The sequence below is a fragment of the Serratia sp. CY81684 genome (genome assembly GCF_052166595.1).
Taxonomy (GTDB): Bacteria; Pseudomonadota; Gammaproteobacteria; order Enterobacterales; family Enterobacteriaceae; genus Serratia; species Serratia nematodiphila.
Genome location: NZ_JBJNOO010000003.1, coordinates 54,303 through 111,154, shown reverse-complemented (window position 1 = coordinate 111,154; position 56,852 = coordinate 54,303). Strand labels below are relative to the sequence as shown.

Here is a 56,852-nt window from a genome sequence, read left to right as displayed (position 1 = left end):
CCGCCAATTCCTGCAGCATTATCTGCTCTACTGCGCCTGGCAAAACCGCCTGCAGCGCCATCCGCGTTTCGACGCCGTTCAACGCGACTGGCTGCGGCAAAAGCCGGAGCAGCAGGCCGCCGCCTGGCTGCATCAGGCCTGCAACCGGCTGTTTAACCAGCCGCCGCACGCGGACGAGCGCGATTTTTTGGCGCTGACCTTCACCCTGTTGAAAAATCACAGCTACCACAGCAATGACTCGGCGCAAGAGCAGAGATTGATGGCGGCGATCGGCAGCATGGTCGAGCGTTTCCAGCAACTTTCCGGCATGGCCTTCAGCAGCAAGGCCGAGCTGGTCAGCCAGCTGTTCGCCCACCTGGCGCCGGCGCTGGAGCGCTGCCGTTTCGCCATCGGCATCGACAATATGCTGCTGGAAGACGTGGTGCGCAAATACCCGCGGCTGATGCGCACCACACAGGAAGCGCTGATACCGCTGGAGCAGGAGTACGGCGTGCATTTTTCCAACGAGGAGGCAGGCCTGATGGCCATCAGCTTCGGCGCCTGGCTGATGCAGGACAACGCGCTGCAGGAAAAACAGGTGCTGCTGCTGACGCTGGACAATCCGCAGCTTGAAGAGGAAGTGGAATATCAGATCCGCGAGCTCACGCTGCTGCCGCTGAACATCAAGTATCTGCCGCTGAGCGACTATCTGCGCGGCGGCGCGCCGCAGGGCGTCACGCTGGTGATAACCCCTTATACGGCGGTGCACAACGATCCGCACCCGCCGCTGATCTATACCGAACTGCCGCTGGAAAACCGGCAGCGCCAGGCCATTCGCGCGCTGCTGGAGGCGCCTTAATCAACGGCTGACGCTGACCGCCGGCGGCCGGATGAACAAGGCCGGCGCCGCGACCGCCGCCATCACCCAGAACACTCCGCCCTGCCAATGTTCGAACAGGAACCCGGCGATCACCGTCATGACGGCGATACCGCCGCCCATCGCCAACGCCGAATACACCGCCTGCAGCCGGATCACCTCTTGCCCCTGGCGCGCGGCGATAAAGCGCATCGCCGCCAGATGGCAGACGGTGAAGGTGCCGCAGTGCAGGATTTGGATCAGCAGCAGCCAACCCAGCTCGGTGCTGTAGGCCATCAGGCTCCAGCGCAACACGCCGCAGCAGGCGGAGAGCAACAGCAGGTTGCGCGCATTCCAGCGGCGGAACAGCACGTTGCTGCTGGCGAAAATAATCACCTCCGCCACCACGCCCAGCGACCACAGATAACCGATGGTCGAGGCCGAATAGCCCGCCTCCTGCCAGTAAATGGAGCCGAAGCTGTAGTAGCCGGCGTGCGCCCCCTGCAGCAGCGTGACGCACAGCAGGAAGCGCCACACCGGCCCCTCTTTCAGCAGTGCCCACAGCGAGCGCTCGGCTTCGCTGTGCGTGCGCGCTTCGCCCTGCGGCATGACGCTCGGCTTCAGCAGCATGCCCAGCAGCATCGCCAGCACGCTGAGGATCAGGCTGTAAAGAATGGCGTTATGGCCCCACACCGCCACCAGCTGCCCGGTCAGCGCCGAGCCGATGACGAACGCCAGCGAGCCCCACAGCCGCACCCGGCCGTAGTCCATGCGGATCTGCTTTTGCCAGGTGGCGGCCAGCGCGTCGGTCAATGGCACCAGCGGCGAGAAGAACAGGTTGAACCCCGCTATCACCAGCATCAGCCAGCCCCAGCCGTTGCCGAAGCAGAAGCCAACCGCGAAAGCCAGGGTCAGCAGCGCCAGCAGGCGCAAGGCGGAGACCAGATGAGAGGGATCTTTAACGCGGGGAGCAATCAGTAAACTGCCGAGGAAGCGGGCCACCAAACCGGCGCCGAGCAACATGCCGATGGTTTCGGGCGCGATGCCCTCGCCTTTCAGCCACACGCCCCAGAACGGTAAGAAGATGCCGTAGGAAAAGAAGTAGGTGAAATAACTGAGCGCGAGCCAACGCGTGGATTGCAGAACCATGATCCCTCCGGTGTGAGGGCAATACTTTGACAGAGCTCACACCGGCCCGCAATCTTCATTCCACTTCAATGCGTTAGAGTGCCAGACAGCTCACAGTTTGCCGCAAGCGGCCATAAAAAAACCCGCCGCAGCGGGTTTTGTCAGGCAAAAGCGGGATTAGGCGTAAACCGGCAGGCGGGCGCAGATATCCAGCACTTTCTTCTTGGTGCGTTCGATGGTGGCTTCATCGTTGATGTTGTCCAGCACATCACAGATCCAACCGGCCAGTTCGCGCACGTCGGCTTCTTTGAAGCCGCGACGGGTCACGGCCGGGGTGCCGATACGCACACCGGAGGTGACGAACGGGCTCTTCGGATCGTTCGGCACGCTGTTTTTGTTGACGGTGATGTTGGCGCGGCCCAGGGCGGCGTCAGCTTCTTTACCGGTCAGGTTTTTGTCGACCAGATCCAGCAGGAACAGGTGGTTATGGGTGCCGCCGGAGACCACTTTGTAGCCGCGCTGCAAGAACACTTCCACCATCGCCTTGGCGTTGACCGCCACTTGCTGCTGGTAAACCTTGAACTCAGGCTCCATCGCTTCTTTCAGCGCCACCGCCTTGCCGGCGATCACGTGCATCAGCGGGCCGCCCTGGCCGCCAGGGAACACGGCGGAGTTCAGCTTCTTGTACAGCTCTTCGTCGCCGCCCTTCGCCAGGATCAGGCCGCCGCGCGGGCCCGCCAGGGTTTTGTGGGTGGTGGTGGTGACGATGTGCGCGTGCGGCACCGGGTTCGGGTACACGCCGGCGGCGATCAGGCCGGCCACGTGCGCCATGTCGACGAACAGATAAGCGCCGATGCTGTCGGCGATTTCGCGCATTTTGGCCCAGTCAACCACGCCGGAGTAGGCGGAGAAGCCGCCGATGATCATTTTCGGCTTGTGGGTTTGCGCCTGTTTGGCCAGATCGTCATAGTCGATTTGACCTTTGTCGTCGATGCCGTAAGGCACCACGTTATACAGTTTGCCGGACAGGTTAACCGGGGAACCGTGGGTCAGGTGGCCGCCGTGCGCCAGGTTCATGCCCAGAATGGTGTCGCCCGGCTGCAGCAGCGCGGTGTACACGGCGAAGTTAGCCTGGGAGCCGGAGTGCGGCTGCACGTTGGCGTAATCGGCGCCGAACAATTCTTTGGCGCGGTCGATAGCCAGCTGCTCAACGATATCCACGTATTCGCAGCCGCCGTAGTAACGCTTGCCCGGATAGCCTTCAGCGTATTTGTTGGTCAGCTGGGAACCCTGAGCCTGCATTACGCGCGGGCTGGTGTAGTTCTCAGACGCGATCAGCTCGATGTGCTCTTCCTGACGCACCACTTCCTGCTCCATGGCACGCCACAGTTCCGCATCGTAATCGGCAATGTTCATTTCACGCTTTAACATCCGGCATCTCCTGACTTAAATCAGCTAACTAAAAAATCACCAAATAACTACCCGTTTGGGGTCTGGGCCACAGTGTAAACCGTTTCGCCCTACCGAAGATAGGTCTTGACAGAGGTTTTTACGCAAACGATTGGCATAAGGTAGCGCAAGGCTTTGATCCGCGAAACGCCGCCGTTTATCAACGGACATTTCCTCATGCGAACAATGCGCTTTTTTCATGTTCTGTGAGCGCGATCGACGCCCGAAGAACACCGCAACGAAAACAAGGGTATTTACAAGCGGCGCGGAACCCAATAAGATGTATTTAAAATACATCATTAAAATTCTCGTCAAGATCCCAACCCAAGGAGCGCTCCCATGCTGGATAGCCAAACCATCGCCACCGTGAAATCCACCATCCCCCTGCTGGCAGCAACCGGGCCGAAGCTGACCGCCCACTTTTACGATCGCATGTTCGCCCACAACCCGGAATTGAAAGACATTTTCAATATGAGCAATCAGCGCAACGGCGATCAGCGTCAGGCGCTGTTCGACGCCATCTGCGCCTATGCCGCCAACATCGAGAACCTGGCGGCGCTGCTGCCGGCGGTGGAGCGCATCGCGCAGAAGCACACCAGCTTCAATATCCAGCCGGAGCAGTACAACATCGTCGGCGGCCACCTGCTGGCGACGCTGGACGAGATGTTCAGCCCGGGTCAGGAAGTGTTGGACGCCTGGGGCAAAGCCTACGGCGTGCTGGCCAACGTGTTTATTCAGCGTGAAGAGCAGATTTATCAGCAGAGCGAAACCGACAACGGCGGCTGGCGCGATCTGCGCGCGTTCCGCATCCTGAAGAAACAGCCGCAGAGCGACGTGATCTGCAGCTTCGTGCTGGCGCCGGTGGACGGCGGCCGGGTGGCGGACTTCAAACCGGGGCAATACCTGGCGGTCTACATCAAGCACGACAGCCTGGAGCATCAGGAAATTCGCCAGTACTCGCTGACCACCTCGCCGAACGGCGAGTTCTACCGCATCGCGGTGAAGCGTGAAGATCAGGGTAAAGTGTCCAACTACCTGCACCAGCAGGCGCAGGAAGGCGACGTGATCGACATCGCCCCGCCGCACGGCGACTTCTTCCTCGACGTGACGCCGACCACGCCGGTGGCGCTGATCTCCGCCGGCGTCGGCCAAACCCCAATGCTCGGTATGCTCAACAGCCTGCACGACAGCCAACATCAGGCGCAGGTCCACTGGCTGCACGCGGCGGAAAACGGCAGCGTGCACGCCTTTGCCGAGGAAGTGGCGGATATTGCCGGGCGCATGCCGAATCTGAGCCGCCATGTGTGGTACCGCGAGCCGGGCGCCGATGACGTGGAAGGCCGCGACTACCGCAGCCGCGGATTGATGGATTTGAGCGCGCTGCAAGGCAGCCTGGCCGATCCGCAGATGCACTATTACTTCTGCGGCCCGGTGGCCTTCATGCAGTTCGTGGGCAAACAGCTGCTGGAAATGGGCGTAGAGGCCGAACGCATCCACTACGAATGCTTCGGCCCGCATAAAGTGCTGTAATGCGTGCGGAGCGCGGCCGTCAGACCGCGCTCCCCCTTCATTTCTCCTGCAGTTGGCGCGCGTCCTGCACCTGCTGCACCGTCACCGGCGCCGCCTGGTTGCCCCAGCTTCCCCGCAGATAGCTCATCAGATCGGCCGCTTGACGATCGTTCAACGCCCAGCCATAAGCCGGCATGTCGAACGCCATCGCCTGCTGCGTGATCGGCGTATGCGCCCCTTCCAGCACCACCCGCAGCGCGGTCAGCGGATTATCCGCCGTTACCGTGGCATTGCCCGCCAGCGCCGGAATGGCGAAGTCGGTGCCCTCCCCCTTATTGCCGTGGCAGGTCGAGCAGTACATTGCATAGGTCGCCTTGCCGCCCGAATTATCCGCCTGCGCAGCAGATGAGGCAGGTTTGGCGGCGGTGTCCGGCGCCAGGCTGCGCAGGTACACCGCGATGGCGTTCAGATCGCCGTCGCTGAGGTACTGCGTGCTGTGGGTCACCACCTCGCTCATTGGCCCGGCGACCGCCGCATGGCGGCTGCGGCCGGTTTTCAGCAGCGCCGTCACCTCTTCCGGCGGCAGGCCGCGCAGATTGGAGGCGTACCAGCCGTCCAGCTCGGCGCCGCTCAGGAACACCGGCTCCTTACCGTCCAGGCCCTTCTCCTGCATCGCCCAGCCGCGCGGCGTGTGGCAGCTGCCGCAGTGGCCGGCACCCTGCACCAAGTAGGCGCCGCGGTTCCACTCGGTGCTTTGCTGCGGATCCGCCTGATACGGCTGGTCGTCGTGGAACAGCTGATTCCACACCGCCAGCGGCCAGCGCATCGACAGCGGCCAAGTGATGTCGCTGTCGCGGTTGGCGACGTTCTGCGCCGGCACCTCGTTCATCAGATAGTCATACAGCGCGCGCATGTCTTCCGTGCTCATTTTGGCGTACGAGGTGTACGGCATCGCCGGATAAAGCCGGTGACCGTCTTTGGCGATCCCCTGACGCATGGCGCGATCGAACTCTTCGAATGAGTAAGCGCCGATGCCGTGCAGCTTGTCCGGCGTGATGTTGGTGGCGTAGATAGCCCCGAGCGGCGTCGGGAACTTCATGCCGCCCGCCAATTCGGCGCCGCCCGGCGCGGTATGGCAGGCGGTGCAGTCACCGGCTTTGGCAACGTATTCCCCAGCCGACATCGCCTGGGCCGAGCCGCCGGCGGCCAGCAGGCTCAACAGGTACAGCGAACGCAGACTCATGCTCCCTCCTTGGCGGCAACCTTGCCGTAGGCCAGTTCGTTAACCGCGCGCCACGCCTGATCGATCGCCGAGTTGGCGTACGGGCTCCAGTCGGCATCGGAGTTGGCGATAGCGATCTTGCCGATCGGCTGCCGCGCCGTTTCGATGATTTTCTTGGCTTCGTCTTCGTCGTCAAACAACCCATTGAGGAAGTAAGAGTAACCGTGCGACCAGCGGTTGACGGTGATCGCCTGAATGTCGCGCTGATGATCGAAACCGGCCTCGCCCAGCATGCCCTGCAGCTGTTCGCGGATCATCTGTTCGTGCACTTCGAACGGCGTGCCCAGCAGCAGCGCGCGCCCTTTGCGCGACTGTTCGCGCGTGCTGAGGCCGCTGCCCGGCAGCGTCGGCACATACACCATATGCAGGCCGATCGGCCGATCCGGATCGCGCGGGTGCTGATAGCCGCCCATGCTCACCGGATAATCCAGCTTCACGCGGCTGTAGGGCGCGGCCGGCGAATAGACCTCGTGCACGCCCAGCTTGATGAACGGCTGCCAGTTGCGGATCACTACCTTGCTGTACACCAGCGGCGCCTTGACGTTCTGCTTCAGCGCCTCCTGCTGCTCGTGCGCCATCTCCGGCACCAGATACGGGATCATCATGTTGTAGCCGGCCATCACCACCTGCCCGGCGCGCACTTTGGTCATCTTCTCGCCGGTCATGTAGGTGACTTCCACCTTGTCGCCGACGTTGGCTGCGTGCAGCCCGGTGCTGTTCAAACGCAGCTTCACCGGCGACGTCGGCCGATCGAGCTGGCTGTAGTCGAATTTAGCCAGCACCACATCGTTCATGTCCTTGCCGGCCGGCGCCACCGCCGGGATCAGCTGGCGCACCATCAGGCGCGCCAGCGTGGCGTTGCCGTCCGGGAAGTGGAACACATAAGGATCGTCGAGATCTGCCTGCGACTCTTCGTCCAGCGGCGGCAGATTCATGCCGTTCAGGCCCGGCAGATCGCAAATGCGCGCATCGCTGCACGAGGTGCCATCGATGCCCACCGCCTGGAAATCGTTGGTGGTCTGCTGGAAATAACGGATCGCCAGCTCGCTCAGGCCCACCTTCTCGCGCAGGAACTGGGTGTAGCTGTGGGTGTCGAGCCACTCGACCTTCTGCTCCAGCGTCATCTCCGGCAGATAATCCTTCTCCACCGTGTGCAGCGCGATCAGCGCCTGGCGATCGCTTTCCGGCAGCGGGAAATCGCCGATGAACGCTTCATAAGAGCGGCCGTTGAGGCGATCGCGCGGGATGTCGTCCGCCACCGTGCGGCCCGGATCGCCGCTCACCACCTTGTCGACGCCGAAGTTCTTGCGATCGAAGTAAACGCCGCGGCTCAAATTCAAATCCGGGTAGAAGGTGGTGTCAAAAGCCTGTTCCAGTTGGTCGATATCGACGCCGAGCTTGCGCAGCAGCCCCATCGCCACCGGGCTGAAGTTGGAGCGCGGCGACTGCAGCGATTCGCTGCCGCCGTAGCCGAGCAGCATGCCGTCGTCGCTGTTGAACTCGTTGCGCTTGGCGTGGCCGCCGAAGTCGTCGTGGTTGTCGATCAAAAGAATGCGCTGCTGCTCGCCCTTCAGCTGCTGCCAGAAACAGGCGGCCGCCAGCCCGCTGATGCCGGCGCCCACCACTACCAGATCGAACTCTTCAACGGCGGGCACGCTGCCGAAATCAAAGGTTTTGCCGTCGCGCCCCAGCTGGTGCGCATGCTCGAACGAGCCCGGATGGTTACCCCGCAGCCCGGTCAGCGCCGGCGGGTAGTACAGGGTTTGATTGGCGGTTTGCGGTGACGCGCGCAGGATTTGCAGCGGCGTCAACCCGGCGGCGATGGTGATCGCCACCCCGTTGAGAAAATCGCGTCTGGTGATACCCATATAGGCTTCCTTTCAATTTTTATTATCATCGGCCGGCCGGGGCCGGCCCAAAGGCCGCGCTATTGTGCGGATAATTATTGTAAAATCAATGTTTGAACATCACATGACGAATGGCCGTGTAATCCTCCAGCCCGTACATCGACATATCCTTGCCGTAGCCGGACAGTTTCTGGCCGCCGTGCGGCATCTCGCTCACCAGCATGAAGTGGGTGTTCACCCAGGTGCAGCCGTATTGCAGGCGGGCGCTCAAGCGATGCGCGCGGCCCACGTCGCGGGTCCACACGGACGACGCCAGCCCGTAATTGGATTCGTTCGCCCAGGCCAGTACCTGCTCTTCGTCGTCAAACGGCGTCACCGTCACCACCGGGCCGAACACTTCGCGCTGCACGATCTCATCGTCCTGGCGCGCGCCGGCCAGCAGCGTCGGCTGGAAATAGTATCCCGGCCCCTTCACCTTCTCGCCGCCGGTCACTACCTGCACGTGCGGCAACGCTTTGGCTCGTTCGACAAAACCTGCCACCCGCTCCAGATGCTGGGCGGTAATCAACGGCCCCAGCTCGGTGGTCTCGTCGTCCGGCGCGCCGATCTTCAGGCTGGCCACCGCCTCGCCCAGCCGCTTGACCAGCTCGGGATAAATGCTTTTCTGCGCGTAGATGCGGCAGGCGGCGGTGCAATCCTGGCCGGCGTTGTAAAAACCAAAGCCGCGAATGCCGTCCACCACCTGCTGCAGATCGGCGTCGTCGAACACCAGCACCGGTGCCTTGCCGCCCAGCTCCATATGGGTGCGCTTAATGCCGGCGGCGGTGTGGGCGATGATGTGCTCGCCGGTGGCGATCGACCCGGTCAGCGACACCATGCGCACCTTGTCATGCCCGGTCAGCCGATCGCCGACGCTGGCGCCGCGCCCGAACAGCACGTTGAGCACGCCCGGCGGGAACAGCCCGGCGGCCAGTTCGGCCAGTTTGAAGATGGTCAGCGGCGTCTGCTCCGAAGGCTTGATCACCACGCAGTTGCCCGCCGCCAAGGCCGGCGCCAGTTTCCAGGCCGCCATCATCAGCGGGTAGTTCCACGGCGCGATCGAGGCCACCACGCCGAGCGGATCGCGGCGGATCATCGAGGTGTGCCCGGCCAGATACTCCCCGGCCGCCATGCCGGTCAGGCAGCGGCTGGCGCCGGCGAAGAAGCGAAACACGTCGGCCACCGCCGGCAGCTCGTCGTTCAGCACGCAGTGATAAGGCTTGCCGCAGTTGAGCGACTCCAGCCTGGCGAAAGTCTCGGCATGCTCGTCGATCAGATCCGCCAGCTTGAGCAGATGCTCGGCGCGCTCCTTCGGCGTGGTTTGCCCCCAGGCGGCGAACGCGGCGTCCGCCGCCAGCACCGCGCGATCGACCTGCTCCGGGCTGGCCTCCGCCACCTGCGCGATCACTTCGCCGGTCGCCGGGTTATACACCGGCTGGGTCGCGCCCTGGCCATTCACCAGTTGGCCGTCAATCAACAGTTGGCTTTGCATAGGGTTATCCTTTTGTCAGAGGTCGGGTAAGGAAATTATTTGCCGCTGCCGGCGACGCTTTCCCCACCCTTGGTCAGGTAGTAAGCGCCGAGGATCGGCAGCATGGTCAACAGCATCACCGACAGCGCCACCACGTTGGTGATCGGCACGTCGCGCGGGCGACCGAGCTGGTTCAGCAGCCACAGCGGCAGCGTGCGCTCGTGGCCGGCGGTAAAGGTGGTCACGATGATTTCATCAAACGACAGCGCGAACGCCAGCATGCCGCCGGCCAGCAGCGCCGAGCCGAGGTTCGGCAAGATCACGTAACGGAAGGTTTGCCAGCCGTCGGCGCCAAGATCCATCGAAGCCTCGATCAGGCTGTACGAGGTGCGGCGGAACCGGGCGATGACGTTGTTGAACACGATCACCACGCAGAACGTCGCATGGCCGACGACGATGGTCAGGATGCCCGGCTCGATGTTCAGCGCCTTGAACGCCGCCAGCAGCGCCAGGCCGGTGACGATCCCCGGCAGCGCGATCGGCAGCAGCAGCAACAGCGAAATGCTGTCCTTGCCGAAGAAATCGCGCCGATACAGCGCCGCCGCCGCCAGGGTGCCGAGCACCAGCGCGATGGCGGTCGCCAGGCAGGCGATCTGCGCCGACAGCAGCACCGCATCGAGGATGTCCTGCCGCCCGGCGGCGACGTTGAACCAGTGCAGCGTAAAGCCCTTCGGCGGGAAGCTGAAGGCCGCGTCTTCGGTGTTGAAGGCATAGATGGCGATGATCGCCAACGGGAAATGCAGGAAGACAAGTCCGCCCCAGGCGGCCAGCTTCAGCCCTAAGGGCGCGCGTTCAGAGTGCATCGAAAGCCCCCAGACGTTTGACGATGGAAAGGTAGATGGCGATCAGGACGATCGGCACCAGCGTAAAGGCCGCGGCCATCGGCATATTGCCGATCGCGCCCTGCTGGGCGTAGACCATGCTGCCGATGAAATAGCCCGGCGGCCCCACCAGCTGCGGCACGATAAAGTCGCCCAGCGTCAGCGAAAAGGTGAAGATCGACCCGGCGGCGATGCCCGGCACCGCCAGCGGCAAAATGACGTGGCGGAAGGTCTGCGCCGGCCGCGCGCCCAGATCCGCCGAGGCATGCAGCAGCGAGGGCGGCAGGCGCTCCAGCGCCGCCTGGATCGGCAGGATCATGAACGGCAGCCAGATATAGACGAACACCAGAAAACGCCCCAGCCCCGAGGTCGACAGCGTGTTGCCGCCGACGCCGGGCACCGTCAGCAGCGAAGCCAACAGCGGCTCCAGCCCCAGGTGCTGCAGAAACCACTGCGCCACGCCGTCTTTCGCCAGCAGCAGGGTCCAGGCATAGGCTTTGACGATATAGCTGGCCCACATCGGCATCATCACCGCGATGTAAAAGAACGCCTTGACGCGGCCGCTGGTGTAGCGCGCCATGTAATAGGCGATCGGGAACGCCAGTACCGCGCTGGCCAGCGACACCAGCACCGCCATGGTCAGCGTGCGCAGGATGATGTCGTAGTTGGCCGGGTTGAACAGCGCCGCCAGGTTGGCGAAGGTCAGATCCGGCGTCACCGCCATGGTGAAATCGTCGAAGGTGTAGAACCCCTGCCACAGCAGCGTCAGCAGCGAGCCGAGGTACACCGCGCCGAACCACAGCAGCGGCGGCACCAGCAGTAACAGCAGATACAGCGTCGGCCGGCGATAGAGCCAGGTCGACAGCGCGCGCACGCTACCACCGCGCGCCGAGGGGGAATCGATGCTCATGTCCATCTCACCTCTCCTCCAGCAGCGGCACCATCGCCGCGCGCGGCCAGCAGGCGACGATCGGCTGGCCGATCTGCCGCTGTTGCCCTTCGGCGATCCACTGTGGATTGGCCTGGCTGACCAGCAGCTTTTCGCCGCCGTTCAGCGCGATCTCATAGCGCGTGGCCGCGCCCTGGTAGTGGATTTCCTGCAGCGTGCCCTGCACCTGGATCTCGTCCTGCGCCGCGCCGCCTTGCTCCAGCAGGCGAATATGCTCCGGCCGGATCGAGAAGGTTCGGCTTTCGCCGAGCAGGCGCTGCGCCAGCTCGCTGCGCACCACGTTGGAGGTGCCGACGAACTCGGCGACGAACGGCGTCTTCGGCCGCATGTAAAGCTCGCGCGGCGTATCCACCTGCTCGATGCGGCCGTTATTGAATACCGCCACCCGATCGGACATCGACAGCGCTTCGCTTTGATCGTGGGTGACGAAGATAAAGGTGATGCCCAGCTGGCGCTGCAGCTTCTTCAGTTCGCCCTGCATCTGCTCGCGCAGCTTGAGATCCAGCGCGCCGAGCGGTTCGTCCAGCAGCAGCACCCGCGGCCGGTTGACCAGCGCGCGCGCCAGCGCCACGCGCTGCCGCTGGCCACCCGACAGGTGCGCCGGCTTGCGTTCGGCGACGAAACCGAGCGCCACGCTCTCCAGCGCCTCTTGCGCCCGCGCCTGCCGCTCGCGTTTGGCGACGCCCTTCACCATCAGGCCGTAGGCGACGTTTTCCAGCACCGACATGTGCGGAAACAGCGCGTAATCCTGAAACACGGTATTCACGTCGCGCTGATACGGCGGCAGGTTGGCGGCTTCCTGGCCGTGAATGCGAATCGAGCCGGAAGTGAGCTGCTCAAAGCCGGCGATCAGGCGCAGGCAAGTGGTTTTGCCCGAGCCGGACGGCCCGAGCATGGAGAAGAATTCCCCGTCCTGAATGTCGATGGATACCCGATCCACGGCGCGAACATCGCCGAAAGTCCGCGAAACATCGATGAATTGCACGGCAATGGTCATTTTCTGTGCTCCATTCTGATGTAATTCGGGCGCAGCGGGCTGCGCCCCGCGGCTTAGCGGCCGCCCATGATGGCGATGTAATCCTGGGTCCAGCGGCTGTACGGCACGAACTTGCCGCCCTGCGCCTGCGGTGTTTTCCAGAAGGCGATTTTGTCGAACTGGTTGAAACCGTTGGTTTCGCAACCCTTCTCACCCAGCAGCGCGCTGGCCTTGCAGCCCGCCGGCGAAGCCGGCACCGACCCGAACCAGGCCGCCACATCGCCCTGCACCTTCGGCTCCAGCGACCAGTTCATCCACTGGTAGGCGCAGCTCGGGTGTTTGGCGTCGCTGTGCAACATGGTGGTATCCGCCCAGCCGGTCACGCCCTCTTTCGGGAACACGGTGGCGATCGGCTGCCCTTCGCCCTTCAGGGCGTTGGCCTGATACGGCCAGGCGCTGGAGGCCACCACGCCTTCGTTTTTAAAGTCGCTCATCTGCACCGAGGTATCGTGCCAGTAGCGGTGGATCAGCGCGTGCTGGCTGCGCAGCAGCTTCAGCGCCGCCTGATACTGCTCTTCGTTGAGCTGGTAAGGATCGCTGATGCCGAGCTGCGGCTGGGTGGCCTTCAGGAACAGCGCCGCGTCGGCGATGTAGATCGGGCCGTCGTAAGCCTGCACCCGGCCCTGGTTGCTCTTGCCGTCCGGCAGGTTCTGCTGCTGGAAGATCACCGCCCAGCTGTCCGGCGGCGTCGGGAAGGTTTTGGTGTTGTACATCAGCAGGTTCGGCCCCCACTGGTACGGCGTGCCGTAGGTTTTGCCGTCCACGGTGTACCAGGCGCCGTTCAGCAGGCGCGGATCGATGTTCTTCCAGTTCGGGATCAGCGCGGTGTTGATCGGCTGCACCCGCTTGCCGAAGATCAGGCGCAGCGAGGCGTCGCCGGAGGCGGTCACCAGATCGTAGCCGCCCTTGGCCATCAGGCTGACCATTTCATCGGAGGTGGCGGCGGTCTTCACGTTCACCGCGCAGCCGGTTTGCTTCTCAAACTGGGTGACCCAGTCGTAGTTTTTGTCGGACTGGCCGCGTTCGATGTAGCCGGGCCAGGCGATGATGTCCAGCCGGCCTTCGCCTTTGCCCAGCGACTGTGGCAGATCGGCCGCCTGGGCCAGGCCGCACAGCACGGTGAGACAGAGCGCGGAGACGGTGGTGGTGACTGCGGTAGTTTTTCCCATCGTAATTACCCCTGTGTTGCTTATCGGTATGCGGCAGGGAACGGCTGCCGCCTGATTTTTCTTGATATAACCGTTAGAAGCTGGCTTTGAACTTCGCCATTACGTGCCTGACAACGCTGTAATCCTGCAGCGAATCGCTGGACAGATCCTTGCCGTAGCCGGAGCGTTTCAGGCCGCCGTGCGGCATTTCGCTCGCCAAGGTGAAATGAGTGTTGATCCAGGTGCTGCCGTACTGCAGATGGGCGGCAATGTGCAGCGCCCGATCGATATTTTGCGTCCACACCGACGAGGCCAGCCCGTATTCCGAGTCGTTGGCCCACGCGACCGCCTGCTCTAGGTGCTCGAAGCGCGTGACGCTGACCACCGGGCCAAACACCTCACGCTGCACGATCTCGTCGCTTTGCAGGCAACCCGCCAGCAGGGTCGGCTGGTAGTAGAACCCCGGTCCGGAGTGCGCCGCGGCACCGGTGATCAATTCGATATGCGGTTGGCTGAGCGCCCGCTCGACAAAGCTGGCGACGCGATCGCGCTGGCGGGCACTTATCAACGGGCCGATCTCGTTGTCCTGATCGCGCTTGCGGGCGAAGCGCAGGCTGGCGACCGCTTCGCCCAGCGCGTCCACCAGTTTGGGATAGATGCCGGCCTGCGCGTAGATGCGGCAGGCGGCGGTGCAGTCCTGGCCGGCGTTGTAATAGCCGTAGGTGCGAATGCCGTTGACCACCTCGTCGAGATCGGCGTCGTCGCAAACGATCACCGGCGCCTTGCCCCCCAGCTCCAGATGGGTGCGCTTGACGCTTTTGGCCGCCGCCTGGAGGATTTTTTGCCCGGTGACGATATCGCCGGTGACCGACACCAGCCGCACCTGCGGGTGCCCCACCAGCTGGCTGCCGACCCCTTCACCGCCGCCATAGACGATGTTCAGCACGCCCGGCGGCAGGATCTCTTGCAGCGCAGGCACCAACGCCAGAATGGTCAGCGGCGTATGTTCGGAGGGTTTAAACACCACGGTATTGCCCGCCGCCAACGCCGGCGCGATCTTCCACGCCGCCATCATCAGCGGATAGTTCCAGGGGGCGATCGAGGCCACCACGCCAATGGGATCGCGACGGATCATCGAGGTGTGGCCCGGCACATACTCACCGGCCAGTTGCCCTTGCTGCGTACGCACCGCGCCGGCAAAGAAGCGGAACACGTCGACCGCCGCCGGCAGATCGTCATTGAGCGCCTGATGCAGCGGTTTGCCGCAGTTGAGGGCCTCCAGCTGCGCCAGCTGCGGCGCCTGCCGCTCAATGGCGTCGGCGATACGCAGCAATAAGGCGGCGCGCTGGCCTGGCGTGGTACGCGACCAGTGGCCAAACGCCTGCTGCGCGGCTTTCACCGCGCTGCCGACCTGCGCCGAAGAGGCTTCGGTAAGGGCGATCAGCGTCTCGCCGTTGGCCGGATTGACGATGCACTCCTGCTGGCCTTCGCCGTCGATAAGCTGACCGTTAATGAACTGCTGACAGGACAAACCTGAGAGAACCTGCACATCCGCCATCGCCTGACGCCCCTAAGTGACAAAAACGTTAACCAAATGTGAATAAGTTAGTTTTAATCAGCCTAAGCGAGCCTCTGGCGGGCAACAAATTCTAAATACTGAACGCCGCGTTCGATTAAATCGAATGCTTAAGCCCGGCGGCGTGTTTGCTACCGTTCTCGCGCGCGATGGTGAGGAACGGCGTCACCAGCTCCGGCCGCGCGCTGCCGCGCCGCCATGCCAGCCCGATATCCAGCGGCTCCAGCAGATCGTCCAGCTTGCGCGCCTCGATCATGTTGCCCTCCAGCGACCAGGCGCGGTACGCCATGTCCGGCTGGATAGAGACGCCCATCCCCGCCGCCACCAGGCTGCGCACCGCCTCGGTCGAGGCGGTCTTCATGGCGATCTCCGGCTTCAGCCCGGCGCGCGCCCAGATGCGCCGCGCGTGCACGTCCATTTCATCGGCGTTGAGCTGGATCAGCGGCTGTTTGGCCACGTCCGCCAGGCTGATGCTCTCGTGCTCCAGCAGCGGGTGCAGCGGCGGCAGCCACAGACGATACGGCGAGTGCATCAGCACCTCGGTCTGCAGCGCGTCGCGGTCCTCGATGTTCGACAAGATCAGCACGCCGATGTCGATCTCGCCGCTGACCAGCAGATGCTCGATGTACGGGCGTTCGTCTTCAACCACCTGCACGGTGACGTTGGGATAGGCAGATTTAAAGCGCGTGAGCAACTCCACCAGGAAGTAACCGGCCACCAGGCTGGTGACGCCGACGGTCAGCTTGCCGGTCAGGCTTTCGGTGCCGATCTGCAGGCTGCGCTTGGCGTTGTCCACCGTCGCCAGGATCAGATACGACTGGCGCAAGAACTGGTGCCCCTGATGGGTCAGCGTCATGCCCTTGGCGTGGCGATCGAACAGCCGCACGCCGATCTCGGTTTCCAGCTGCTGGATCGCCAGCGTCAGCGAAGACTGGGAGACAAACACCGCCTGGGCGCCGGCGGAGATCGACCCGGTTTCCGCCACGGCGATGAAGTGGCGGATTTGGCGTAACGTCATCATGGGGGTGATTCCTCAAGCAAAAACATTGCGTTGAGTGTAGACGCCAGCCGTGAAGCGATCGGGAAAAGTGTCAAAAACGCGATAGCGTTCGCTTTTTTAGAATGCCCGCAGGCAAAAATGGGGGAAACGGCGAGGCGAAGAAGTGTGATGTACGGGGAGCAGAAATGACAAGGGCGCAGCATGCTGCGCCCTGATGGCCGATGATCCTGCGGAGGATCAGATCGCTTCTTCGTCCTGCTCGCCGGTACGGATACGCACCACGCGCGCCACGTCGAAGACGAAGATTTTGCCGTCGCCGATCTTGCCGGTCTGCGCGGTTTGCATAATGGTTTCCACGCAGGTGTCGACGATGTCGTCGGCAACCACGATCTCGATCTTCACCTTAGGCAGAAAATCGACCATGTATTCGGCGCCGCGGTACAGCTCGGTGTGGCCCTTCTGGCGGCCGAAGCCTTTGACTTCGGTGACCGTCATGCCGGTGATGCCCACTTCGGCCAGCGCTTCGCGGACGTCATCCAGTTTGAACGGCTTGATAATCGCGTCGATCTTTTTCATCTTCTTTCCTTTTACCAATTTTTGCGGCCAAAACCGGATGTGATGGGGTAGCGGCGGTCTTTGCCGAAGTTACGGGCGGTGATGCGCGGCCCGACGGCGGCCTGACGCCGCTTGTATTCGTTGATGTCCACCAGGCGGATCACCTTGCGCACGATCGCTTCATCGAAGCCTTCGGCCACCAGATCGGCGACCGACTTGTCGCGCTCGACGTAGCCTTCCAGGATCGCATCCAGGATATCGTACGGCGGCAGGCTGTCCTGATCGACCTGATCCGGCGCCAGCTCGGCGGACGGCGGACGATCGATCACCCGCTGCGGGATCACGTAGGAGACGGTGTTACGGTATTCAGACAGCTTGAACACCAGCGTTTTCGGCACGTCTTTCAGCACGTCGAAACCGCCGGCCATATCGCCGTACAGCGTGGCGTAACCGACCGCCATTTCGCTCTTGTTGCCGGTGGTCAGCACGATGCTGCGGCGCTTGTTGGACAGCGCCATCAGCACCACCCCGCGGCAACGCGCCTGCAGGTTCTCTTCGGTGGTGTCGCGCTCGGTGCCGGCGAACATCGGCGACAGCTGACCCATGAAGGCGTCGAACATCGGTTCGATGGAGACGATATCGAACTCCACGCCGAGGATTTCCGCCTCTTCCTTGGCGTCGGCGATGCTGATATCCGCGGTGTAGCGGAATGGCATCATCAGCGCCTGCACCTTGTCTTTGCCCAACGCATCCACGGCGATCGCCAGCGTCAGCGCCGAGTCGATACCGCCGGACAGCCCCAGCACCGCGCCTTTAAAGCCGTTTTTGGTCACGTAGTCGCGCACCGCCAGCACCAGCGCCTGATACACCTGCGCCAGCTGCGGCAGCTCAGCGGCCGGATCGGCCATCGGCACCACATCCAGCTCGTTGAATTCCAGGCGGGTCACCTGCTCGTCGAAGGCCGCCAGACGGTGAGTCATGGTGCCGGCGGCGTCGAAGACCTTGGAGCAGCCGTCGAAGATCAGCTCATCCTGGCCGCCGACCTGGTTGAGGTACACCAGCGGCAGCTGAGTGCGCTGGCAGTGGCCGGCCATCAGCGTTTTGCGGATATACGGTTTTTCGCGATTATACGGCGAGGCGTTGATCGACAGGATAATCTCCGCGCCGGCCGCCTTGGCGGCGTCGATCGGCTCAGGGAACCACAGATCTTCGCAGATCAGCAGCCCCAGACGGTAGCCTTTCAGCTCCACCACGCAGGTGTCGTTGCCGGCGTGGAAATAGCGCTTCTCATCGAACACGCCGTAGTTCGGCAGCTGCTGCTTGAAGTAGCGGGTCAGCAGGCGGCCTTCGGCGAACAGCGACAGCGCGTTATACAGCTTGTCGCCTTCGCGCCACGGGTGGCCGACCAGGATCGCCGTCTCGGCGGAGGCCTGCTGCAGGCGCAGCAGCTGCGCATCGCAGCGCTCATAGAAATCATTGCGATACAGCAGATCTTCCGGCGGGTAGCCGGACAGCGCCAGTTCGCTGAACATGACCAGATCGGCTCCCGCCTTCTGCTGCTCCTGCACGATTTGCAACATGCGTTCGGTGTTGCCTTCAATGTCGCCGACCAGCAGGTTCAGCTGGGCCAGGGCGATGGAAAGTGATCTGCTCATTTGTGTACGATCCCGCTTAATACGTTCCATGGTGCTCTACGCCGGGGCGCGCCGCGGCAAAGAGAACGGAGTGTAAATCATTCCGCCGGATTTGTTGAGAACCTGCTTGGCAGGCGCCGGCGGGAAACTGTCATTCTTTAAAATCGTTGGCGTCCAGCTCGTGGCGCGACAGCAATTTGTAAAACTCGGTGCGGTTGCGGCCCGCCATGCGCGCGGCCTGGGTCACGTTGCCCTTGGTGATCTGCAGCAGTTTGCGCAGATAGTGCAACTCAAACTGGTTGCGCGCTTCGGCGAAAGTCGGCAGAGCGGTGTTTTCCCCTTCCAGCGCCTGCTCCACCAACGCTTCGCTGATCACCGGCGCCGAGGTCAGCGCCACGCACTGCTCGATGACGTTGACCAGCTGACGCACGTTGCCCGGCCAGCTGGCGGTCATCAGCCGCTTCATGGCGTCGGTCGAGAAGCTGCGCACGAACGGCTTGTGCCGCTGAGCCGCTTCGCGCAACAGGTGATTGGCCAGCAGCGGGATATCTTCGGCGCGCTCGTTGAGCGCCGGGATCTTCAGGTTCACCACGTTGAGGCGGTAGTAGAGATCCTCGCGGAACTCGTTCTTCGCCATCGCCTTTTGCAGATCGCGGTGGGTGGCGGAGATGATGCGTACGTCAATGTCCAGATCGCGATTGCTGCCGAGCGGCCGCACCTTGCGTTCCTGCAGCACGCGCAGCAGCTTCACCTGCAGCGACAGCGGCATATCGCCGATCTCGTCGAGGAACAGCGTGCCGCCCGCCGCCGCCTGGAACAGCCCTTCGCGGCTGCTGACCGCGCCGGTAAAGGCGCCCTTGGCGTGGCCGAACAGTTCGGACTCCAGCAGCTGCTCCGGCAGCGCGCCGCAGTTGATGGCGATGAACGCCTTGCTGGCGCGCGGGCTGGCCGCGTGGATCGCCTGCGCCACCACCTCTTTACCGGTGCCGCTCTGGCCGTTGATCAATACGCTGACGTCGGACTGGGCCACCATTTTCACCTGCTCCAGCAGGCGCAGCATCAACGGGCTGCGGGTGACGATGTCTTCCCGCCAGGCATCGTCGCCAGCCGGGCTGGCCGACAGCGCGAGCGCCTCGTCGATGGCCTTGTACAGCGCATCGCGATCCACCGGTTTGGTGAGAAAGCTGAACACCCCCTGCTGGGTGGCGGCCACCGCATCGGGAATCGAACCGTGCGCGGTGAGAATGATCACCGGCATGCCCGGCTGATGTTTTTGGATCTCGGCGAACAGCGCCATGCCGTCCATCTCATCCATGCGCAGATCGCTGATCACCAGATCGATCTGTTCGCGCGCCAGCAGGCGCAGCGCTTCCTGGCCGCTTTCGGCGGTGGTGACGTGAAAACCTTCGCTGGTCAGGCGCATGCCCAGCAGCTTCAGCAGGCTGGGATCGTCGTCAACCAATAACAGGTTGGCCGGTTTGCGTGCGGTCATTGCGCGTGGGACTCCTTATTGGCAGGGTGCGGCGTATAGGTGTCTTCCGGTTCAACCGGCAGCGCAGTGCCCTTTTCCGGTTCGTCCTGCGGCTCAGCCCCTTTCGCGGCCGCGCCGTTTTTACCGGCGGCTTCGCCCTTTTGCGAGCCTGTGCCGTTGTCCGGTATTTCCCCTTGCAGCTGCTTGCGCGATGAGAGCTGGCGCTCGATGTCGGTCAGGTTTTCCAGCTTGCGCGAGGTGTCCTGCAGCTGCGATTGCAAGCGCGCCTGGCTCTGGCGCAGCGAATCGATCTGGCTGTCGCTGCTTTCCTGCAGATGCTGATAACGCGCTTTCTCATCGAACAGCGTGATCTGCAGCATCTGCTGCTGGCGCCACAGCTGCGTCAGTGGACGCAGCGAACCGGGAAACTCCATCCGGTAGCTGTTGATCCTGTCGATCATCTGGCGGCGTTCGCCGGAGGTCGGCTGTGCGCTCCCCAGCAGGATGCTCTGTTTGAAAACGCCGGACCAGCTGTCGCCAGGCACCGTTTTCGCCAGCGCGCGCGCCTGGGTTGAGCCGATGCGATCGGCGCAGTCCATCGCACGCAGCCAGTAGAGCGCGTTATCCAGCGCGTCCTTGTCGTCCAACTGCCACAGGGTATCGCAAGCCGCGGTGCGGTAATCGATCACCTTGGTATCCGGGATCGCTTCTTGCTGCTGAGCGCTCAGGCCGCCGCTGACCGCGCGATCGACGCAGCCCGCCAGCAACAGCGGCATAAAGAAAACGGCGCCCAACCAGCTGATCGGGCGTTTGCCGAGCGGCGCTCTGTGCGTGGCACGCGGTGAACGTTCGGTCTGTGAAAGACGAAGGCGTTTAGACCATGTGTACATTATTTATTCATTCTCGGCGGTTAACGGCAGTTCAATGCGGAAGCAGACGTCTGCACCGGCGACCGTCGCCAGTTGCAGCTCACCGCGCATGCGACGAATACAGTCCTGAGCGATGCTCAACCCCAGTCCGCTTCCTTTTACCGCCCCTTTTCGCTGGTGACTACCCTGGAAAAAAGGCTCGAAAATCATGGCTCTTTCAGCCTCGGGGATCGGCGTGCCGGTATTGGCGACGTCGATTTGCACCCGTTGTCCAACCTGACGGCTGCGGATCCAAATGTTACCGGATTCCTTGCCGTAGTGCACCGCATTGGAGTAGAGATTATCCAGCACGCGCATTAATAGCGTAGGCTCTGCCCAGCAGATTTCCGCCTCCAGCGCGATTTCGGTGGAAATCATCTTCGCCCGCGCCGGCAAACTGTGCGCGGCAACCACCAAATCGACCATCTCGCGCAGCTCGACGTTCTCGTGTTCCGCCGGGCCGTCGGCCAGTTTGCGGTTGTAATCCAGCAGTTGTTCAATCAGCTGTTGCAGATGACGGCTGCTGTTGTCGAGGATCGCCACCACCTCTTTTTGATCGGAGGTCAGCGGCCCCGCCACTTCGTCGGCCAGCAGTTCGGTGCCTTCACGCATGCTGGCCAGCGGCGTTTTCAACTCGTGCGAGATATGGCGCAAGAACTCGTGGCGCTGCGATTCCAGCCACGCCAGCCGCTCGCTCAGCCAAATGATGCGCTGCGCCAGCGAACGCAGCTCGCGCGGCCCTTTGAACGACGCGGTGCTGCCCAGCGCGCGCCCTTCCCCCAGGCGATTGATCATCCGTTCCACGGCCTTGACCGGCCCGATGATCATGCGGGTAAACAGCACCACCAGCAGCACGCTAACCAGGAACAACAGCAGCGCCTGCCAGCCGAAGAACTGGCCGCGCTCGGCGATGGCCTGCTGCAGCTGCTGGCCGCGCGAGAACACCACCGCGCGCGTGGCCTGCACCATTTCGGCGTTGGAACGGGAGAACGATTCGAGCAGAGCCGAGGCCTCTTGGTCCGGCCCGCTGTTATGGCATTTGATCGCCGCCAGCTGGGTCAGCAACTGACGCAGCGTTTGGTAATAACGTTCGTCCGGCAGGATCGGCGCGTGGGCGTCCAGCATCTGCGAATACTGTTTGCGCTGGTTCTGGTACAGCTTCTGCAACGTAGGATCGACCAGCACGCAGTACTGACGATAGCTGCGCTCCATCTCCAGCGCCACGCTGGTCATCGCCTCGCTGCGCCGCGCGTCCACCAGCGTGGTGCGGTTGATGTCCGCCGCCTGCGCGCTGAGGTGATCCAGGCTCTGGTAGGCTTGATAGGCCAGCACCAACAGCGGCAGCAGCACCAACAGGAAGGCCAGCAGCACCAATTGCCGCAGCGAACGGGGGAATAAACGCCATTTTTTCAACGAAATCATCTCATTCTCTCAGCTCTGTCACGATGCTAACTGACTCGCCGGAAAGAGAAAAGCCCGGCAGGGGAGAATCCTGAACGCGCAAGGAAAAAGCCGCGGGATCGGCGAAGCGCGCCCATAGGCCAGGCCTGCCGACGGCATGCGGCCCCGGTAACATCAACCGGTGCGAAAACGAGAGTGTGGGGATAGCGTCTGCGTTCGAGGGCATAGGCAACGAAACGGACATAAGCGCAGCGTTGAGAATTGACGCCGGGGCAAGAAACTTGCCCCAACGCAAGGAAAGTGTGGATGCCCTTAAACCTCGTCCCCAGGGTGATGTAGCGCAGCGGCTGGCATCGAACAGGACGAATAGCATCCGTAAGTATCCAGGATTGATGAACCCTTCATCACAGTTGGATACAGGCGGTGCCTCACTCCACGTGTCGCCCGATGCTTGATAAAGCCGCTTGCGCGGTCTGTTATCGGTTTGGTTGGACGATAGGCACCATTTCTTTGGCATCATTCGGAGGCTTATGAGGCGATTTGCCGTCTAATTACGGCGCCGTCATAAAAAGGTGAATGAGCAGCCGCCGAGAATAATGCACGTAGCGTGCCAACTTTGCAATAAAAATCATAAAACAATGATTTTATTTAAAAATAAAATTACATCAGCAAATTCCCCCACCCATTACGCACTGATGAGCGATGAAAAAAACGCCGCGCTGTCGCCAAATGCAGACAACTAAAGTCAAACCTGCTTACCTACAATAAAATCAATGAGTTAAATGTCTCCATTTGGCGACAGGGAAAATAGCGCTTGTCGCAAAATGCAGACACTGCCGCCAGACGGCGAACGCCGGCCATAAAAAAGGGCGCAATTGCTTGCGCCCTCTGTACGGTGGTGGCCGTTTTTAGCCCAGCTGCTTACGGGCATTGCGGAACATACGCATCCACGGGCTGTCCTCGCCCCACTCTTCCGGGTGCCAGGAGTTGCTGACGGTGCGGAACACGCGCTCCGGGTGCGGCATCATCACCGTGGCACGCCCGTTGGCGCTGGTCACGGCGGTGATGCCATTCGGCGAACCGTTCGGGTTAGCCGGGTAAGCTTCCGTCACCTGACCGGCGTTGTTGACGAAACGCAGCGCCACCAGGCCGTGGCTTTCCAGCGCCGCCAGATGCGCCGCATCGCGCACTTCGACGTGCCCTTCACCGTGGGAAACGGCGATCGGCATGCGCGAGCCGGTCATGCCCTGCAGGAACAGCGACGGGCTGGCCGCCACTTCCACCAGGCTGAAACGCGCCTCGAAGCGATCCGACAGGTTGCGCACGAAGCGCGGCCAGTGTTCGGCGCCCGGGATCAGCTCACGCAGGTTGGACATCATCTGGCAGCCGTTGCATACGCCCAGCGCCAGCGTCTGCGGACGGTGGAAGAACGCTTCAAACTCGTCGCGCACCCGCTCGTTGAACAGGATAGACTTCGCCCAGCCTTCGCCGGCGCCCAGGACGTCGCCGTAAGAGAAGCCGCCGCAGGCCACCAGCGTGTGGAAGTCCTGCAGATCGCGGCGCCCGGCCAGCAGATCGCTCATGTGCACGTCCACGGCGTCAAAGCCGGCGCGGTGGAACGCCGCCGCCATTTCAACGTGGGAGTTCACCCCCTGCTCGCGCAACACCGCCACTTTCGGGCGAGCGCCCTTGGCGATGTACGGCGCGGCGATGTCTTCCTCGGGTGCGAAGGTCAGCTTCACGTTCAGGCCGGGATCTTGTTCATCCTGCTTGGCCTGATGTTCCTGATCGGCGCACGCCGGGTTGTCGCGCAGGCGCTGCATCTGCCAGGTGGTTTCCGCCCACCAGGTGCGCAGCGTATTGCGGCTTTCGCTGTACAACGCTTTGCCGTGCTGATTGATGACGAAACGATCGCCGGCCTGTACGCTGCCGATCTGATGCACGTTGTCGGTCAGACCGTGCTGCGCGAACGCCCGCTTCACGTCGTCGAGACGTTCGGCGCTCACCTGGATCACCGCGCCCAGCTCTTCGTTGAACAGCACCGCCAGCGCATCGTCGCCGAGGCCATCGAGGTTAACCTCTACGCCGCAGTGACCGGCGAAGGCCATCTCCGCCAGCGTCACCAGCAGGCCGCCGTCGGCGCGGTCGTGATAAGCCAGCAGCGCGCGATCGGCCACCAGCTGCTGCATGGCGTTGAAGAAGCCCGCCAGCTGCGCGACATCGCGCACATCGGCCGGTTTGTCGCCCAGTTGGCGATAAACCTGCGCCAGCGCGGTGGCGCCCAGCGCGTTATGGCCGTTGCCCAGGTCGATCAACAGCAGCGCGCTGTCGCCCTTATCGGTGCGCAATTGCGGCGTCACGGTGTGGCGCACGTCTTCCACGCGGGCGAAGGCGGTGATGACCAGCGACAGCGGCGAGGTCATTTCGCGCTGTTCGTCGCCTTCCTGCCAGCGGGTTTTCATCGACATGGAGTCTTTGCCCACCGGAATGGTGATGCCCAGTGCCGGGCACAGCTCTTCGCCCACCGCTTTCACCGCTTCGTACAGGCCGGCGTCTTCGCCCGGGTGGCCGGCGGCGGCCATCCAGTTGGCGGACAGCTTCACGCGCTTCAGGCTGCCGATTTCCGTGGCAGCCAGGTTGGTCAGCGCTTCCCCGACCGCCAGGCGGCCGGAAGCGGCGAAGTCCAGCAGCGCCACCGGCGCGCGTTCGCCGATCGACATCGCTTCGCCGTAATAGCTGTCAAGGCTGGCGGTGGTGACCGCACAGTCGGCCACCGGGATCTGCCACGGGCCGACCATTTGGTCACGCGCCACCATGCCGGTAACGGTGCGGTCGCCGATGGTGATCAGGAAGGTTTTCTCCGCCACGGCCGGCAGATGCAGCACGCGCTTCACCGCGTCGGCCAGCGTGATGTTCTCACGCTGTACCGCCTGGCCCTGCGCCTGCAGACGGGTGACGTCGCGGGTCATCTTCGGCGTTTTGCCGAGCAGCACGTCCAGCGGCATGTCGATCGGCTGATTGTCGAAGTGACGATCGTTCAACGTCAGATGTTGCTCTTCGGTCGCTTCGCCGATCACCGCGTAAGGCGCGCGCTCACGGCGGCAGATCTCGTCGAACTGCGCCATCTGCGCCGGGGCGATCGCCATCACGTAACGTTCCTGCGATTCGTTGCACCACACTTCCAGCGGGCTCATGCCCGGCTCGTCGTTGAGAATATCGCGCAGCTCGAAGCGCCCACCGCGGCCGCCGTCGCTCACCAGCTCCGGCATGGCGTTGGACAGGCCGCCGGCGCCGACGTCATGGATAAACAGGATCGGGTTCTGGTCGCCCAGCTGCCAGCAGCGGTCGATCACTTCCTGACAGCGGCGTTCCATTTCCGGGTTGTCGCGCTGCACCGACGCGAAATCCAGATCGGCATCGGACTGGCCGGACGCCATCGACGACGCCGCGCCGCCGCCCAGACCGATATTCATCGCCGGGCCACCCAGCACCACCAGCTTGGCGCCGACGGTGATTTCCCCTTTCTGCACGTGATCGGCGCGGATGTTGCCGATGCCGCCCGCCAGCATGATCGGTTTGTGGTAGCCGCGCAGCTCAACGCCGTTATGGCTGTTGACGCGCTCTTCATAGGTACGGAAGTAGCCCAGCAGCGCCGGGCGACCGAATTCGTTGTTGAACGCCGCGCCGCCCAGCGGGCCTTCGGTCATGATGTCCAGCGCGGTGACGATGCGTTCCGGCTTGCCGAAGTCCTGCTCCCACGGCTGTTCAAAGCCGGGAATGCGCAGGTTGGACACCGAGAAGCCCACCAGGCCGGCCTTCGGCTTGGCGCCGCGGCCGGTGGCGCCCTCGTCGCGGATCTCGCCGCCGGAGCCGGTCGCGGCGCCCGGCCACGGCGAGATCGCCGTCGGGTGGTTGTGAGTTTCCACCTTCATCAGGATGTGCGCGTCTTCCTGATGATAATCGTACGTGCCGTTCTCCGGCGCGGCGAAGAAGCGGCCGACCTGCGAACCTTCCATCACGGCGGCGTTGTCTTTATACGCCGACAGCACGTAGTCCGGCGTCTGCTCATAGGTGTTTTTGATCATCTTGAACAGCGATTTAGGCTGCTGCTCGCCGTCGATGATCCAGTCGGCGTTGAAAATCTTGTGGCGGCAGTGCTCAGAGTTGGCCTGCGCGAACATATAGAGTTCGATATCCGTCGGGTTGCGCCCCAAACCGGTAAAGGCATTCAGCAGGTAGTCGATCTCGTCCTGCGCCAGCGCCAGGCCGAGCCGGACGTTGGCTTGCTCCAGCGCAGCGCGCCCTGCGCCCAGCACGTCGACCGACTGATACGGCGCCGGCTGATGGTGCGCGAACAGCTGTTCAGCCTGTTGCAGCTCGCTGAAGACGGTTTCCATCATGCGATCGTGCAACAGTGCGGCGAGCTGGCGCCACTGGGTTTCCGTCAGCTCGGGCGCCTTGACGTAGAACGCCAGGCCGCGCTCCAGGCGCAGCACCTGTTGCAAGCCGCAGTTGTGGGCGATGTCGGTGGCTTTGGAAGACCAGGGAGAAATGGTGCCCGGACGCGGCGTAACCAGCAACAACCGGCCTTCGGGAGCGTGTTCGGCGAGAGAAGGACCGTACTTGAGCAGACGCTGAAGCTTGGCGTGTTCTTCGGCACTTAGCGGTGCGCTGACATCGGCAAAGTGGACGTACTCGGCGTAGATATCACTGACGGGCAGGTGAGCGTCCTGGCAGCGGGACAGCAGTTTGGTAATGCGAAAAGCCGATAAAGCGGGCGAACCACGCAGAATTTCCATAATCAAAGTTCTCTCGTCTTCGAAGCGAAGGATAAGACGCTTCATTGGGCGCAACAGGGGAAAACGCGCGTCATTATAGAGAATCCTCGGCGCCGACGAAACCGTTTGCGTAGGGATTATTGATAAAAGCATGCCGCACCGTCGAATTGTCATAACGTGTCAATAAAGTTGCACACTGGCGTTTTGTTGCGCAAAATGCCCCCCGCACTGGTGATTTAACCATGAGAAAAGTCGCGGTTGTCGTCGCCGGTGTACCTGTGCCACCACTGGATAACTATTTGAAACGTCTTAAAATAAACTACATCCTCATCGGCGTTGTCACTCTGCTTCTGGCTCTCGCGCTGTGGCCCAACATCACCTGGCGCAGCGGCCAGGGCGGGCAACTCCAGGAGATCATTTCCCGCGGCGAGTTGCGTATCAGCACGCTGAATTCACCGCTGACCTATTTCAACACCAAGCAAGGGCCGGGTGGGCTCGACTACGAACTGGCCAAGCGCTTCGCCAACTACCTCGGGGTGAAGCTGGTGGTGATCCCCCATCAGAACATCAATGACCTGTTCGACGATCTGGACGACGACGACGCCGACCTGCTGGCGGCGGGCCTGATCTATAACCAGGAGCGCCTCAGCCGCGCGCGCACCGGCCCGGCCTACTACTCCGTTTCCCAACAGCTGGTGTACCGGCTGGGCACCCCGCGGCCGAAAAGCTTCGCCGACATCAAAGGCAAGCTGGCGGTCGCCTCCGGTTCCGCGCACGTCAGCACGCTAAAACAGCTCAAGCAGGATAAATACCCGGATCTCGCCTGGGAGTCCTCCAGCGATCTCACCTCCAAAGAGCTGCTGGAGCGGGTGGCCGACGGCAAGCTGGACTATACCCTCGGCGATTCGGTGACCATCGCGCTGCTGCAGCGCATCCATCCGCAGCTGGCGGTGGCGTTCGACGTCACCGACGAAGAGCCGGTCACCTGGTACCTCAAACGCGACGGCGATGACAGCCTGTACGCGGCGATGCTGGATTTCTACAGCCAGATGGTGGACGACGGCACCCTGGCGCGGCTGGAAGAGAAATACCTCGGCCACGTCGGCAGCTTCGACTACGTGGATACCAAAACCTTCCTGTCGGCCATCGACTCGGTGCTGCCCAACTTCCGCCCGCTGTTCGAGAAACACGCCAACGAAATCGACTGGAAGCTGCTGGCAGCCATCGCCTATCAGGAATCGCACTGGAATCCGCAGGCCACCTCCCCCACCGGCGTACGTGGCCTGATGATGCTGACCCGCGCCACCGCCGACGGCCTGGGGGTCAACGATCGCCTCGATCCGGAAGAAAGCATTCAGGGCGGCGCCCTTTACCTGCAGCGGCTGATGGCCAAGGTGCCGGACAGCGTGCCGGAAGACGAGCGCATCTGGTTCTCGCTGGCGGCCTACAACATGGGCTGGGGCCATATGCTGGATGCGCGCAAGCTGACCAAAACGCAAAAAGGCAACCCGGACAGCTGGGTCGACGTCAAACAACGCCTGCCGATGCTCAGCCAAAAGCGCTACTACCCGCAGCTGACCTATGGCTATGCGCGCGGGCGCGAAGCCTACAATTATGTAGAAAACATCCGCCGCTACCAGGTCAGCCTGGTGGGTTATCTGCAGGAGAAAGAGAGAAAGGCGGCGCAAGCGGCCGCCGAGCAGGAAGCGTTGGGGAAAGGCTATCCGACGGTGATGCCGGAACTGGCGCTCAACTACTGATTATTCCGGCTTATCCGCCGCCCGCTGCGCCAGCCTGAGCGCTTTTTTCTGTTCGCGGCGCAGGCGGAAGAAATTGCTCAGGGTGGCGGCGCATTCGTCCGCCAGCACGCCTGAGACGATCTCCACCTGATGATTCATGCCCGGATGGCGCAAAATGTCCACCAGCGAACCGGCCGCGCCGGTTTTCTCGTCGGCGGCGCCGTACACCAACCGGCGGATGCGGCTGTGCACCATCGCGCCGGCGCACATCACGCAGGGCTCCAGCGTGACGTACAGCGTGGCGTTCAGCAGGCGATAGTTTTGCAGCACCGCGCCGCCCTGGCGCAGCGCCATGATCTCGGCGTGCGCGGTAGGATCGTGGCGGCCGATCGGCCGGTTCCAGCCCTCGCCGATGACCTGATTGTCCAGCACCAGCAGCGCACCCACCGGCACCTCACCCTCTTCCTGCGCGCGCAGGGCCAGCTGCAATGCCTGACGCATCCAGTACTCATCGTTATATTCAGTCATCGCATAATTCCTCGTGCGCTTTTGCGGCGGGCATTATACACACTAGCCCTCCTTTGTCGTAGCCGCCCGCCAATGGCTATACTGGCCGAATCGGCAGATGATTCAGGGACAAGAAGCATGAAACTCAGTAAAAAGAACGCCGTCGTGGTGCGCAAGGCGCTGGACGGCTGGGTTGGGGAAGGCGCCATGACGCCCGAACAACGGCAGCAACTGCTGCAGCATGTGGACGTGCAACCTTTCGACTGGCGGCGGCTGGCGCGCTATGCGTTTCTCGCCGCGCTGGCCTCGCTGCTGATCGCCGTCACCAGCCTGTTCGCCGACAGCGAACTGCTTGCATGGCTCAGCGGACTGTTCCGCTTCGACGCGCCGGTGCGCATGGCGATCGCCGGCGTACTCGCGGCGCTGGCCTATGTCTGGGCGCTGCGCCGCCGCCAACGGCACCCGGAAAAACGTTACGGCAACGAGGCGGCATTGTTTGTCGCCGTGTTGCTTACCGCCTGCGCCTTATGGCAGTTGGGGGTCTGGCTGGATAACGGCAGCGGCCGGGTTTCCGTACTGCTGCTGGTCGCCGCGCTGCTGTACGGCGCGATCGGCTGGCTCAGCCGCTCCGGGCTGGTGTGGTGGTTCGCCCTGCTGTCGCTCGGCAATGCCTTCGGCGCCGAGACCGGCTACCTTTCCGGCTGGGGCGCCTACTGGCTCGGCATGAGTTACCCGATTCGCTTTATCGCCTTTGGCGCGGTGCTGATCGCCGCCGCATTGCTGCTGCGGCCGCTGTTGGCGCAGCGCGGCCTGCAGCGGGTGTCGCTGGCGATGGGGCTGCTGTACCTGTTCATCGCCCTGTGGCTGCTGTCTATCTTCGGCAACTACGGCGATCTCGACAGCTGGTACCGCGCGCGCCAGATCGAGCTGTTCCACTGGAGCCTGCTGTTCGGGCTGGCCGCCCTCGCCGCCATCTGGCTGGGGCTGAAGCATGACGACGCCATGCTGCGCGGTTTCGGGCTGACCTTCCTCGGCATCAACCTGTATACCCGTTTGTTCGAGTTTTTCTGGGACAGCATGCCGAAGACGATTTTCTTCGCGCTGCTCGGGCTGAGCCTGTGGGCGTTGGGGCACTATGCAGAAAAGATTTGGCAACTGGGGCGCAAGCCGCACGACGTGAGCGACGACTGATCGCGGTACCGATAAAAGCAACCAAGGGCGGAATTCTCCGCCCTTGGCTTATTCCAGCTGCTGCAGCTCGCCCTGCTTGCTCACCCGCCAGCGGTGCTCGCAAAAGAACAGCAGCGGATTATCCTGCTTGCTATCGCTGTAACCGCTGTACAGCTTCAGCGGCGCGCCGAGCCGCTGTTCCAGCTGCACCACTTTCTGCGCCCCCAGGCAGCGCAGGGTCAAGACCCAACCGCCGCAGCGGCGCGTGATGCGGCTGCCGATCAACCGCACCCGCGGCAGAAACGCCGAATCCCGATACACCTGCTCCACCAGTTGCTCCGGCGAGCCGGTAATCAGCCACACTTCGGCATCGTGCTCATCCAAATACTGCCGCAGCCGCATTTGCACCACCGGAAACGCGGTCACCTTCTGGCGGAAAGCCTCGATAAACTGCCGCTCCAGCGCCTTCAGCGTCGCTTCAGAACGCCCGAAAGTAATCGCCCACAGCAGCAGGCTCATCGGCCAGCGCGCGGCGCGCCCCAGCAGCAGCAGCGCCAACCCGATCGGCGGCAGCAGCGGTATTACCAGCAGCAGGTTCAGCGATAGGCGGCGCAGCAGAAAGCGCAAAAAACTGCCGAACATATCCTCCTGATGCAGGGTGCCGTCCAGATCGAAAAAGACCACGCGGCGCCCCTCTGCGGCCGGTTGTTGCTGCTTGTCGCTCAAACGCTACTCCTCGGGATCGTCGAACCCCATCATCCAGGTGAAGAGAAAACCGGCGATAATCGTAATCAGCATCCCCGCCAGATACAACATCACCTTACCTGAGACGATGGTCAACGCCAAAGGCAGCCCCGAAATGCCGAAGGTGATGACCGTCGCCACCTTCCAGTAGCTGATGAGCGCACCGCCGACCGCCCCGCCAAGGCAGGCGCCGATAAACGGCCGGCCCAGCGGCAACGTCACCCCGAAGATCAGCGGCTCGCCGATGCCGAGAATGCCGACCGGCAACGCCCCTTTGATCACCTTCTTCAGCCGCGCGTTGCGGGTTTTCAGCAGCACCGCCAGCGCCGCCCCCACCTGACCGACGCCAGCCATCGCCAGGATCGGCAAAAGCGGGTTGGAACCGTGCGCCTGCACCAGCTCGACGTGGATCGGCACCAGCCCCTGATGCAGGCCGGAGAGCACCAGCGGCAGGAACAGCCCCGAGAGCAACGCCCCCACCAGCAGCCCGCCCTTGTCGATCGCCAGATTGGCGCCGTGGGCGATGGCATCGGAAATACCCCCCCCGAGCGGCTGCAGGATCAGGATCGCCAACGAGGCGGTGACCAGCGTGGTCAGCAATGGGTTAAGGATCAGTTCGACCGACTCCGGCAACAGCGTGCGCAGGCGCTTCTCCACCCAGCACATCAACGCCACCACCAACAATACGGCGATCACCCCGCCGCGCCCCGGCTGCAGCGCCTCCCCGAACAGGGTGATCTGCGCCAGCGCCGGACTGGAGAGAATGCCGGCCATCACGCCGCCCATCGCCTGCGAACCGCCAAACACCCGCGCGGCGTTGACCCCAACCAGAATGTTCATAATGGCGAACACCGCGCTGCCGAAGATCGCCAGCAGCCCCAGCACGTTCGGGTAGTCCACCGCCAGCTGGCCGGCGATGTCGGGCCGTTTCAGCAGGTTGATGATGCCGGTGATCAGGCCCGAGGCGATAAACGCCGGGATCAGCGGAATAAAGACATCGGCCAGCTTTTTCAGCGCGCCGCTCATCGGCGCAGCGTATTTTTGCTTGGCCTGCGCCTTGGTGCGGGCGGCGTCACCGACGGCGGCAACGGGCTGCGCATCACCGCTCAACAGCCCGCGCATGGCGTCCACCACCTTGGCGGCGGCGCCCGGACCGACGATAAACTGATGCTGTTCACCCTGCTTGATATAGCCCTTCACCCCCGGCAGCTGCTTGAGGGCGGCCAGATCCAGGCGCTGCTCATCGCTGACCTCGACGCGCACCCGCGTCATGCAGTTTTCCAGTTTGAGGATATTGCCCTCGCCCCCCACGCCCGCCAGGATCTGTGTCGCCAATGCCGTTGTCTTGTCCATCGCCGCCCCCACCGTGAATTAACGCGCCAGCGCCGCGCGCAGGTAGCCATCGTGCCGCTGCAGCCGCTGCTGCGCCTCTTCAGCGCTGACGCCGGCCAAAATCATCAGGATCGCCGGTTTAACCTCAAAGACGGTCTGCGCCAGCGCCGCTTCCGCCTGAGCGCGTTCGGCGCCGGTGGCCTCCATCACGATGCGGCAGGCGCGATCCACCAGTTTGACGTTGGTAGCCTTCACGTCCACCATCAGGTTCTGGTAGACCTTGCCGAGTTTGACCATCGCACCGGTCGACAGCATGTTGAGTACCAGTTTCTGCGCGGTGCCGGATTTCAGGCGCGTTGAGCCGGTCAGCGCCTCCGGCCCCACCACCGGCGAAATCGCCACCTGTGCTTCGTGCGCAATCGGCGAATCCGGGTTGCAGGAGATGGCCGCCGTCGGGCAGCCCAGCCCGCGCGCATAGCGCAGTGCGCCGATCACGTAGGGCGTACGCCCCGAGGCCGCCAGCCCCACCACCATATCGACGGCGGTGAGGCTCAGCGCCCGGAGATCGGCTTCACCCAGCGCCTCGTCATCTTCCGCCCCCTCCACCGCTTTGAGCAGCGCGCCCGGCCCGCCGGCGATTAGCCCCACCACCACGCCGTGCGGCACGCCGAAGGTCGGCGGACACTCGGAGGCGTCCAATACGCCCAGGCGGCCGCTGGTGCCTGCGCCCAAATAAATCAACCGCCCACCGGCCTTCAGCGCCGCCGCGGCCAAATCGACCGCCTGCGCGATCGCCGGCAACACCTGTTCAATCGCCTCCGGCACCTTGCGATCTTCCTGGTTAAAGCAACGGACCATGTCCAGCGTCGACATTTCATCCAGCCCCATGGTGGCCGGGTTGCGGGTTTCCGATACCAGTGCGCCTAAGTTCATCTGTTCACCTTTGAATTTTTAATTCACAAAATTAAATCAATATTTGAATATTTTATTCAACAAAGCGAGCGCTATTTGCTATTTTAACGGTGAGCTCACAAAAATTTTCACCGCGCGTTTTCGCCCTCTGCATGGCAAAATGGCCGCTGGTTTCCAGGGAAAGAACAATGAGTACCCTTCTGCGCATTCGCCAGATGTATCCGACACTGGCGCAAAACGACCGCAAGCTGGCGGACTTTCTGCTGAATAACGCCGAGCAGGCGCGCCATCTCAGCTCGCAAAAGCTGGCTCAGTTGGCCGGCATCAGCCAGTCGAGCGTGGTGAAGTTCGCCCAAAAACTGGGCTATAAAGGTTTCCCGGCGCTGAAGCTGGCGCTGAGCGAGACGCTGGCCCAACCGCAGGCCGAGCCGGTGGTGACCGTTCACAACCACATCCTCAGCAGCGATACGCTGAAAACCGTCGGTGAAAAGCTGCTGGCGGAAAAGCAGGCGGCGCTGCGCGCGACGCTCGACATCAACAGCGAAGAGCGACTGCACCAGGCGTTGGACATGCTGCGCCAGGCGCGCCGAGTGATGCTGATCGGCATCGGCGCCTCCGGGCTGGTGGCCAAGGATTTTTCCTTCAAGCTGCTGAAAATCGGCGTGATGGCGGTGGCCGAAGCAGATATGCACGTCCAGCTGGCGGCGGTGCAGGCACTGGACAAACGCGATCTGCTGCTGGCTATCTCCTTCAGCGGCGAGCGGCGTGAAATCAATCTGGCGGCGGAAGAAGCGCGCCAGGCCGGAGCCAGGGTGCTGGCGCTGACCAGCTTCTCGCCCAACGGCCTGCAGCAACGCGCGGACCACTGCCTGTATACCATCGCCGAAGAACCCCACACCCGCAGCGCGGCCATCTCCTCCAGCACGGCCCAGTTCGCCCTCACCGACCTGCTGTTTATGGCGCTGATCCAGCACGACCTTGATCATGCCCGCGATCGCATCAAACACAGCGAACAGTTAATGAAAAAGTTGGTTTGACGCGTATAATGGCGGCCGATAAAACGCCGCCAGTTCAATTATTTCCATTCTCTGCATTCGAAAAATAATGTGCAGGTGGTGAACAGCTCAATTGTCGAACAGTAATTGAGCGTGCATGGACGGCATTATTTGACGATATCATTATGAATACACACACTGTTATTTTAGATAAGTTACGGCATTCCGTGGCTCATCCGATTCTGCGTACCTTTTTACTCTATGTCATTACTGCATTGATTCTAATCAAGGCGATGGGATATAGCGGTGGAAAAGGCATTGATATTCTTTTTATTGCGCTTATTTTGCTATTATTATCTATTCATTCGCTTACCCGATATGGCCTGATTATTCCGTTTATTCTGCTGTGCGCGCTGTATGCGCCGGTCGGGGTTATTTACGGTGCCCCTTCCACTGCCGTGATGTCCGCCCTGTTGCAAACCAACCTAATAGAAGCAACGGAGTTTTTGCAGACTCTGCCGGCCAGCTGTTATCTGCTGCCTGCCGCCATTCTGGCTATGCTGGCCATTCTCGGCCTATTTATTTGGCGGCAAACCATTTCAAAACAAACAATACTTCCCTTGCTAGCCCTGCTGGGGGTTATCATTGTCGCCAGAGCCTTCAATGGCGGCGTGGCGAATCTTAAATTGCCTGACTTCTTTTTATCCCTCTACTCGGCTTACCATCAATACCAACAACAGGTCGATGAATTAAGCGCCGGCGCTTCAACGCCGAACACTTGGTCAATAACCGCAGGCGCACCGACGAATGAAAACTATGTCATTATCGTCGGCGAAAGTATGCGCAGGGATCATATGTCCTTATTTGATTATCCCGTGTCCACTACGCCGTTTCTGGATAATGCCAAAGGACGGTTTTACAGCAATTATATTTCCACCGCGCCAAATACGTTCGAATCGCTCCCCCGCACGCTGGCTTTAAGCAACGGCCACAACATTGCCATCGGAGATAATATCATCACCCTGGCAAAAGCCGCCGGCCTCAAAACCCACTGGCTGTCCAATCAGGGCATGTTCGGACAATTCGATACGCCGGTATCAAAAATCGCCATGTTCAGCGATAGCCATTATTTCCTGAAGAAAGGCGACTTCCAATCGCGTAACACCGACGATGATGCGCTACTGCCGATATTTGACCAATTATTGCGTCGCCAGGGGCAAGGCAATCTGTATGTGTTGCATCTGATGGGCTCGCACGCCGACTTTTGCGAGCGGCTTAACGGTGAAGCACCCAGCGTCGAGTCGCCGAATAAGGAGCTGGCCTGCTATCTCTCGACCTATCGCAAGACAGACCATTTTATCGAGCAGGTTTATCACCGTCTGAAGCAGAGCGGCGCGCCGTTTAAACTGTTCTATTTCTCCGATCATGGTCTTTCCCATAAGGATATCGGCGGCGAGCGTTCTTTGCGCCACAGCGGCGATACCCGGCAGAATTATCAGGTGCCGTTGCTGGTGCTGACCGATCGCGATCGACAGCACCAGATCACTGATGCTCCCTTGAGCGCATTCGATTTTATCGGGCTGTTTGCTCAAGAGGCGGGAATACGGGTTGCCTATCCGGAGGTGATGCCCACCATGCGCATGGCGGATGAAGACAAGCGCTGGGTGTTTGACGGACAGAGAATGGTTGATTTCGATCAGTTGGCTGATGACCCGCCTGAGTTACCCTAAGCGGTAAGATGACGAAAAAGCGCCCGCCGCGCGGCGATTCTATGATAGATTGCGCGCCAGCCCGAGCACACCGATGGAAAGATAACTGACAATGGCACTGCTGATTACCAAGAAATGCATCAACTGCGACATGTGCGAGCCGGAATGCCCGAACCAGGCAATTTCGATGGGCGATGAGATCTACCAAATCGATACCGACCGCTGCACCGAGTGCGTTGGCCATTATGATACGCCGACCTGTCAGCAGGTCTGCCCTATCGACAACACCATCATCACCGATCCGCAGCATCGTGAGACCAACGAACAGCTGTGGGATAAGTTCGTGGTGTTGCACCACGCCGATCGCATTTAACTCGCCGCAGGACTGACAAGGGCGCCGCAGGGCGCCCTTTCTATTTTCAGCTTTCGACGATCACCGTCGCGCAGGCATAGCGCCTTTCATCGGCCAGCGAAACGTGGATCGCAGTGACCCCCATCTCCCCCGCCAGCTCGGCGGCGCGGCCGTGCAAACGAATATTCGGCTTGCCCAACGCATCGTTGAACACCTCGAACTGGTTGAACGCCAGGCCGTTGCGAATGCCGGTGCCGAACGCCTTGGCGGCGGCCTCTTTCACGGCGAAACGCTTGGCCAGAAAGCGAATCGGCTGCTGGTGCTGCTGATACAGCGCCCACTCGGCGTCGCTCAACACCCGGCGCGCCAGACGATCGCCGCTGCGCTCCACCACCGCTTCGATACGCGCCATCTCGACGATGTCGGTACCCAGCCCGAGCACCGCCATTACCGGCGCGCTTCCCGCATCAGCACTTTCATGTCGGCAACCGCGGCCGGCAGCCCGCTCATCACCGCCTGGCCGATAATCGCATGGCCGATGTTCAGCTCGTGCATTTCCGGCAGCGCGGCGATCGGCTGCACGTTATGGTAGGTCAGGCCGTGGCCGGCGTTGACCTTCAGCCCCTTCTCGGCCGCGTAGGCGGCGGCGACCGCGATGCGGTGCAGCTCGGCCTGTACCGCCAACTCGCCCTGCGCTTCTGCGTAGGCGCCGGTGTGGATTTCGATATAGGGAGCGCCCACCGCCACCGCCGCGTCAATCTGGCGATGATCGGGATCGATGAACAGCGAAACCAGAATGCCCGCCTGTGCCAGGCGCTCGACCGCCACGCTCATTTTGTCCAGCTGGCCGGCGACGTCCAGGCCGCCTTCGGTGGTCACTTCCTCGCGTTTTTCCGGCACCAGGCAGCAGAAATGCGGCTGCAGCTCAATGGCGATGTCCAGCATCTCGTCGGTCACCGCCATCTCCAGGTTCATGCGCGTCTGGATGGTCTGGCGCAGCAAGCGCACGTCGCGGTCGGTGATGTGGCGGCGATCTTCGCGCAGATGCACGGTAATGCCGTCGGCCCCCGCCTGTTCGGCAATGAATGCCGCCTGAACCGGATCCGGGTATTGGGTTCCGCGCGCGTTACGTAACGTGGCGATGTGATCGATATTGACGCCCAGCAGCAAATCAGCCATGACAACCTCTAAATACGATTTTCAGTGCCAGCAGTTTACACGCGGGCGCAGGGCGGCAAAAGGGGAAAAGGTCAGGCGTCGTCAACCGGCGTATTCGGCTGTTTGCGCACGAACTGGCGGAACAGTTCGCGGCTCTTCAACGGTTTGCCGCCGAGGTAGGGTTTCAGCGCCATGCGGGTGAAACGCTTGGCGGCGCGCAGCGTCTCGGCATCGGGAAACTGCCGCTCCGCCAGCGCGCGCAGTTCACGCCCGGTGAAGCTGTAGTGATCCACCACCAGGCTGGCGATAAAGCCTTTCTCTTCGCGGTAACGGTAGGTCATGGCGTCATCCACCGGCAGGCCGCTGCCGGCGCAGTGCAGAAAATCGAGGCCGTAGCCGAGATGATGCAACAAGGCCAGCTCAAACTGGCGCAGCGCCTGTTCCGGTGAACTGTCTTCCGCCGCCAGCGCCTGCAGGCATTGCAAGTAGTCGAAGAACAGCACCGAGTAGTTGGTTTCCTGCTCCAGCACGCGCGCCAGCAGTTCGTTCACATACAGGCCGCTGTAAAGCATCATGCCGCTGAGGGGTAAACCGAGAGAGACCGCTTCGGCGTTGCGCAGCGTTTTCACTTCGCCGCGGCCGCCCCAGCGCACTAACAGGGGGGTAAAGGGCTGCAGGCAACCCTTCAGATTGGAGCGGCGGCTGCGCGCGCCTTTTGCCAGCAAGCGCACCCGCCCATGACCTTCGGTAAACAGATCCAGCATCAGACTGGTTTCACTGTACGGCCGCCCATGCAGGACGAAAGCGCGCTCCCAGCCGTCCACGGATCGTTACTTCAGATCGTCAACATAGCCCAGGCTGCGCAGCGCACGTTCGTCGTCCGCCCAACCGGATTTCACTTTCACCCACAGCTCGAGATGCACTTTGGCGTCGAACATTTGTTCCATGTCCTGACGCGCTTCGATGCCGATGGTTTTGATCTTGGCGCCCTTGTTGCCGATGACCATTTTCTTCTGGCCTTCGCGCTCAACCAGGATCAGGCCGTGCACATCGTAGCCGCCGCGATCGTTAGCCACGAACTGTTCGATTTCTACCGTCACCGAGTACGGCAGCTCTTCGCCCAGGAAACGCATCAGCTTCTCGCGGATGATCTCGGACGCCATAAAGCGCTGGGAGCGATCGGTGATGTAGTCTTCCGGGAAGTGGTGTTCCGCTTCCGGCAGCAGCTTGCGCACGATGCCGGCGATGGTGTCGACGTTCATCCCTTTCTCGGCGGAGATAGGCACCACGTCGAGGAAATTCATCTGCTGGCTGAGGAACGCGATGTGCGGCAACAGCTTGGATTTGTCGGTAACGTTATCGACCTTGTTGATCGCCAGCAATACCGGGCAGCGCAGGCTGCGCAGCTTGTTGACCACCATTTCGTCGTCGGCGGTCCAGTTGGTGCCTTCGACCACGAAGATAACCAGCTCAACGTCGCCGATCGAGCTGCTGGCCGCGCGGTTCATCAAACGGTTGATGGCGCGTTTTTCTTCGATGTGCAGCCCTGGGGTATCGACGTAGATCGCCTGATAGGCGCCATCGGTGTCGATGCCCATGATGCGGTGACGGGTCGTCTGCGGCTTACGCGACGTAATGGAAACCTTCTGCCCCAGCAGTTGGTTCAGCAACGTCGATTTGCCCACGTTCGGGCGGCCGACGATGGCGATAAACCCGCAGTGTTGTTTTACTTCGCTCATTCAAGCTCCAGCTTTTTCAGCGCTTGTTCCGCTGCCGCCTGCTCGGCTTTACGGCGGCTCGAGCCGGTGCCCACCACGGGCTCGCTCAAACCACTCACCTGGCAGTGGATGGTAAACTCCTGGTCGTGCGCTTCACCGCGAACCTGCACCACCAAATAAGAAGGCAACGGCAGATGACGCCCCTGCAAAAATTCCTGCAAACGGGTTTTCGGGTCTTTCTGCTTATCACCGGGGCTGATTTCGTCCAACCGGCTGCGATACCAGTCCAAAATCAGACGCTCGACGGTCTGGATGTCGCTGTCCAGGAACACGCCGCCGATCAATGCCTCCACCGTATCCGCCAGGATTGACTCGCGGCGGAACCCACCACTTTTCAATTCGCCCGGCCCAAGCCGCAGACATTCGCCCAGGTCAAACTCGCGCGCCATCTCCGCCAGCGTGTTGCCGCGCACCAGCGTGGCGCGCATGCGGCTCATGTCGCCCTCGTCTACGCGAGGAAAACGGTGATAGAGCGCATTGGCGATGACAAAGCTCAGAATCGAGTCACCCAGAAACTCAAGACGTTCATTGTGTTTACTGCTGGCGCTGCGGTGAGTCAAAGCCTGCAGTAAAAGCTCCTGCTGTTGAAAAGTGTAGCCCAGCTTCCGCTGCAGCCTGTTTATTACGATGGGGTTCATGAGTTACCAATAGATCAAGAATGCGTCAAAAACTTGCAGCACACGGAACAGGCCTGCTTCGCCGAAAGCCGATCCAAAGCTGTTTCGTTTGCAGTGGCTCCCAGCAGGAGCCAACTTTTATCGCTCGAGAAGGTATTCTACAACGAGTGGAAACATAATGCTGTGTTTATATCCTCTTAATCTTTCACGCCGCAGTAGGCTGCGGCGTGAAATTGACAGGGAATAAATCAGCGATTAATGAATGCCGCCGATCCGGCTGAAACGCACGCCGGTAGGCCACTCGCCTTCCTGTTTTTCAAAGCTCATCCAGATGGCCGTGGCTTTGCCCACCAGATTCTTCTCCGGCACAAAGCCCCAGTAACGGCTGTCCGCGCTGTTGTCACGGTTGTCGCCCATCATGAAGTAATGCCCGGCCGGCACCACCCACTCCGCCAACGGTTTGCCCGGCTGTTGGTAGTAAGCGCCCACCCGATCCTGCGCGTCCGGCACGGTCAGGATGCGGTGCGTGACGTTGCCGAGGCTTTCCTGGCGCTCACGCATGCGAATGCCGCCCGACGGCACGTTATCGTTCAGCGGGATCTGGTAGAAGCCGTTGCTGGCCTCGCCCATGCCGCTGCGGCTGAACAGCTGCACGAAGTCGCTCGGCTGCGCATCGGCGTAGGTCACGGCCAGCGCGGTATCACAGGACTGCCCGCTGTTGCAGGACGGCTGCACCGTGACGCGCTTATTCACCGGATCGTAAGTAATACGGTCGCCCGGCAGGCCAATCACGCGCTTGATATAATCCAGTTTCGGATCCAGCGGATATTTAAATACCGCAATATCACCACGCTTCGGATGGCCGGTTTCAATGAGCGTCGTCTGGGTAATCGGATCTTTAATGCCGTAGGCATATTTCTCCACCAGAATGAAATCGCCAATCAACAGCGTCGGCATCATTGAGCCTGACGGGATCTGGAACGGTTCGTAAATAAACGAACGCACCACAAACACCAGCAGCAACACCGGGAAGACCGATGCGCCGGTCTCCACCCAGCCTGGCTGCTTCGCCACTTTCGCCAGCGTTTTATCGTCTACGGCGCCCGCGGTCTGTGCGTTGACCGCCGCGATCTTCGCGCGGCGGGCCGGCGCCCATTTAAAGCGCTCGAAGCACCAGATGATCCCGGTGACCAGGGTGGCCAACGCCAGGATCAGGGCAAACATATTCGCCATGCAAACTCCCTCGTTTCGCGAACTCGTCGCGGTTACTTGCCGTCTTTACCGACGTGCAGAATGGCCAGGAACGCTTCCTGCGGCAGCTCGACGTTGCCGACCTGCTTCATGCGCTTCTTACCGTCTTTCTGTTTCTGCAGCAGCTTTTTCTTACGGCTGACGTCACCGCCGTAGCATTTCGCCAGCACGTTTTTACGCAGCTGCTTCACGGTGGAGCGCGCGATGATGTGCGTGCCGATCGCCGCCTGAATCGCGATGTCGAACTGCTGACGCGGGATCAGATCTTTCATCTTCTCCACCAATTCACGGCCGCGGTACTGCGAGTTGTCGCGGTGAGTGATCAGCGCCAGCGCATCCACGCGCTCGTTGTTGATCAGCACGTCCACGCGCACCATGTCAGAGGCCTGGAAGCGCTTGAAGTTGTAATCCAGCGACGCATAACCGCGCGACGTGGACTTCAGGCGGTCGAAGAAGTCGAGCACCACTTCCGCCATCGGGATTTCATAGGTCAGCGCCACCTGGTTGCCGTGGTAGACCATGTTGGTCTGCACGCCGCGCTTCTCAACGCACAGGGTGATGACGTTGCCCAGGTATTCCTGCGGCATCAGCATGTGACATTCGGCGATCGGCTCGCGCAGTTCCTGGATGTTGTTCAACGGCGGCAGCTTGGATGGGCTGTCGACGTAGATCACTTCCTTGCCGGTGGTTTCCACTTCATAGACTACCGTCGGCGCGGTGGTGATCAGATCCAGATCGTATTCACGCTCCAGACGCTCCTGAATGATCTCCATGTGCAGCAGACCGAGGAAGCCACAGCGGAAGCCGAAGCCCAACGCGGTGGAGCTTTCCGGTTCGTAGAACAGGGAGGCGTCGTTAAGGCTCAGCTTGCCCAGCGCATCGCGGAAAGATTCATAGTCGTCGGAGCTGATCGGGAACAGACCGGCGTACACCTGCGGCTTCACTTTCTTGAAGCCCGGCAACGCTTTATCCGCCGGCTGACGCGCCTGCGTCAGGGTATCGCCCACCGGCGCGCCGAGGATGTCTTTGATCGCACAGACCAGCCAGCCCACTTCGCCGCAGTTCAGCACGTCACGATCGACCTGCTTCGGCGTGAAGATGCCCAAGCGATCGGCGTTATACACCTGGCCGGTGCTCATGACCTTGATCTTGTCGCCCTTGCGCAGCGTGCCGTTCTTGACGCGCACCAGCGACACGACGCCCAGGTAGTTATCGAACCAGGAGTCGATGATCAGCGCCTGCAGCGGCGCATCCGGATCGCCCTGCGGCGGCGGAATGTCGCGCACCAGGCGCTCCAGCACGTCGGGCACGCCGACGCCGGTTTTAGCCGAGCAGCGCACGGCATCGGTGGCGTCGATGCCGACGATGTCTTCGATTTCCTGCGCGGCGCGATCCGGATCGGCGGCCGGCAGGTCGATTTTATTCAACACCGGTACCACTTCCAGATCCATTTCGATCGCGGTGTAGCAGTTGGCCAGCGTCTGGGCTTCTACGCCCTGGCCGGCATCCACCACCAGCAGCGCGCCTTCGCAGGCCGCCAGCGAGCGGGAAACTTCATAGGAGAAGTCAACGTGGCCGGGAGTGTCGATAAAGTTAAGCTGATAGGTCTGCCCATCCTGCGCTTTATAATCCAGCGTCACGCTCTGCGCCTTGATGGTGATGCCGCGCTCGCGCTCCAGATCCATGGAATCGAGCACCTGCGCAGCCATTTCACGGTCGGTCAAGCCACCGCAGATTTGGATAATGCGGTCAGACAGCGTCGACTTACCGTGGTCAATATGGGCAATAATGGAGAAATTTCGTATATGCTTCATTATAAAAGTTTTTCTGCCTTGGTATTTCTGAATTACTCGCCTATAGAAACCCGCATGGACCTAAAGCGACAGTGAATGGGTGAGGCCGTCTTGCACCTGAATCGCTGCATTCTACATGCCACACCACTGAAAACCTAGCGATCGGTGCAGTGAAGGCATTCTATTATGCGCCGCTAAATGTTACAGGGCGCCCCGGCGGGTGAAAACAGATGTTAACGCGGACGATGCGGCCTGAACCCAAGGCTTGCCGGTGCTTCGTGGCCGTCAAACTTCGGCGCTAATACATAACCGGCCACAGCGCAATAAACCCTCTCCGAAATTATAAAAAAAGAATATTTGGATCAACCTCTTAGAATTCCATTTTGCCCCACTTCCTTTAGGAAAAACCCCATATACGCCACCACCGTCCCTCGGATAGAAAGGGCATGAGCTCCGCGACAAAACATTATTCAGGGCACTACATCGGCAGCCCACCGGGGTTCACCAGCATATCTGCGTACGTTGATTGGAAGGTGCATTATGATCGATAAAGGGCAAATGCTGAGCCGGCACGATTTTTCAAAGGTCAACTGGGGCATACTGGCGGCGGCGGCGCTGCTGTTTAGCGTGGGGGCGGCGCTGTTGGTGCTGCCGCTGCTGAGCAGCATTGACGAAAGCCAGGTCATCACGCTGTTGCAAGCCGGCGCGGGCACGATTTTACTCGGCTGTACGCTGCTGGCGCTGCGGCATTATCTGCGTCCGACGCTGACCTATCGTCTGTACGAGCACGGCGTGCGGGTCTTTGACAGCCACCATCACAAAGAGCGTTTCATCCCGTTTGAGAAGATCGGCGACATCTATCGCTTTCGCGGCGGCCAGGCTTTTGGCGGGCTGTTTGACGTTACGGCGTTCCGCGCCGGTGCAGATCAGCCCTGGTGCACGGTTTTCAGCAACGTCGCCCACTCGTGGCGATTGGCGGACGTGATCGTCGACCAACAGCTGCAGCAGCGCGGGCCGCTGGCGCTGAATGCGCTCTATCAGGGGGGAACGGTGTCGTTTCACACCATAGAGGGCGACGCGCGCTGGCTGTGGCAGTTGCTGCTCGGCAAGCAGCAAGGCACGCCGACCGAAACGCTGCGGCTGAGCGCCACCCTGCTGACGACGGAACGGGGAAACGTGCCTATCGAACAGATCCGCGCGTTGGAAAATCATCCGCAGCGCGGCATCCGCTTATTCGACGGCCAGGGAAATGTGCTGTTCGCGATTAACTACGATTCGCTGCTCAGCGCCGATCTATTCATCGCGCTGTTGGAGCATATGATCCACAACCGCATCCCCGCCTATCACAACCCGGCGATGACGCGGCCATCGGTTTAAATCAGCGGGGAGTTTTCCGCCTGCATGCGCATCGCGGTAGGCGGCAACCCAATTTGCAGCACCACCGGCTGGTAATCGGCCTGTTCGCCCAGACGTCGGGCCAAGCGGCGAGCCAGCATAAAGGCCGCACCGCCGCCCAACACGGCGCCGACTGCCGCCGAGGCATCGCTGCCGAAACAATATTGCAGCAGCGTGCCGCCCAGCATCATACCCAGCAGCGGCGTCAGGTAAACCAGCATGGCGGAGCGCAGCAGGCTGCCTTCCGCGATGCCGACCTCGACGCGCTGCCCCGGTTCGAGCGGCTGATCGATATGTACCTGCAGCTGATGCTCGGTTTCCGGCACCAGCTCGTTCAGCGCACGCGCGCCACAGCCGGAGCGCGCGGTGCAGCTGCCGCAGCCGGCCTTGGGTTCACAGCGCAGCAGCGCTACGCCCTGTTGCCACGAAACCACCGTGGCCCACTCTTTCATCATTACGGCGATACCTTGAAAGAAATGCTGTCGGCGATGCGCTTGGCCGTCGCCGGCGGCAATTCGCCCACAATCGTGATTTCGTTGCCCGCGCGCACTTCGGTCTGAATGGTGCGGCGCCCCTGACGGTAGTACTGCTGCCCGGCTCCGCTGCCCGCCGGGCTGACGTTGACCGAGAAGCTGAACAGGCCATCGCTGTAGAGCCGGGATTCCACCGGCACGGCGACGTTCGGCAATTTGCGGCGATTGCGCGCCACCTCGTCCACGCCGGCCGGCAGCCAGCCGGTGCTCCAGCTGAGCTGGACATTTTCCACCGCCGGCAGCGACAGCAGCGGCGGCAGGTTGGCTTTGAGCAGCCCCTGCATCGCGCCCTGCACCTCGGCACCGACCGCGAAGGAGATCACCCGGTATTGCTCCAGCGTTTCGCCGTCGCGATCGAGCAGATCTACCCGCAGCGGCAGCTTGGTGTCTTCGTCCATCCAGACGATGTAGCTGTAGCGGGAACCGTCGCGCGCCACCACGCGCAGCACTTCACACGGCCGATCGGCGATGCGGGTGCTGCCCACGGAAATGAAGTCGTAATACTTCGCCAGACGGGTGAAATCGGCATAAACGATCGCCGGCAGCGCATCGACGATGTGATCGCCGGTGAGCGTGAACGGCTCCAGACCGGGTTCGAAGTAGCTGATCCCGCCGCCGCGCTGCAACACTTCGCGGCGCGGGCCATCCATATGCAGCAGCTGGCCGAGCGGCACGTTGCCGATCACCGCATGGCGATAGCGCAACGACTCGATTCCCTGCTTGCTGACGCTGATGTAGGCGAGCTCGTAATTGAGAGAACGGCTGGCGCTGCTCATCTGTTGCAATAACGCCCCGGACGCAGTTGGCTGCGCCGGGGCGATGCTGGAATAGAGCAGGCTGCCCGTCAATAAACAAACGGAGAACCAGATTTGCTTCATTACTGCTGTTGCATTCCTAAAGACTGAGTTCCGGGAACCTGAATGGCAGCCTGTTGCGGGTTGCCTTGCTCAAGCTGCAGCTGATCCGAATGCAGGCGACGTTGCAGTTCATAGTCCTGCAGCATGGCGTTGATACGCTTGCGCTGTTCCTGCACCTGCTGCTGTTGGCCGCTGCCGGTGGAGAAACTGTCGGCAGGAACGCCCAGGCTGACCGGCGAGGCCTGCCCCATGATCGGCAGCGTGGTGAAGGCCGGCGATTCGGACGCGTTCGATGTCGCAGAAGGCTGGTTGTAGTGCTGCACGCCGACGATCACCGCCAGCGACACGCAGGCCGCCATGCCGATTTGCGTAATCTGGCTCGCCCAAGGACGCACTTTGTCCCAGAACGGCATTCTCGGCCAGGTGTGAGGCTGCGGCTGAGATTCCTGAACGGCGGAAAGCACCAGCCGGGCGGGTTCTTTCTCAAGTGCAGCGGCGACGCGATCGGCGATGTCGAGATGCATCACTTGTCCGACATCACCTCGCAGTGTGTCACGTATCAGGTGATAGCTCTGCCAGCTTTGTTGAAGCGTTCGATCTTGCGACAGAGAACTCAACAGCTCGCTGTCGAACGATTCACCATCCATCAGAGCGGAAAGCTTTTCTTTCTGCATGCCTAAGTACCCTTCCTGTGCCCGCCATTGCTAACGCTGGATCAGCGGTTGAACTTTATTATCGATAGCTTCCCGGGCGCGGAAAATACGCGAACGTACGGTTCCGACCGGGCAATCCATGATGGCGGCTATTTCTTCGTAGCTTAGACCATCCAACTCCCGCAGGGTAATCGCCATGCGAAGATCCTCAGGGAGAGACTCAATGGTACGGAAAACTATCTGTCTCAGCTCTTCTGACAACATTAAGTTCTCAGGGTTCGAAATTTCTTTCAGTGCGCCCGCACTTTCGTAATTTTCCGCATCGTTGGCGTCCACATCACTGGATGGCGGACGGCGCCCCTGAGCAACCAGATAATTCTTTGCCGTGTTCACGGCGATTCGATACAACCAGGTATAAAAAGCGCTGTCGCCACGGAACGATTCCAGTGCGCGATAGGCCTTGATAAACGACTCCTGCACCACATCGGGCACATCGCCCTGCGGCACATAGCGGGAAACGAGACTCGCCACCTTATGCTGATAGCGCACTACCAGTAGGTTAAACGACTTCTGGTCGCCCTTTTGGACCCGCTCGACCAGAACTTGATCCGTTAACTGCTCGCTCATCCGAGGTAAACTCTCCCCAAATCCGTCTCCACGCGTAAAATTGTACTGCCAGCCATACATTATTTTCCTGAGCAAGCACTCGCTTGGAGTTCATATAGAACACGAAGTTCCATATCGCCATTGTTTTTTCTGTTGATGTCACCCTATCCGTGGCTTTTGCCCGGACAGTTAGGCTAACATGAAATTCACTCTTCTTCTGCACACATCATACGTTATGCAACCATCATCTGAACATGTTAGCGATGTACTGATCGTCGGCAGCGGCGCTGCGGGCCTGTCACTGGCGCTGCGCCTGGCGCAGCATTGCAAGGTTACCGTTCTCAGCAAGGGGCCGCTCAGCGAGGGAGCCACCTTTTACGCCCAGGGCGGGATCGCCGCGGTGTTCGATGAGACGGACAGCATTGCCTCACACGTTGATGACACTTTGATTGCCGGCGCCGGCCTGTGCGACAAAGAGGCCGTCGAATTCATCGCCGGCAACGCGCGCCACTGCGTGCAATGGCTGATCGATCAGGGCGTGCTGTTCGACACCGAGGTCAACGCGCAGGGCGAGGCGCATTATCACCTCACGCGCGAAGGCGGCCACAGCCATCGCCGCATCCTGCACGCCGCAGACGCTACCGGTAAGGAAGTAGAGACCACGCTGGTAGGGAAAGCAAGCGCTCACCCCAATATTTGCGTGATGGAACGCCGCAACGCGGTCGACCTTATTACCTCGAACAAAATCGGCCTGCCTGGCACCCGCCGCGTAGTGGGCGCTTACGTCTGGAACCGCGAGCTGGAGCGGGTGGAAACCTACCGCGCCAAAACGGTGGTGCTGGCGACCGGCGGCGCGGCCAAGGTATACCAATACACCACCAACCCGGACATCTCCTCCGGCGACGGCATCGCCATGGCCTGGCGCGCCGGCTGCCGGGTCGCCAACCTGGAGTTCAACCAGTTCCACCCGACCTGCCTGTTCCATCCGCAGGCGCGCAACTTCCTGCTGACCGAAGCGCTGCGCGGCGAAGGCGCCTACCTGAAACGTCCGGACGGCAGCCGCTTTATGCCGGATTTCGACCCGCGCGGCGAACTGGCCCCGCGCGATATCGTCGCCCGCGCCATCGACCATGAAATGAAGCGCCTGGGCGCCGACTGCATGTACCTGGACATCAGCCACAAGCCGGCGGCGTTCATCACCCAGCACTTCCCGATGATCCACGAAAAGCTGCTGACGCTGGGCTTCGATCTGACCCGGCAACCGATCCCTATCGTCCCGGCGGCGCACTACACCTGCGGCGGCGTGATGGTCGATCAGCACGGCCGCACCGATCTCGACGGGCTGTACGCCATCGGCGAGGTCAGCTACACCGGCCTGCACGGTGCCAACCGCATGGCGTCGAATTCACTGCTGGAGTGCCTGGTTTACGGTTGGTCGGCGGCGGAAGACATTCTGCAGCGCCTGCCGTTCATCCAGCAGGCCAAACAGGTGCCGCACTGGGATGAAAGCCGGGTGGACGATGCAGACGAACGGGTGGTGATCCAGCACAACTGGCACGAGCTGCGGCTGTTCATGTGGGATTACGTCGGCATCGTGCGTACCACCAAGCGGCTGGAGCGCGCCCTGCGCCGCATCAATACGCTGCAGGCGGAAATCGACGAGTACTACGCTCACTTCCGCATCTCCAATAACCTGCTGGAGCTGCGCAATCTGGTGCAGGTGGCTGAGCTTATCGTGCGCAGCGCCATGGCGCGCAAAGAGAGCCGCGGCCTGCACTACACGCTGGACTACCCGGATTTGCTGCCGGAAGCGCTGCCGACCATTTTGCAGCCTTAAACAAAGCGACAGGGCGCCTTATCGGCGCCCTTTTCCTTTCAGTAGAACAGATAGAAGTCGGCGATCAAGCGGCGGAAATCGTCGGTATAGCTGCCGTCGGCCTGTTTGATCGCCAGCGCCTGCTCCCGCAGCGGCGTTTCCTTACGCGTCAGCGCCAGCAGCACCCGGTGCCGCGGCGTATCGGCCCGATCGCTGACGTTCACTTTCGCCGCCGTGTGCCAGCCGCTTTGCTGCGCCAGGCGTTCAAATTCGGCGCCGATGTCGTGCGGCAGCACCACGCAGAACGTTCCTTGCTCCACCAGCAGCTGCGCCGCACTGGCCAACAGCGCGTCGTGCGTTAAGGTTTCGGTGTAGCGCGCGTTGTGGCGCGCCTGATCGCGGCAGGCCACCGCCGGCTCAAAATAAGGCGGATTGCTGACGATCAGATCATACTCAGCGGCATGCTGCTGCGCATAATGGTGAATATCCTGCGCATGCACGCGGATGCGCTGCGGCCACGGCGATTCCGCCGCGTTTTCGCGCGCCTGGCCGGCGGCGGCTTCGTCCAGTTCCACCGCGTCGACGGTCACCTCGTCGCCGCTGCGCTGCGCCAGCATCAGCGCGATCAGCCCGCTGCCGCTGCCGATGTCCAGCACCCGGCGCGCCTGCCCCACCGGCGCCCAGGCGCCGAGCAACACCCCGTCGGTGCCCACTTTCATGGCGCAACGATCGTGGGCGACAAAGAATTGTTTAAAGGTAAATCCCCCGCGGCGCGGGGTAAAATCGGCTTTCGATCGCTTGCTCACACTCACCACCTGACTATAAAACTGGCGTAGCATAAGGCAATCTGATCGGCGGGAAAAGAGCGGCTTTCCGCTTAAATAGGTGAAGATCGCGGCCAACCCGTCTATAATCGGCGCCCCAAGTAGAGGTAGACCATGACAGCAACCACTTTTTCCGAACTCGAACTCGATGATCGCCTGATCGACGCGCTGCGCGACAAAGGCTACGATCGCCCCACCGCCATTCAGGCCGCTGCGATCCCGCCGGCGATGGACGGGCGCGACGTCTTAGGTTCGGCTCCGACCGGCACCGGCAAAACCGCCGCCTTCCTGCTGCCCGTGTTGCAGCACCTGCTGGACTTTCCACGCAAGAAATCCGGCCCACCGCGCGTGCTGATCCTGACGCCAACGCGTGAACTGGCGATGCAGGTCGCCGACCAGGCGCGTGAATTGGCTGCTCATACCTCGCTGGATATCGCCACCATCACCGGCGGCGTCGCTTACATGAACCACGCGGAAGTGTTCAGCGAAAACCAGGACGTGGTGGTCGCCACCACCGGCCGCTTGCTGCAATACATTAAAGAAGAGAACTTCGACTGCCGCGCGGTGGAAACCCTGATCCTCGACGAAGCCGACCGCATGCTCGACATGGGCTTCGCGCAGGACATCGAAACCATCTCCGCCGAAACCCGCTGGCGCAACCAGACGCTGCTGTTCTCCGCCACGCTGGAAGGCGAAGCGATCCGCGAATTCGCCGAGCGCATCCTGAAAGAGCCCGTGGAAGTGGAAGCCGACCCGTCGCGCCGCGAACGCAAAAAAATCCTGCAGTGGTACTACCGCGCCGATGACGTGCAGCACAAAACCGCGCTGCTGATCCACCTGCTGAAACAGCCGGACGTGCAAAAATCGGTGATCTTCGTGCGCAAGCGCGAGCGCGTGCACGAGCTGGCCACCTGGCTGCGCGAAGCGGGCATCAACACCTGCTATCTCGAAGGCGAAATGGTGCAGGCCAAACGCAACGAAGCGGTCAAACGCATGATGGATGGCCGGGTTAACGTGCTGGTGGCCACCGACGTTGCCGCGCGCGGCCTGGATATCCTCGATATCACCCACGTATTCAACTTCGACATGCCACGCACGGCGGATACCTACCTGCACCGTATCGGCCGTACCGGCCGCGCCGGGCGCAAAGGCACCGCCATTTCGCTGGTGGAAGCGCACGATCATCTGCTGCTGGGCAAAGTGGGCCGTTACCTGAACGAGCCGCTGAAAGCACGCGTGATCGACGAACTGCGGCCGAAAACCAAGGTGCCGAACGAGAAGAGCAACGGTAAACCGTCGAAGAAAGTGCTGGCCAAGCGCGCGGAAGACAAGGCGAAGAACAAAGAAAAGGCCAAGGTGAAAGTGCGCCATCGCGACGCCAAGAACGTCGGCAAACGCCGTCAGGCGAAGGCCAAACCAACCGGCGACGCGCAATAACCGCCACTGTTCAAGAAAAAACCGCCTGTGCAGGCGGTTTTTTTATGGGCGTTTACTGCTGCGCGTAATGCGTGGCCAGGCGGTGCCCCTGCAGCCATTTATCCAGCTCGCGGAACTGCGCCTTCAGCTCGTCATTCTGCAAATGCGCCGGCGTTTGCGAGAAATAAAACTGGAACGCAAAACCCTGCTGATTGCGCGCCCGGGCATCGGCCCCGGCCTGCAACAGCAACAGCGCCAGATGCGGCGCATTAATCTTCGCCGCCAGATGCAGCGGGGTATCCCCCAGCCGATCGCTCAGGGTGGTGTCCGCCCCGGCCGCCAGCAGCAGCCGCAGTTGCTCCTCACGCCCGGCCAGCACCGCCGCCGCAAGCGGTGTGGCGCCGGTAACGGCATTACGCACGTTCACCTGCTTAACCTTGGCCAGCAGCAACCGCAGGTACTGCGCATCGTGCAATATCGCTGCGGTGTGCAGCGCACTGTTGCCGTCCAGCCCCGCCGCCGCCGCATCGGCGCCGAGCTCCAGCAACGTCTGCACGCTGGCCGGCTGTTGCGAAAGCACCGCCCACTGCAACAGCGTGACCTGCCGATCGCCCCGTTCGCGCAAGCGCTCCTGTGTGGCCTGCGCACCGATGCCCTGCGTATCGCCGCGCGCCACCGCCTGAGCCAGCGCCAGATTGCTGCGGCCGTCAAACGGTGAAATCTCCTGCCCCATCTGTTGCTCCTTAGCCATCATCAGTAAACCGGTCACCGCGACCAGCGCCAGTAAGGCTATCGCCAGCGCCCGCCGCAAGCGACGCCCTTCAGGCATTGGCCTTCGCCTCCCACGGCTTTTGTTCCGCCATCGAGCTTATCACCTTGTCGATGCCGTGCGCCGTCAGGCTGCGATCCAGATGCTTGCTCGGCCGCCAGTCATCGATGCCGGTCAGGGTATCGTTGTTGGCCAAAGTGATGTTATGGCCGATGGCGTCCGGGATCAGCGAGGTCGACTCCTGGGTGCTGGTCAGCATGTCATATTGCTCGCTGTAACGGCGAATGCCGCCGGCTTCGGCATCTTTCTTCGCCGCCGCCGGATCGATACCCAGGCGATTCAGGGTGTAATCCGACACCCCGGCCGCATTGAAGGTGACCGCGACGGTGCCGGTCGCCAGCGCCGCCGTGGCCGCCAGACCGCCGCCGAGCGAATGGCCGGCGATCACCAGCGCATCGCCGAAGGCCGCCTTGGCGCTTTTGGCGGCGGCAACCGCCTGATTGTACTGCACATCATCATAACCCGTCGCCTGCCGCACGTTGCTCAGCCAGTCGCGCCAGTCGTTGGTGCCGGCGAACGCCAACACATACTGCTTGTCGTTGCTGTAAACCCCGGCCTGGAAACCGCTGCCCGCGTCGTGCAGGCTGGCGGGATCGATGCCGAAACCGAGCAGCGCGCTGTCGCTCAGGCGGTTGAACCCGGCGGCGCCCTGGCCGTTCAGCGAGTAAACGTCCTTGGCCAACAGCGCCAACGCATAATCGCCCTCTTGCGATTGCTGCCCCCGGGTCACGCCCGGCACTGCCGCCGCCGCCGTCGGCGCCGCTGCGGAGAGATCGCCGACCAACGTATTCAACAGATTCTGCGCATTGAGCGTGTTCTGAGAGGGGGTGGCCACCGGCGCGGGACTTGCCGGCGCGGCTGCGGGCTGCGCCGCCGGTGCCGTCTCGGCGATGGCGCGAGATGTAGGGATCGCGGCCACCGGAGATACTGCAGAGGTAAAACTTAAAGGCATACTCATGCCGACTCCTTGTCGATAGACTTTTTATTGAGCACCTGAATAGGTACTGACTTAGCTATCGGCAGGTCGGATGAGTTCTGTATCAGGAATGCTTAACTTTGTGCAAATTGTGATCCACGTTTGGTTTTCGGCCGCCAAACGCAAAAAGGGAGCCGAAGCTCCCTGATTGACTGCGCCGCCGATTACAGGCTTTCGGTAAAGGTGCGGGCGATAACGTCGCGCTGCTGTTCCGGCGTCAGGGAATTGAAACGCACCGCATAGCCGGACACGCGGATGGTCAGCTGCGGGTATTTTTCCGGATGCTTGACCGCGTCTTCCAGGGTTTCACGGCGCAGCACGTTGACGTTCAGGTGCTGGCCACCTTCTACGCGCACGGTCGGCTGCATTTCCAGCGGCACTTCACGGTATTCGATCTGGCCCAGATCGCTCACCGCGACAACCTGATCTTCCGCGTAGTTAGCCTTGGCGCACACGCAGCGGGCTTCCGCTTTTTCATCGTCCAGCAGCCAGAAAGAATTCACCAGCGCCTGGTCGTTCGCTTTGGTAATTTGAATACCGGTAATCATTATGTTGCCTCCGTACAAGGGCGTAAAAATTCACGTCGTGAGAAAACCCAATTCTGGTTTCGGCCATTTGGTAAAACCATTGTTGTCTTGTTGTTCTGTATACCAGCCTGACCGGGCCAGTTCTTTGATTAAAGTCAATTTTTACCGGGTAGGCACAGGGCGTTAAGGGGCAAATTTATGTTTTATATCAATTTTCCCGCTGCGCCAAAAACCAATTATTTTTGTAAATTTTCAAAAATAATTGCATTGCGTGTGACGGCGAGAAACGAAAAGCGGGTTTCGCTGCGCGCGCCGACACGGTAAGCTATAGCCTATGAATTGCTAAAGAAAACAAAGGAGAGCGTTTATGGCCACCTCCCTCACCTGGCATGACGTGATCGGCAAAGAGAAAGAGCAGCCCTATTTTGTTGAAACGCTCGCCTTTGTTGCCGCTGAGCGCCAGGCCGGTAAGACCATTTATCCACCGCAGAAGGACGTGTTCAACGCGTTCCGCTTTACCGAGCTGGCGGACGTTAAAGTCGTCATCCTCGGCCAGGATCCGTATCACGGGCCCAATCAGGCGCACGGCCTCTCTTTCTCGGTGCGCCCCGGCGTGCCGGCGCCGCCGTCGCTGGTGAATATGTATAAAGAGCTGGCAACCGACATTCCCGGTTTCGAACGCCCGGATCACGGTTACCTGCAAAGCTGGGCCGAACAGGGGGTGCTGCTGCTCAACACCGTGCTGACGGTGGAAGGCGGCCGCGCGCACTCGCACGCCAATTTGGGCTGGGAAACCTTTACCGATAAAGTGATCGCCGCCCTGAACGAGAACCGCGAAGGCGTGGTGTTCCTGCTGTGGGGCTCGCACGCGCAGAAGAAAGGCAACTTTATCGACCGCAACCGTCACCATGTGCTGAAAGCGCCGCACCCGTCGCCGCTTTCCGCCCACCGCGGTTTCCTCGGCTGCCGCCACTTCTCGCAGGCCAATCAGCTGCTGGAGCAGCAAGGGCTCACACCGATCGACTGGATGCCGCGCCTGCCGCAGGCGTAGTCCAGAGACAAAAAAGGCACCCTCGGGTGCCTTTCTTTATGCCGTTGCCGGGGCGATTACGCCTTGGCTTTGGAGACCGCGACCATCGCCGGGCGCAGCAGGCGGCCGTTCAGCGTATAGCCTTTCTGCATCACCATCATCACATGGTTCGGCTGGTGATCGGCGGATTCCATCATGCTCATTGCCTGATGCACTTCCGGGTTGAACGGCACGTTGACGTCGCCGACGATTTCGATGCCGTACTTGCGCACCACGTCCAGCAGCGATTTCAGCGTCAGCTCGATGCCTTCGATCATCGCGGCCAGTTCCGGATTGTTTTTATCCGCCAGATCCAGCGCACGCTCCAGGTTGTCGATCACCGGCAGCAGATCGCCGGAGAATTTCTCCAGGGCGAACTTGTGCGCTTTCTCGACGTCCAGTTCGGCGCGGCGACGGATGTTCTCCGCTTCCGCTTTGGCGCGCAGCAGGCTGTCGCGCTCGTGCTGCTGAGCTTCCGCCAGTTGGGCTTCCAGTTCGGCGATACGCGCATCGCGCAGATCGACGCCTTCCGCCGCTTCCGGCAGCGTATCCTCGTGATGAGCGTGTTGTTCCATTTCTTCCGAGACTTGCTCGTTTGGCGTCTTCTGTTCTTTACTACTCATGAATATCTCCGCGTTTTAGCATTAATCTCGCAACTTGGCTTATTATGGGGATCAAAACCGGGGTTTCAAGTCAACCGGTCACAATGTGGGGCATAAACGGGTCCCGGTGAGGAAAATCACAACAAATGAATAAAAAATTCGCCTGTATTGGCATTGTTGGCCACCCGCGTCACCCTTCAGCGCTGGCAACCCACGAGATGCTGTTCCACTGGCTGGTGGCCCGCGGCTATTCGGTGATGGTCGAACGGCAAATCGCCCATGATTTGGGGCTGAAAGATGCCGTCACCGGCAGCCTGGCGGATATCGGCCAGCGCGCCGATCTGGCGGTGGTGGTCGGCGGCGACGGCAACATGCTCGGCGCCGCGCGCGTGCTGGCGCGCTACGACATCAAGGTAATCGGAGTCAACCGCGGCAACCTCGGTTTCCTCACCGATCTCGATCCCGACAACGCCCTGCAGCAGCTGGCGGACGTGCTGGAAGGCGAGTACATCGACGAACAGCGGTTCCTGCTGGAAACCATCGTGCATAAAGAACACCAGCAGTGCCGCATCAGCACCGCCATCAACGAAGTGGTGCTGCACCCCGGCAAAGTGGCGCACATGATCGAATTCGAGGTGTATATCGACGATCGCTTCGCCTTCTCGCAGCGCTCCGACGGCCTGATCATCGCCACGCCGACCGGCTCCACCGCCTACTCGCTCTCCGCCGGCGGGCCGATCCTCACCCCGTCGCTGGAGGCGATCGCGCTGGTGCCGATGTTCCCGCACACCCTTTCCGCCCGGCCGCTGGTGATCAACGGCGACAGCACCATCCGCCTGAAATTCTCGCAGATCGGCAGCGATCTGGAGATCAGCTGCGACAGCCAAATCGCACTGCCGATCCAGGAAGGCGAAGAAGTGCTGATCCGCCGCAGCGATTTCCACCTGAATCTGATCCATCCGAAGGACTACAGCTATTTCAACACGTTAAGCACCAAGTTGGGCTGGTCGAAAAAATTGTTCTAAAATCTGCGCCGGCCACTTTACTGTATATAAAACCAGTTTATACTGTATTAAATTACAGTTATGTGTTTATACACAGGAAGGTTCCCATGCTGGCGCAATTAACCATCAGCAACTTTGCTATCGTTCGTGAGTTGGAAATCGATTTTCAACCGGGCATGACGGCGATCACCGGTGAAACCGGCGCCGGCAAATCCATCGCCATCGATGCGCTGGGGCTGTGCCTCGGCAACCGCGCCGACGGCAACGTGGTGCGCCTGGGAGCCGCCCGCGCCGACATCTGCGCCCGCTTCTCGCTGGCGGACACCCCGTCCGCGCGCGAGTGGCTGGAGCAAAACCAGTTGGACGACAGCAACGAATGCCTGCTGCGCCGGGTGATCAACGCCGACGGCCGTTCGCGCGGCTTTATCAACGGCACCGCCGTGCCGCTGTCGCAGCTGCGTGAGCTGGGGCAACGCCTGATCCAAATCCACGGTCAACACGCCCATCAGCTGCTGCTCAAGCCGGAGCACCAAAAAGCGCTGCTCGACGCCTATGCCGACGAACCCGCCCTGCTGGCGGCGATGAGCCAGGCCTACCAACGCTGGCATCAGAGCTGCCGCGAGCTGGCGCACCATCAGCAGCAGTCCATCGAGCGCGAAGCGCGCAAGCAGCTGCTGCAATACCAATTGAAAGAGCTGAATGAATTCGCGCCGCAGGCCGGCGAGTTCGAGCAGACCGACGCCGAGTACAAGCGCCTGGCCAACAGCGGCCAGCTGCTGACCCTCAGCCAG

Annotated in this window: 50 protein-coding genes (2 of these 50 cut by a window edge); 13 read left to right on the top strand and 37 right to left on the bottom strand. The window is 61.4% G+C overall.

Features of this window, described 5'->3' with window-relative positions:
- Positions 1-838, top strand: the 3' portion of a protein-coding gene (csiE, locus tag ACJ8QF_RS08375; RefSeq protein WP_442537442.1) for a stationary phase inducible protein CsiE. It extends 428 nt beyond the left edge of the window; the window shows 838 of its 1,266 coding nt (coding positions 429-1,266); its start codon lies off the left edge, out of view; the stop codon is at positions 836-838.
- Here the strand turns inward: csiE and ACJ8QF_RS08370 are convergent, their stop codons facing one another.
- Both ACJ8QF_RS08370 and glyA read right to left on the bottom strand, forming a co-directional pair.
- The gene (locus ACJ8QF_RS08370; RefSeq protein ID WP_440484483.1) at positions 839-1,984 is read right to left on the bottom strand and encodes a 3-phenylpropionate MFS transporter; all 1,146 of its coding nucleotides are present in this window, start codon (positions 1,982-1,984) and stop codon (positions 839-841) included.
- Positions 1,985-2,140: 156 nt separating this feature from the next.
- Positions 2,141-3,394 (bottom strand): serine hydroxymethyltransferase, encoded by a 1,254-nt coding sequence (gene glyA / locus ACJ8QF_RS08365; RefSeq protein WP_004941389.1) that lies wholly within the window; start codon positions 3,392-3,394, stop codon positions 2,141-2,143.
- 357 nt (positions 3,395-3,751) lie between these two features.
- Here glyA and hmpA point away from each other — a divergent pair, with 357 nt between their 5' ends.
- Positions 3,752-4,942 carry an NO-inducible flavohemoprotein gene (gene hmpA, locus ACJ8QF_RS08360; protein ID WP_442537441.1) on the top strand — a complete coding sequence of 397 codons (1,191 nt, stop codon included), beginning with the start codon at positions 3,752-3,754 and terminating at the stop codon, positions 4,940-4,942.
- 37 nt (positions 4,943-4,979) lie between these two features.
- On the opposite strand, the gene ACJ8QF_RS08355 is transcribed toward hmpA, so the two are convergent.
- The 15 genes from ACJ8QF_RS08355 to purL all read right to left on the bottom strand — a co-directional run bounded on the left by ACJ8QF_RS08355 (position 4,980) and on the right by purL (position 26,918).
- The gene (locus ACJ8QF_RS08355; protein ID WP_442537440.1) at positions 4,980-6,164 is read right to left on the bottom strand and encodes a c-type cytochrome; all 1,185 of its coding nucleotides are present in this window, start codon (positions 6,162-6,164) and stop codon (positions 4,980-4,982) included.
- A complete protein-coding gene (locus ACJ8QF_RS08350) occupies positions 6,161-8,071 on the bottom strand; it encodes an NAD(P)/FAD-dependent oxidoreductase (protein ID WP_325961477.1) in 1,911 nt (636 codons plus the stop codon). The genes ACJ8QF_RS08355 and ACJ8QF_RS08350 overlap by 4 nt, the downstream gene beginning before the upstream one ends.
- An 85-nt stretch (positions 8,072-8,156) precedes the next feature.
- Entirely contained in the window at positions 8,157-9,581 is a 1,425-nt protein-coding gene (gene patD / locus ACJ8QF_RS08345; protein WP_442537439.1) for an aminobutyraldehyde dehydrogenase, read from the bottom strand.
- A gap of 35 nt (positions 9,582-9,616) precedes the next feature.
- The gene (locus ACJ8QF_RS08340; protein ID WP_004941378.1) at positions 9,617-10,423 is read right to left on the bottom strand and encodes an ABC transporter permease; all 807 of its coding nucleotides are present in this window, start codon (positions 10,421-10,423) and stop codon (positions 9,617-9,619) included.
- Positions 10,413-11,357 carry an ABC transporter permease gene (locus ACJ8QF_RS08335; protein ID WP_033632317.1) on the bottom strand — a complete coding sequence of 315 codons (945 nt, stop codon included), beginning with the start codon at positions 11,355-11,357 and terminating at the stop codon, positions 10,413-10,415. Before ACJ8QF_RS08335 ends, ACJ8QF_RS08340 begins: the two co-directional genes overlap by 11 nt.
- Before the next feature lies 1 nt (position 11,358).
- A complete protein-coding gene (locus ACJ8QF_RS08330) occupies positions 11,359-12,387 on the bottom strand; it encodes an ABC transporter ATP-binding protein (protein ID WP_131165071.1) in 1,029 nt (342 codons plus the stop codon).
- Between the two features lie 53 nt (positions 12,388-12,440).
- Positions 12,441-13,595, bottom strand: coding sequence for a putative ABC transporter substrate-binding protein YdcS (gene ydcS / locus ACJ8QF_RS08325; RefSeq protein ID WP_033639608.1), 1,155 nt, complete (start codon positions 13,593-13,595; stop codon positions 12,441-12,443).
- Between the two features lie 73 nt (positions 13,596-13,668).
- Complete coding sequence (locus ACJ8QF_RS08320) at positions 13,669-15,132, bottom strand: gamma-aminobutyraldehyde dehydrogenase (RefSeq protein WP_015378792.1); 1,464 nt, start codon at positions 15,130-15,132, stop codon at positions 13,669-13,671.
- 115 nt (positions 15,133-15,247) lie between these two features.
- Positions 15,248-16,171, bottom strand: a complete 924-nt coding sequence (locus ACJ8QF_RS08315; protein ID WP_004941365.1) for a LysR substrate-binding domain-containing protein — start codon at positions 16,169-16,171, stop codon at positions 15,248-15,250.
- A 216-nt stretch (positions 16,172-16,387) separates the two neighbouring features.
- Positions 16,388-16,726, bottom strand: coding sequence for a nitrogen regulatory protein P-II (gene glnB / locus ACJ8QF_RS08310; protein WP_004847623.1), 339 nt, complete (start codon positions 16,724-16,726; stop codon positions 16,388-16,390).
- A gap of 11 nt (positions 16,727-16,737) precedes the next feature.
- Positions 16,738-18,360: an NAD+ synthase gene (locus ACJ8QF_RS08305; RefSeq protein WP_004941363.1), complete on the bottom strand. Its 1,623-nt coding sequence runs from the start codon at positions 18,358-18,360 to the stop codon at positions 16,738-16,740.
- 130 nt (positions 18,361-18,490) lie between these two features.
- Positions 18,491-19,831 (bottom strand): two-component system response regulator GlrR, encoded by a 1,341-nt coding sequence (glrR, locus tag ACJ8QF_RS08300; protein WP_004941361.1) that lies wholly within the window; start codon positions 19,829-19,831, stop codon positions 18,491-18,493.
- Complete coding sequence (gene qseG / locus ACJ8QF_RS08295) at positions 19,828-20,700, bottom strand: two-component system QseEF-associated lipoprotein QseG (RefSeq protein WP_004941359.1); 873 nt, start codon at positions 20,698-20,700, stop codon at positions 19,828-19,830. The genes glrR and qseG overlap by 4 nt, the downstream gene beginning before the upstream one ends.
- Before the next feature lie 3 nt (positions 20,701-20,703).
- Positions 20,704-22,140 (bottom strand): sensor histidine kinase, encoded by a 1,437-nt coding sequence (locus ACJ8QF_RS08290; RefSeq protein ID WP_004941357.1) that lies wholly within the window; start codon positions 22,138-22,140, stop codon positions 20,704-20,706.
- An 887-nt stretch (positions 22,141-23,027) separates the two neighbouring features.
- Positions 23,028-26,918, bottom strand: coding sequence for a phosphoribosylformylglycinamidine synthase (purL, locus tag ACJ8QF_RS08285; protein ID WP_442537438.1), 3,891 nt, complete (start codon positions 26,916-26,918; stop codon positions 23,028-23,030).
- A 278-nt stretch (positions 26,919-27,196) separates the two neighbouring features.
- Between purL and mltF the strand changes: the two genes are divergently transcribed.
- Positions 27,197-28,657 (top strand): membrane-bound lytic murein transglycosylase MltF, encoded by a 1,461-nt coding sequence (gene mltF / locus ACJ8QF_RS08280; protein ID WP_004941352.1) that lies wholly within the window; start codon positions 27,197-27,199, stop codon positions 28,655-28,657.
- Here mltF and tadA read toward each other — a convergent pair whose 3' ends face one another.
- A complete protein-coding gene (tadA, locus tag ACJ8QF_RS08275; RefSeq protein WP_015378796.1) occupies positions 28,658-29,164 on the bottom strand; it encodes a tRNA adenosine(34) deaminase TadA in 507 nt (168 codons plus the stop codon).
- Between the two features lie 117 nt (positions 29,165-29,281).
- Between tadA and ACJ8QF_RS08270 the strand changes: the two genes are divergently transcribed.
- Positions 29,282-30,334, top strand: coding sequence for a DUF2157 domain-containing protein (locus ACJ8QF_RS08270; RefSeq protein ID WP_166730270.1), 1,053 nt, complete (start codon positions 29,282-29,284; stop codon positions 30,332-30,334).
- 48 nt (positions 30,335-30,382) lie between these two features.
- On the opposite strand, the gene yfhb is transcribed toward ACJ8QF_RS08270, so the two are convergent.
- Genes yfhb through murQ form a run of 3 tightly spaced genes read right to left on the bottom strand, consistent with a single transcriptional unit; the run spans position 30,383 to position 33,322 of the window.
- The gene (gene yfhb / locus ACJ8QF_RS08265) at positions 30,383-31,039 is read right to left on the bottom strand and encodes a phosphatidylglycerophosphatase C (protein WP_325961474.1); all 657 of its coding nucleotides are present in this window, start codon (positions 31,037-31,039) and stop codon (positions 30,383-30,385) included.
- 3 nt (positions 31,040-31,042) lie between these two features.
- Entirely contained in the window at positions 31,043-32,410 is a 1,368-nt protein-coding gene (locus tag ACJ8QF_RS08260; protein ID WP_004929185.1) for a PTS transporter subunit EIIC, read from the bottom strand.
- Positions 32,411-32,428: 18 nt separating this feature from the next.
- Positions 32,429-33,322 carry an N-acetylmuramic acid 6-phosphate etherase gene (gene murQ / locus ACJ8QF_RS08255; protein ID WP_442537437.1) on the bottom strand — a complete coding sequence of 298 codons (894 nt, stop codon included), beginning with the start codon at positions 33,320-33,322 and terminating at the stop codon, positions 32,429-32,431.
- 167 nt (positions 33,323-33,489) lie between these two features.
- Between murQ and ACJ8QF_RS08250 the strand changes: the two genes are divergently transcribed.
- From ACJ8QF_RS08250 to ACJ8QF_RS08240, 3 genes are all read left to right on the top strand, one after another.
- Positions 33,490-34,338 (top strand): MurR/RpiR family transcriptional regulator, encoded by an 849-nt coding sequence (locus ACJ8QF_RS08250; RefSeq protein WP_016929788.1) that lies wholly within the window; start codon positions 33,490-33,492, stop codon positions 34,336-34,338.
- A gap of 143 nt (positions 34,339-34,481) precedes the next feature.
- Positions 34,482-36,026, top strand: coding sequence for a phosphoethanolamine transferase (locus ACJ8QF_RS08245; RefSeq protein WP_275095107.1), 1,545 nt, complete (start codon positions 34,482-34,484; stop codon positions 36,024-36,026).
- A gap of 91 nt (positions 36,027-36,117) precedes the next feature.
- Complete coding sequence (locus tag ACJ8QF_RS08240; protein ID WP_033635622.1) at positions 36,118-36,378, top strand: YfhL family 4Fe-4S dicluster ferredoxin; 261 nt, start codon at positions 36,118-36,120, stop codon at positions 36,376-36,378.
- Between the two features lie 46 nt (positions 36,379-36,424).
- On the opposite strand, the gene acpS is transcribed toward ACJ8QF_RS08240, so the two are convergent.
- The 7 genes from acpS to lepA all read right to left on the bottom strand — a co-directional run bounded on the left by acpS (position 36,425) and on the right by lepA (position 42,975).
- Positions 36,425-36,805 (bottom strand): holo-ACP synthase, encoded by a 381-nt coding sequence (acpS, locus tag ACJ8QF_RS08235; RefSeq protein WP_004929169.1) that lies wholly within the window; start codon positions 36,803-36,805, stop codon positions 36,425-36,427.
- The gene (pdxJ, locus tag ACJ8QF_RS08230; RefSeq protein ID WP_004929166.1) at positions 36,805-37,536 is read right to left on the bottom strand and encodes a pyridoxine 5'-phosphate synthase; all 732 of its coding nucleotides are present in this window, start codon (positions 37,534-37,536) and stop codon (positions 36,805-36,807) included. Before pdxJ ends, acpS begins: the two co-directional genes overlap by 1 nt.
- Positions 37,537-37,607: 71 nt before the next feature.
- The gene (recO, locus tag ACJ8QF_RS08225; RefSeq protein WP_004929165.1) at positions 37,608-38,339 is read right to left on the bottom strand and encodes a DNA repair protein RecO; all 732 of its coding nucleotides are present in this window, start codon (positions 38,337-38,339) and stop codon (positions 37,608-37,610) included.
- Between the two features lie 6 nt (positions 38,340-38,345).
- Positions 38,346-39,254, bottom strand: a complete 909-nt coding sequence (era, locus tag ACJ8QF_RS08220; RefSeq protein ID WP_004929162.1) for a GTPase Era — start codon at positions 39,252-39,254, stop codon at positions 38,346-38,348.
- Positions 39,251-39,931 (bottom strand): ribonuclease III, encoded by a 681-nt coding sequence (gene rnc / locus ACJ8QF_RS08215; RefSeq protein ID WP_004929158.1) that lies wholly within the window; start codon positions 39,929-39,931, stop codon positions 39,251-39,253. The genes era and rnc overlap by 4 nt, the downstream gene beginning before the upstream one ends.
- A gap of 234 nt (positions 39,932-40,165) precedes the next feature.
- Positions 40,166-41,143 (bottom strand): signal peptidase I, encoded by a 978-nt coding sequence (gene lepB / locus ACJ8QF_RS08210; RefSeq protein WP_004929153.1) that lies wholly within the window; start codon positions 41,141-41,143, stop codon positions 40,166-40,168.
- Between the two features lie 32 nt (positions 41,144-41,175).
- Complete coding sequence (gene lepA, locus ACJ8QF_RS08205; protein WP_004929150.1) at positions 41,176-42,975, bottom strand: translation elongation factor 4; 1,800 nt, start codon at positions 42,973-42,975, stop codon at positions 41,176-41,178.
- A gap of 519 nt (positions 42,976-43,494) precedes the next feature.
- Here lepA and ACJ8QF_RS08200 point away from each other — a divergent pair.
- Positions 43,495-44,331, top strand: a complete 837-nt coding sequence (locus ACJ8QF_RS08200) for a hypothetical protein (RefSeq protein WP_015378807.1) — start codon at positions 43,495-43,497, stop codon at positions 44,329-44,331.
- Here the strand turns inward: ACJ8QF_RS08200 and rseC are convergent.
- The 4 genes from rseC to rpoE are packed head-to-tail and all read right to left on the bottom strand — an operon-like array spanning position 44,328 to position 47,019.
- Complete coding sequence (rseC, locus tag ACJ8QF_RS08195) at positions 44,328-44,804, bottom strand: SoxR-reducing system protein RseC (RefSeq protein WP_004929144.1); 477 nt, start codon at positions 44,802-44,804, stop codon at positions 44,328-44,330. The two genes, ACJ8QF_RS08200 and rseC, sit on opposite strands and share 4 nt — an antisense overlap.
- Positions 44,804-45,760, bottom strand: a complete 957-nt coding sequence (gene rseB / locus ACJ8QF_RS08190) for a sigma-E factor regulatory protein RseB (protein ID WP_004929141.1) — start codon at positions 45,758-45,760, stop codon at positions 44,804-44,806. The genes rseC and rseB overlap by 1 nt, the downstream gene beginning before the upstream one ends.
- Positions 45,760-46,413 carry an anti-sigma-E factor RseA gene (gene rseA / locus ACJ8QF_RS08185; RefSeq protein WP_442537436.1) on the bottom strand — a complete coding sequence of 218 codons (654 nt, stop codon included), beginning with the start codon at positions 46,411-46,413 and terminating at the stop codon, positions 45,760-45,762. Before rseA ends, rseB begins: the two co-directional genes overlap by 1 nt.
- Before the next feature lie 30 nt (positions 46,414-46,443).
- A complete protein-coding gene (rpoE, locus tag ACJ8QF_RS08180) occupies positions 46,444-47,019 on the bottom strand; it encodes an RNA polymerase sigma factor RpoE (protein ID WP_004929136.1) in 576 nt (191 codons plus the stop codon).
- A 214-nt stretch (positions 47,020-47,233) separates the two neighbouring features.
- On the opposite strand from rpoE, the gene nadB reads away from it, so the two are divergent.
- Positions 47,234-48,835, top strand: coding sequence for an L-aspartate oxidase (nadB, locus tag ACJ8QF_RS08175; RefSeq protein WP_004929128.1), 1,602 nt, complete (start codon positions 47,234-47,236; stop codon positions 48,833-48,835).
- 38 nt (positions 48,836-48,873) lie between these two features.
- Here nadB and trmN read toward each other — a convergent pair whose 3' ends face one another.
- Positions 48,874-49,653 (bottom strand): tRNA(1)(Val) (adenine(37)-N(6))-methyltransferase TrmN, encoded by a 780-nt coding sequence (gene trmN / locus ACJ8QF_RS08170; protein ID WP_154871612.1) that lies wholly within the window; start codon positions 49,651-49,653, stop codon positions 48,874-48,876.
- A 99-nt stretch (positions 49,654-49,752) separates the two neighbouring features.
- Here trmN and srmB point away from each other — a divergent pair, with 99 nt between their 5' ends.
- On the top strand, positions 49,753-51,075 hold the full coding sequence (srmB, locus tag ACJ8QF_RS08165) for an ATP-dependent RNA helicase SrmB (protein WP_047025578.1): 1,323 nt from the start codon (positions 49,753-49,755) through the stop codon (positions 51,073-51,075).
- Between the two features lie 52 nt (positions 51,076-51,127).
- On the opposite strand, the gene ACJ8QF_RS08160 is transcribed toward srmB, so the two are convergent.
- The 3 genes from ACJ8QF_RS08160 to grcA all read right to left on the bottom strand — a co-directional run bounded on the left by ACJ8QF_RS08160 (position 51,128) and on the right by grcA (position 53,407).
- Positions 51,128-51,883: an ankyrin repeat domain-containing protein gene (locus ACJ8QF_RS08160; protein ID WP_338911250.1), complete on the bottom strand. Its 756-nt coding sequence runs from the start codon at positions 51,881-51,883 to the stop codon at positions 51,128-51,130.
- On the bottom strand, positions 51,876-52,841 hold the full coding sequence (locus tag ACJ8QF_RS08155; RefSeq protein ID WP_442537435.1) for a phospholipase: 966 nt from the start codon (positions 52,839-52,841) through the stop codon (positions 51,876-51,878). The genes ACJ8QF_RS08160 and ACJ8QF_RS08155 overlap by 8 nt, the downstream gene beginning before the upstream one ends.
- 182 nt (positions 52,842-53,023) lie before the next feature.
- The gene (grcA, locus tag ACJ8QF_RS08150; protein ID WP_004929114.1) at positions 53,024-53,407 is read right to left on the bottom strand and encodes an autonomous glycyl radical cofactor GrcA; all 384 of its coding nucleotides are present in this window, start codon (positions 53,405-53,407) and stop codon (positions 53,024-53,026) included.
- Positions 53,408-53,753: 346 nt separating this feature from the next.
- Between grcA and ung the strand changes: the two genes are divergently transcribed.
- A complete protein-coding gene (gene ung / locus ACJ8QF_RS08145; protein ID WP_004929112.1) occupies positions 53,754-54,437 on the top strand; it encodes a uracil-DNA glycosylase in 684 nt (227 codons plus the stop codon).
- A gap of 56 nt (positions 54,438-54,493) precedes the next feature.
- On the opposite strand, the gene grpE is transcribed toward ung, so the two are convergent.
- Complete coding sequence (grpE, locus tag ACJ8QF_RS08140) at positions 54,494-55,078, bottom strand: nucleotide exchange factor GrpE (RefSeq protein WP_025159545.1); 585 nt, start codon at positions 55,076-55,078, stop codon at positions 54,494-54,496.
- A 125-nt stretch (positions 55,079-55,203) separates the two neighbouring features.
- Here grpE and nadK point away from each other — a divergent pair, with 125 nt between their 5' ends.
- Entirely contained in the window at positions 55,204-56,082 is an 879-nt protein-coding gene (gene nadK, locus ACJ8QF_RS08135; RefSeq protein ID WP_019452304.1) for an NAD(+) kinase, read from the top strand.
- Between the two features lie 86 nt (positions 56,083-56,168).
- Positions 56,169-56,852, top strand: the 5' end (the start) of a protein-coding gene (recN, locus tag ACJ8QF_RS08130; RefSeq protein ID WP_004929104.1) for a DNA repair protein RecN. 978 nt of this gene lie beyond the right edge of the window; only the first 684 of its 1,662 coding nucleotides appear in the window; the start codon lies at positions 56,169-56,171; the stop codon falls past the right edge of the window.

Excerpts from the sequence above, each read along its gene's own strand:
- ACJ8QF_RS08370 (WP_440484483.1), bottom strand. The coding sequence starts at position 1,984 with ATGGTTCTGCAATCCACGCGTTGGCTCGCGCTCAGTTATTTCACCTAC.
- glyA (WP_004941389.1), bottom strand. The coding sequence starts at position 3,394 with ATGTTAAAGCGTGAAATGAACATTGCCGATTACGATGCGGAACTGTGG.
- hmpA (WP_442537441.1), top strand. The coding sequence starts at position 3,752 with ATGCTGGATAGCCAAACCATCGCCACCGTGAAATCCACCATCCCCCTG.
- ACJ8QF_RS08355 (WP_442537440.1), bottom strand. The coding sequence starts at position 6,164 with ATGAGTCTGCGTTCGCTGTACCTGTTGAGCCTGCTGGCCGCCGGCGGC.
- ACJ8QF_RS08350 (WP_325961477.1), bottom strand. The coding sequence starts at position 8,071 with ATGGGTATCACCAGACGCGATTTTCTCAACGGGGTGGCGATCACCATC.
- patD (WP_442537439.1), bottom strand. The coding sequence starts at position 9,581 with ATGCAAAGCCAACTGTTGATTGACGGCCAACTGGTGAATGGCCAGGGC.
- ACJ8QF_RS08340 (WP_004941378.1), bottom strand. The coding sequence starts at position 10,423 with ATGCACTCTGAACGCGCGCCCTTAGGGCTGAAGCTGGCCGCCTGGGGC.
- ACJ8QF_RS08335 (WP_033632317.1), bottom strand. The coding sequence starts at position 11,357 with ATGGACATGAGCATCGATTCCCCCTCGGCGCGCGGTGGTAGCGTGCGC.
- ACJ8QF_RS08330 (WP_131165071.1), bottom strand. The coding sequence starts at position 12,387 with ATGACCATTGCCGTGCAATTCATCGATGTTTCGCGGACTTTCGGCGAT.
- ydcS (WP_033639608.1), bottom strand. The coding sequence starts at position 13,595 with ATGGGAAAAACTACCGCAGTCACCACCACCGTCTCCGCGCTCTGTCTC.
- ACJ8QF_RS08320 (WP_015378792.1), bottom strand. The coding sequence starts at position 15,132 with ATGGCGGATGTGCAGGTTCTCTCAGGTTTGTCCTGTCAGCAGTTCATT.
- ACJ8QF_RS08315 (WP_004941365.1), bottom strand. The coding sequence starts at position 16,171 with ATGATGACGTTACGCCAAATCCGCCACTTCATCGCCGTGGCGGAAACC.
- glnB (WP_004847623.1), bottom strand. The coding sequence starts at position 16,726 with ATGAAAAAGATCGACGCGATTATCAAGCCGTTCAAACTGGATGACGTC.
- ACJ8QF_RS08305 (WP_004941363.1), bottom strand. The coding sequence starts at position 18,360 with ATGAGCAGATCACTTTCCATCGCCCTGGCCCAGCTGAACCTGCTGGTC.
- glrR (WP_004941361.1), bottom strand. The coding sequence starts at position 19,831 with ATGACCGCACGCAAACCGGCCAACCTGTTATTGGTTGACGACGATCCC.
- qseG (WP_004941359.1), bottom strand. The coding sequence starts at position 20,700 with ATGTACACATGGTCTAAACGCCTTCGTCTTTCACAGACCGAACGTTCA.
- ACJ8QF_RS08290 (WP_004941357.1), bottom strand. The coding sequence starts at position 22,140 with ATGATTTCGTTGAAAAAATGGCGTTTATTCCCCCGTTCGCTGCGGCAA.
- purL (WP_442537438.1), bottom strand. The coding sequence starts at position 26,918 with ATGGAAATTCTGCGTGGTTCGCCCGCTTTATCGGCTTTTCGCATTACC.
- tadA (WP_015378796.1), bottom strand. The coding sequence starts at position 29,164 with ATGACTGAATATAACGATGAGTACTGGATGCGTCAGGCATTGCAGCTG.
- ACJ8QF_RS08270 (WP_166730270.1), top strand. The coding sequence starts at position 29,282 with ATGAAACTCAGTAAAAAGAACGCCGTCGTGGTGCGCAAGGCGCTGGAC.
- ACJ8QF_RS08260 (WP_004929185.1), bottom strand. The coding sequence starts at position 32,410 with ATGGACAAGACAACGGCATTGGCGACACAGATCCTGGCGGGCGTGGGG.
- murQ (WP_442537437.1), bottom strand. The coding sequence starts at position 33,322 with ATGAACTTAGGCGCACTGGTATCGGAAACCCGCAACCCGGCCACCATG.
- ACJ8QF_RS08250 (WP_016929788.1), top strand. The coding sequence starts at position 33,490 with ATGAGTACCCTTCTGCGCATTCGCCAGATGTATCCGACACTGGCGCAA.
- ACJ8QF_RS08245 (WP_275095107.1), top strand. The coding sequence starts at position 34,482 with ATGAATACACACACTGTTATTTTAGATAAGTTACGGCATTCCGTGGCT.
- ACJ8QF_RS08240 (WP_033635622.1), top strand. The coding sequence starts at position 36,118 with ATGGCACTGCTGATTACCAAGAAATGCATCAACTGCGACATGTGCGAG.
- acpS (WP_004929169.1), bottom strand. The coding sequence starts at position 36,805 with ATGGCGGTGCTCGGGCTGGGTACCGACATCGTCGAGATGGCGCGTATC.
- pdxJ (WP_004929166.1), bottom strand. The coding sequence starts at position 37,536 with ATGGCTGATTTGCTGCTGGGCGTCAATATCGATCACATCGCCACGTTA.
- era (WP_004929162.1), bottom strand. The coding sequence starts at position 39,254 with ATGAGCGAAGTAAAACAACACTGCGGGTTTATCGCCATCGTCGGCCGC.
- rnc (WP_004929158.1), bottom strand. The coding sequence starts at position 39,931 with ATGAACCCCATCGTAATAAACAGGCTGCAGCGGAAGCTGGGCTACACT.
- lepB (WP_004929153.1), bottom strand. The coding sequence starts at position 41,143 with ATGGCGAATATGTTTGCCCTGATCCTGGCGTTGGCCACCCTGGTCACC.
- lepA (WP_004929150.1), bottom strand. The coding sequence starts at position 42,975 with ATGAAGCATATACGAAATTTCTCCATTATTGCCCATATTGACCACGGT.
- ACJ8QF_RS08200 (WP_015378807.1), top strand. The coding sequence starts at position 43,495 with ATGATCGATAAAGGGCAAATGCTGAGCCGGCACGATTTTTCAAAGGTC.
- rseC (WP_004929144.1), bottom strand. The coding sequence starts at position 44,804 with ATGATGAAAGAGTGGGCCACGGTGGTTTCGTGGCAACAGGGCGTAGCG.
- rseB (WP_004929141.1), bottom strand. The coding sequence starts at position 45,760 with ATGAAGCAAATCTGGTTCTCCGTTTGTTTATTGACGGGCAGCCTGCTC.
- rseA (WP_442537436.1), bottom strand. The coding sequence starts at position 46,413 with ATGCAGAAAGAAAAGCTTTCCGCTCTGATGGATGGTGAATCGTTCGAC.
- rpoE (WP_004929136.1), bottom strand. The coding sequence starts at position 47,019 with ATGAGCGAGCAGTTAACGGATCAAGTTCTGGTCGAGCGGGTCCAAAAG.
- nadB (WP_004929128.1), top strand. The coding sequence starts at position 47,234 with ATGCAACCATCATCTGAACATGTTAGCGATGTACTGATCGTCGGCAGC.
- trmN (WP_154871612.1), bottom strand. The coding sequence starts at position 49,653 with ATGCTACGCCAGTTTTATAGTCAGGTGGTGAGTGTGAGCAAGCGATCG.
- srmB (WP_047025578.1), top strand. The coding sequence starts at position 49,753 with ATGACAGCAACCACTTTTTCCGAACTCGAACTCGATGATCGCCTGATC.
- ACJ8QF_RS08160 (WP_338911250.1), bottom strand. The coding sequence starts at position 51,883 with ATGCCTGAAGGGCGTCGCTTGCGGCGGGCGCTGGCGATAGCCTTACTG.
- ACJ8QF_RS08155 (WP_442537435.1), bottom strand. The coding sequence starts at position 52,841 with ATGAGTATGCCTTTAAGTTTTACCTCTGCAGTATCTCCGGTGGCCGCG.
- grcA (WP_004929114.1), bottom strand. The coding sequence starts at position 53,407 with ATGATTACCGGTATTCAAATTACCAAAGCGAACGACCAGGCGCTGGTG.
- ung (WP_004929112.1), top strand. The coding sequence starts at position 53,754 with ATGGCCACCTCCCTCACCTGGCATGACGTGATCGGCAAAGAGAAAGAG.
- grpE (WP_025159545.1), bottom strand. The coding sequence starts at position 55,078 with ATGAGTAGTAAAGAACAGAAGACGCCAAACGAGCAAGTCTCGGAAGAA.
- nadK (WP_019452304.1), top strand. The coding sequence starts at position 55,204 with ATGAATAAAAAATTCGCCTGTATTGGCATTGTTGGCCACCCGCGTCAC.